This window comes from Peptoniphilus sp. (assembly GCF_050943655.1).
Taxonomy (GTDB): Bacteria; Bacillota; Clostridia; order Tissierellales; family Peptoniphilaceae; genus Peptoniphilus_A.
Genome location: NZ_JBMNPQ010000001.1, coordinates 1 through 57671, shown reverse-complemented (window position 1 = coordinate 57671; position 57671 = coordinate 1). Strand labels below are relative to the sequence as shown.

The window sequence follows — 57671 nt, the reverse complement described above, 5'->3', positions numbered from 1 at the left end:
TAATAGGAAAAGTCTTTGGTTTTGCTAGAGAATCCTTAACTGCATATGTCTTTGGAGCAGGCACTGAAATGGATGCCTTCTCACTTGCACAAGCTGCCACAGCTATGATTGCAGGTTTTGTAACACAAGCTATCGCAACAACATATATACCTTCTGTCCAAAAAGCCGAGACAGACCTTGGACACGAACGCAAAAATTATTTTACAAATAACTTACTTGTGATTTCGACTCTAGTTTCTTTTGTCATAATTGCTCTTGGAATAATTTTTCCACAGGAGATTGCACTTTTAACTGCATCTCAAGCAGACCCAGAAACTTACGAAATAGTCGTAAAATTAATACAAGTTGGAATGCCCGTAGTTTTATTCTCAGCATGGGTTGGAGTTTTGACAGGATATCTTCAACATGGTGGCAAGTTCGCCGCTGCAGGAGCAATTGCAATACCACTTAACATGACATACATCGTCTACTTACTTTTATTCTCACATCATGTTGGAATAATTGGACTTACTGTGGCATCAGTTCTTGGTATTCTTGCACAGTTTATATTCCTTCTTCCAAGTGCTTATAGAATTGGCTACAGACCAAAATTTATATTGGACTTTAACGACAAGTATGTAAAGGATGCAATAGTCCTTGCCCTTCCAGTATTTATTTCTGTTTCTGTAAATGACATCAATACTATCGTAAATAGAAACCTTGCTTCGGGAATGGGAAAAGGCGCAGCATCAATTTTATACTTTGCAAATAAAATGAACACGATGATTATTGGAGTATTTATAACTGCAATAACTGCCATAGTCTTTCCTATACTTACAAGGACTCTTGGAAGTGGAGACATGGTTAGAGGCAAAAAAGTTATGAACGCCTCAATCAAGTCAGTTCTCTTCTTGACAGTGCCGGCAACTATTGGAATGATAATCCTTGCTCGTCCTTTAATTGAGATTGCCTTTGTAAGAGGTTCATTTACATCTGCAGATGGTCTTATGACGACTTCGACACTGAGATTCTATTCACTCTCTCTTATCTCTATTTCGCTATCGAATGTTCTTAACAGAATTTTCTATTCAATAGAGGATACGAAGACTCCATTTTATATCGGTGTCGTAAACGTAGTTTTAAACGTTGGACTTAACCTTGCCGTTGCAAAACACTATGGCACAAATGGACTTGCTGCATCAGTTTCAATTTCCACAACTGTTGCCGTGATTATTTCCTTTATACTTCTTAGAAAGAAGATTGGAAAGTTGGGCGCAAGGTCTTTTGTAAAGGCTCTTATAAAGACTGCCATGGCATCAGTTGTAATGGGAGTGGTTTCACTTTCCTACTTCCCATACGAAAAGCTGATTATGACTTTTGCAAGTGGCGGAACAGCAACTCTATTAAAGCTAATTGCTCTTTTAATTGTAATTTTAATTGCCGCAGTGATTTATGTAATCTGCCTATACTACTTAGGAGTTCGTGAAATCAGAGACGTTGTGGGAATTATGAAAACAAAAATTGAAAATAAAAGAAAATCTAAAGCATAGATCCAGTTGGATTTATGCTTTTTTATATTTAAACTTTAAAAATTTATAAGCACTTTCTTATAAATAATTATCGAAATTTAATGTCTTATGATATTTATTTAACTTTTTATATAATTATTTGAATAAAGTATTCCAAAATATAGACTTTTGGTATATTATATATGTAATTTAGGAGGTGCGTTATGGGCGTTATTATTTCGATAGTCGTAATCTTACTTATTATCTACTACATGAAAAAGAAAAATGAAGATAAGAAAGAGAAGAATAATGCGGCTTTAGAATCTAAAAAAATTGAAAAGAAAGAAGTTCACAAAGAAGAAAATGTAGTAGCTAAAAATTTAGAAAGTGAAAAACCTAAAGGTCCGAAGACTTATGATGACAGCAGAAAAAAAGATAGGTCAAAGAACAGAAAAAAGAAAAACGAAAAGCTTTCTAAAGAAAATGTAGAATCAACTGATTCTCTAGAAAATACTTATGTTGATGATAAGCCTCTTGAAGCAATGGAAAATGCTTTTGAAAATTTAAAAGAAGAACAGAAAAAAGAAGACGAAAAGATAATAAAGGCAGAAAAAGCAAAAGAAGAAAGAAAACTTAAAACTTCTGATACGAAGGCATCGGACACAAAAGCTACGACAGATGAATCTTATGCAGAAAAAGATGCTCAAGAAATTAAAACAGAAGATTTAAAAAATAATATAGAAGAAGATAAAATTATTGAAAAGTCTCAAGAAATTAAAGAAGAGTCTAAACCTAAAGAAGAAAAGAAAGAAGAAGTTAAAGACAAAGAAGAAAAATTAGACGCTTCAAATTCAGATGATGATAAGGAAAATAAAAAAGAATCTACAGCTTTAGATGAAAAAACCACAGAGAACCTCGATATAACAGATAAACCAACTAATAAACACTTTGAATTTATTACTTCTGCACTTAAAGATTATGACATAGAGGACATGGACACAACAGTTAAGTACGAAGACTTTGTAAATCACAAGACTTATAAAATTTATCCTGAGTGCAACTTAGATGATTGCAATGAAGACTTCAGCAATATAAAACTATCTAACGAGAGCATACTAGACTTTTTAAACGGAACAGAAAAAGTTCCGACAAAACTTACAAAGAAAGACAAAATAGTTTATCAGTTCATCTCTTCTGATGAAAAAGATGTAAAAAATGCAATTAAAAGATATGGAATAAAGACAAAGGGACTTAACCAAGTCAACTCACTCTTTGAAGTTCAAAAGGAAACTGGAAAGATAATAACTTTTACTGACAAAGTTTATAACGACAAAGAAGCTTTTTATTTTGTAAATAAATAATAAGTAGTGCGAAGATCACAGCAGATGCTGTGGTCTTTTTTTAACCTGTGCATTAAAATTTACGCATTAAAATTTTTCGCAAAAATTACATAAAAATTTTAACAAATTTTAATAATGTCTTAACTAAATCTTTAACTTTTATTTGTAAAATAATAACTGAGGATGGTGATTATGAATAGAAGTATTGACCCTAAAGAAAAGCTAGAACTTATTTTAAAAGACTTAAATGAAAACACCAAATTTTTAGAAAACAAAAATTTTATCCAACACGGAACGACAACTGTCTACGACCATGTAATAAGCGTAAGTCTAAGATCAATTGAAATCGCAGAAAAATATAATCTTGATGTTGATTACGACTCGCTAATAAGAGGTGCCCTGCTCCACGACTATTTTCTCTACGACTGGCACGACAAGGACAATAGACCTCATCTTCACGGAATATTTCACCCAAGGCTTGCTCTAATAAACGCAAAAAAAGAGCTTCTGCTTAATGAAATTGAGGAGGACATAATTAAAAAGCACATGTTCCCCCTAACGCCAATTCCACCAAAGTACATTGAATCTTGGATTGTTGTGATGGCAGATAAGACTGTTGCAACTCGCGAAAGTGTAGGCTTTATGTTTAAGAACAAGGCGAATGTTGGAGCAAATATATGAAATCCATTGAATTATTTTTAATATTTTATATTTACTCCTTCTTCGGCTGGCTCTGGGAAAGTTTTATATGCTCCCCAGTCGAGCTAAATAAAATAAAGAGCCGTGGATTTCTCCTTGGTCCCTACTGCCCAATTTATGGCATGGGCGCCACAGTATCTTACTTACTTCTTAAGAATATAAACTCTCCAATTTATGTTTTCCTATTGTCGTCAATTTCGTCATGCTTTTTGGAATACATTATTGGAACAATTTTGGAAAAATATTTTCACCAAAAATGGTGGAATTACGAAAATTACCCCTTCCACATCAATGGCAGAGTCTGTCTATATGGCTTTATGCTATTCGGATGGGCAAATCTTTTTATAGTAAAATTACTTACGCCAGGATTTTTAATATTTTTATCTCTTGCAACATATAAAACTTTAATAAATATTTCTGCCGTCTTGTATCTAGTACTTTTAGTTGATATTATCCTTACTGTAAATCACTTAAAAGGCTCTATATATTTTCTCGATAGAATTTACGAATACTTTGACGACAAAAACCGAGAATATTTTATAAATTTAAACAATTCAGATAAACTTTCGAAGCTCGATCACTTTAAAGACTCCGGAATTGTGAAAGAAAAATTAGAAATATTTAACGATCACCTAAAAGATAAAGAAGAAAAAATAAAAACATATAAAACTCAAAAATTTCTAAAATTAAAAGCTCTTCGATTTTTAAAATGATGAAGAGCTTTTTTTAATAGACATAACTTTTTAAAATTCTTTCTTTAATTGCTGTTCTGGGTAAATATAATTTAATAAGAATATGAAAGTGATGGAGGGCTTATGAAAGTTTGTAATACTTGCGCATCAAAGGGCGGATGCATAAATAAAATTAAACTATTTAAAGATTTGGAAATGGACGATAAAGATAGTCTCATGCTTTCTGCCGTACATAAAGATTATGAGAAGAACGAAACAATTTTTACTTCCAATGATTTGATAGAGAAAATAATCATCATAAGATACGGAAAAATTAAAACGAGTCTCTACGATGAAGACGGCAAAGAATATATTGGAAACATCTTAAACGAAGGAGATACAATCGGAGAGGACAGCATCTTTTTGGAAAAAACTTACGAGACAAATGGAATTACCATAGAAAAAACTGGAGTCTGCGAAATTGAAAAGGACGCAATAAAAAAAGTTCTCCTAAATAACCCGAGCTTTTCCATCAAGATGATCGAAAACTTGAGTAAAAAACTCTACCAGACTAACAAACAGCTTGAGATAATGTCAATTAAAGACCCTTACAAGAGAGTCGCTTCCTTCTTGCTCCAAAGGTCGAGACTTATAAACAAAAACACAATAGAGCTAAACCAAGAAAATATCGCATCATCAATTAATATGGCAAGAGAAACTGTATCGAGAAAACTCTCTGAACTCGAAAGAGACGGCTATATCAAGCTCTTGGCTTACAAAAAAATTAAAATAGTAAACCTGCCAGCACTAATTGAACTTGCAGAAATATAAATTGTGACTAGAGTCACAGAAATAAATCTCCCTGAGCTTTAGTATATAGTTAAAGGGGGATTTGAAATGATTACTCTAAATACAAAGATTGAAGATATCGTAAAAATTGACGACAGACTGATAAACTTTTTTAATGACAAAAGAATTGACTACTGCTGTAACGGATACATGAGCGTCGAAGAAGTTGCAAAAGAAAAGAATATTGACGCAGCAAAGCTTATAAATTCCATCGAAGATGAGCTTAACTCATTAAAAACAACTGAAAAAGTAGACGAGGATATTTCTTTAGATGATTTTAAAAATTTAAGCGTAGAAGAGATGATAGAGTCGATAATAAAAAATCATCACGAAAAAGAAGCTGAAATGCTCTTTTACATCGACAAGCTCTTAAACAAAATATTAAAAGTTCACTTTGAGCATCACGGCGAAGAACTTTTAGAACTTCACAAATTGTTTGGAGCACTAAAAACAGAACTAGAGGAGCATTTTGTAAAAGAAGAGAAGATTACCTTCCCACTAATGCTTGAAAATCCAAACCCAAGCCCTGAAATTAAAGAAAAAATTCACGAACTTGAAACTGACCACGAAAAGGCCGGCGATATAATAAAGAAAATGATAGATCTAACTGACGGCTTTACTCCACCAGAAGATGGATGCAAAACTTACGAAAAAACTTTTAAAGAGCTTGATGCTCTCACAAAAGACATTTTCGTCCACATATTTAAAGAGAACTCAATATTGTTTTTAAAATATAATAAATAAGGAGAAAATTATGAAAAAGTTAGTCAAAAATAATGTTTACTGGGTCGGCAAAATTGATTGGGAACTTACAGAGTTCCACGGATCAGAATATTCAATCAACAACGGCTCAAGTCAAAATGCCTATTTAATTCAAGAAGAAAAAACTGTATTAATTGACACTGTGTGGGGTCCTCACAGAGATGAATTTGTAGAAAACTTAAAAAAAGAAATTGACTTAAATGAAATTGACTACATCGTAATAAACCACGGCGAGCCTGATCACAGTGGATCACTTCCAGCACTGATGAAGGAGATTCCAAACACGCCAATATATTGCACAAACAATGCGAAGAAATCTTTGACTGGACAGTATCATCACCCAGAATGGGACTTTAGAACTGTAAAAACTGGAGACACTTTGGACATAGGAGGCGGAAAACAGCTCGTCTTTGTAGAAATGATGATGCTACACTGGCCAGATTCCATGGCAACATATTTAACAGGCGACAACATCCTATTCTCAAACGACGCCTTTGGTCAACACTATGCCCTTAACGAGCTCTTCAACGACAAGGCAGACGAATGTGTGCTTTGGGAAGAGGCAATGAAATATTATGCAAATATTTTAAATCCTTTCTCATCTTTTGTAACAAGAAAGCTTGAAGAAATTCAAAAGATGAATATACAAATAGATATAATCGCAACAAGCCACGGAACAATTTGGCGCGATAACGCTATGCAAATCGTAGAAAAGTACGCAGAGTGGGCAGATGAATATAAAGAGGACCAAGTAACAATAATCTACGACTCAATGTGGGGAGCAACAAAAAAGATTGCTCACAAAATTGCATCGGACTTAAGAGAACTCAGTCCAGACACCAAAGTCAAAGTCTTAAACATTGCCGACGTAGACAAGAACGACATAATGACAGAGGTATTTAAATCAAAAGCAATTGCCGTAGGTTCCCCTACAGTTGGAAGATCAATAATAACAAGCGTTGCAGGCTGGCTTCACTTCCTTCAAGAATTAAAATTTAAAGGAAAAGTAGCGGGAGTCTTTGGATCATACGGATGGTCTGGAGAAGGCAATAAAGTCCTTAGAGAAAAACTTGAAGGGGCAGGCTTTAAAGTAATTGAGCCTGAAGTAAAAGCAATGTGGATGCCAGACGGAGAATTCTTAGAATCAACTGTAGAATTTTCTAAAGCACTAATAGATGCCGCAAAATAAATTTATAAATAATATTCTCTTAAAATTCTAACTAAATAATCCCAAAAATATCTGCCAAGGTGAGTACAGAGCCTTGGCAGATATTTTATTTAAAAACTTCCCAGTATTAATGGGAAGTTTGGGGTTTTTATATTGAAGATGACGTTGGATTGGGTTACAACTTTTTTAAGCTATTAAATTGTAAACTTCGGCACAGTAGAAGCTTTTTAGGGTCATAGCTTTCACACTCCGTCATCCCGAGCGTTAGTCGAGGGATCTGCACCTTTTGGAAAAACAGCTTGATTGTCTTAAAGAAAAAGCCTCCCCCGCGTCATTTTGAGCGGAAGAAAATTCACAAAAATTTTCTGGGCCGCTGTGTACCCGGAAGGGTGAAAGATCTGCAAAGCCATCGAGCGAGAACTAATCGTCTTAATGAAAAAGCGTAAAGGAGAAAACTTCAAAACACTTTCGCAATAAGACGACCACACATCGCCATCTCGACCCTACAGATCCTTCGACTGCGCCTCATGCTTCGCATTCAGCTCCGCTCAGGATGACGTTGGATAGGATTACAACTTTATTTAAGCTATTAAATTGTAAACTTTGGCACAGTAACTACCTATATGAGCCATAGCTTTCACACTCCGTCATCCCGAGCTTGTCGAGGGATCTGCACCTTTTGGGGAAACGATCTATGCGTTTTGATGAGATAACTCTAAGGGGAATTACTCCAAGACGCAACTTGGTTAAGACGACGACACATCGCTCCCTACCATCTACAGATCCTTCGACTGCGCCTCATGCTTCGCATTTAGCTCCGCTCAGGATGACGAGTGTGGGGATTACGTCAAAATGACGGCACATCATTTCTATGTCTTTTCAGATTCTTGACTCTTCTGGATACACGGCGACTCACTTCGTTCGCTCAGGATGACATTGGATGGGATTACAACTTTTTTAAGCTATTAAATTGTAAACTTTGGCACAGTAACGACCTATATGAGTGAAAACTTCTACACTCCGTCATCCCGAGCGTTAGTCGAGGGATCTGCACCTTTAGGTGAAACAGCCTTGTCGTTTTGATGAGATAACTCTAAGGGGAATTACTCCAAGACACAACTTGGTTAAGACGACGACACATCGCTCCCTACCATCTACAGATCCTTCGACTGCGCCTCATGCTTCGCATTCAGCTTCGCTCAGGATGACGTCTGATATGGTGTTCTCCATATAACGTCGATAAACCATAGCACTTCAACTCACTTCGTTCATTTAGGATGACGAGTGTGGGGATTACGTCAAGATTACGGCACATCATTTCTGTGCCTTTACAGATCCTTGACTCTTCTGGATACACGGCGACTCACTTCGTTCGCTCAGGATGACGTTGGAGGAAGTGTTCTCCATATAACGTCGATAAACCATAGCACTTCAACTCACTTCGTTCATTTAGGATGACGAGTGTGGGGATCCCAAACACGACAACTTACAAATCCATTAAAGTCCTACTTAACATTCATTTTCCCAGCGCCTTCTACATACTTGCTGTAAATATATCCTTCATTCGTCTTATCTGTCTCACTAAATCCCATGCTTTCTAATCTCTTCGATACTTGAGGACTTGAAAATCTTTTTACTATCGCCCTTGCATCTGCACTAAAGGCATAGGACACTTCTTTTGACTGCGGATCATCTGCCCACACGTCAAGGCTTAGGTTTTTAAATTCTATTGGTACGGGCGAATTGATTACTTCAATATAGTAGTCATTTACTTCTTCTACTTCTTTAGATTTTACATCTTTAATTTTTATCAGCGCATTTACGCGAATTTTTAATCCGTCATTATCTACTATAGCCGTCAAAAGACGATGGTTTGCGTCTCTTTGTATCTGTTCTGAATAATCTTTTGTCATTTCGCCTGCGTCGTGTCCATTATTTCCCAAATTTAAATTCATGACAATTGGGATGAAAAATAATATCACGGCAACTACTAAAAGTATTTTTTTCATAAGATCACCTTTAATTAAATCCTAACTGTGCCATCTGTTGGATCAATTGTCACATAATCTCCCGTTTTTATCTTAATTAAGGCATTGTCAACGCCAACTATTGCAGTTTTTTCAAGTGAAATTGCAGTTATTGCTCCGTGAGATGTAAAGCCTGCTTCTTCTGTCACAAATCCAGAAGATTTTTCCATAAGTTTTATCATGTCCTTATTTGTTGAATTTGCTATTATGATGTCTCCCTCTTTGAAGTCGTTTAAGTCTTTTTCTGTTTTTATTACAACAGCTCTTGCCTTTACTTTTTCTCTTCCAATTGGCGTTCCTCGTCCCACAATTTCTGAAACTGTCTCAACTTTTAAGAGGTTAGTTGAACCTGCTATCCCAACTGGAACTCCCGCAGTTAAAACTACTGTATCTCCTGGTTCTATTAAATCTCTTTCTAGAGCTGACTCAATTGATGTTTCTAAAATTGCATCGGTGTCTTCGTGATTTTCCACTTTTATTGGTGTGACACCCCACTCAAGGCTTAGTTGGTTTTTGATTTTTTCAAAAGGAGTTGATGCAATTATTGGTGCGTGAGGTCTAAATTTTGCAATTGCACGAGAGGTGTTGCCTGAAGTTGTTGCAGTAATTATTGCGCTGGCGTCAAGTTCTTCTGCAATTTCGCAGGCAGACTTTCCAATGGCATTTGTCATTGTCTTTTCCATATTCTCTACTCTAAATTTGAAAAAGTCGCCGTGGTCTATGCTCATCTCAGTGTATTCCAAAATTCTTCCCATTGTCTTTACAGATTCAATTGGATATTTTCCGCTTGCAGTCTCACCTGATAACATAACTGCACCGGAGCCGTCTAATACAGCGTTGGCGACGTCATTTGTCTCGGCACGAGTTGGCCTTGGATTTCTAATCATTGAGTCGAGCATTTGTGTCGCAGTTATAACTGCCTTGCCTCTGTCGTTACACTTTCTTATAATTTCTTTTTGAACCATCGGCACGCGCTCTGTTTCAATTTCTACTCCCAAATCTCCCCTTGCAACCATTATTCCATCGGATACATCGATTATATCGTCGATTACTTCAACAGCTTTTTTAGATTCAATTTTTGAAATAATTTTTGTAGAGTAATCTCCCGCATCTTCCAAAACTTTTCTTATTGCAAGAACATCGTCCACACTTCTTACGAAGGAGACTGCAATAAAGTCGATGTCTTCTTTTACTCCAAAGAGCAAATCGTCTACATCGCGCTCTGTTAAAATCGGAAGATTTAGGTTTGCACTTGGAACATTTACTCCCTTGTGAGCAGATATTGTGCCATAATTTTTGGCTTCTGCTACTATATCTTTTCCAACAATTTCTTTTACTGCAAGTTCAACTAGTCCGTCGTCAATTAAAATCCTATCTCCAGGAGATACATCTTTATATAATTCTTTGTATGAAATTTCTGCCTTATTTTCGTCTCCAATGTATGAATCTGGCGTAAGCGTGTAGATGTCTCCAAGTTTTAAATCAACTTCGTGTTTAAAATCTCCAAGCCTAATTTCCGGTCCCTTTGTATCTAGCATTATTCCAACGGGAATATCAAGCTCTTTTCTAAGTTTTTTTATTGTATCAATTCTCTTTTTGTGTTCTTCGTGATTGCCGTGAGAGAAGTTTAACCTGCACACATTTACTCCCGATAAAATTAATTCTCTTAAAATATTTTCATCTTCGCTGGCAGGTCCAATTGTTGCAACGATTTTTGTCCTTTTCATAAATCCTCCTAAATCGAAACTGTTTTTAAAATTTCTAACAAGTCGTCTCGGAATTCTTTCTTCATTTCATATATTTCTTCAAAAGGCATAGTCCTAATGTGTCCATCGTTTGTCGCTATGGCAGATGAGTTTAAGTGCTCTGCTTCTTCCACAGCCCTATATCCCATCTCTGATGCCAAAATTCTATCGAAGATGCTCGGTGCTCCGCCTCTTTGCAAGTAGCCAAGAACTGTGACCTTTGTGTCGATTCCCGTAAGATTCTCAAAATCTTTTGCAAAGTCAAAGGCCGATCCGCGACCTTCTGCCATTAAAATTATATGATGTCTCTTGCCTCTATTTTTTCCAATAAGAGCCTTCTCGGCAATTTCATTTATATTAAATTCTTTTTCTGGAATGATTATTGACTCTGCCCCAGAGGAGACTCCAGAATAAAGTGCAATGTCTCCGCAGCTTCTGCCCATAACTTCAACTACATTTGCCCTGCCGTGAGATTCTGTTGTGTCTCTTATATTTGAAACGGCCTCAGTCACAGTTTTTACTGCCGTCATAAATCCAATTGTGTAATCTGTGTAGGCAAGGTCGTTGTCGATGGAGCAAGGAATTCCAATTACATTTACTCCAGCTTCACTTAACTTCTTTGCTCCGCGAAGAGTTCCATCGCCTCCACAGGCAATTAAAACATCAATTTCAAAAATCTTAAGAGAGTTAAGTGCCTTTTGAAATCCTTCTTCAGTCATAAATCTCTCGGATCTCGAAGTCCTAAGGATTGTTCCGCCCCTTTGGATGATGTCGGCAACAGATGCCTCCACCATCTTCTCAAACTTGGCATCGATTAGTCCCTCATATCCTTCATAAATTCCATAAACTTCTATATCTTTATAAATTGCACTTCTAACAACTGCCCTTATTGCAGCATTCATTCCTGGCGCATCGCCACCACTTGTAAGAATTGCGATTCTCATAATATCACCTATTTTAAAATAATTTTTCCAGGACTATCGATGTATTCCAAAAGTATTTCCTTTAAATCTTTCATGGACTTTTCATCTATCCAAAATTCACTCTCTGTCCCAAAGGCCTTCTTTTCGTCTTCTGCATAAAATATTACTGGAGTGTTGCCCCCAAAATCATGAAGAGTCTCTCTAATTTTATTAATATTTCCACCAGTCATTGAAGGAACGCTTAAATATAACTTTCTCTCGTTTGGCATTTTAATTTCAGAAATCGCGTCGACTAAAATCTTTGGCTCTTCCACTTCAGATGCTGAAAAATGTCCGTCGATAAAGACTACCTTCTCATCTTCAATTAGCTCCTTGTATTTAGAAAAGACATTTGGAAAGATTACAAGCTCAATTACTCCAAATAAGTCCTCCAAAACTGCAAAGGCCATGAGCTTTTTATTTTTTGTAATCATGGTTCTCTTGCCTTTTAAAATCCCACCAATTTTTACTTTTCTTGAGCCGAGCAAATTTTCTCTATACTTTTCAAAAATTTCGTTGGTGTTCATTGTGCTGGATTTTTCTATCATCTCTCGATAAGGATCAAGCGGATGGCCAGATACGTAAATTCCGATAACTTCTCTTTCCATGTCGAGCTTGTCCTTTTGCGAGAAGTCTTTAAGTTTTGGCAAGTCCTCTTTCATCTCTGTCGTTTCAAAAAGTGAAAACTGTCCTGCTATATTATTTTTTACCCTATTTGATGACGAAAGAAGAGTTTTTTCATAAATTGCTAAATATTGTGCCCTGTTACCCTCAAAATCGTCCATGGCGCCGCATCTTATCAAACTCTCAACAGCTCTCTTGTTTAAAACTTGTGGGTTTTCTTTATTTATTCTCGTCACAAAGTCCGTCAAGTTTTTGAACTTGCCACCCTTTTCTCTTGCAGAAACCATTGTATCAATTAAATGGTCTCCCACATTTTTTACGGCCTTCATTCCAAATCTTATCTTGCCATCTTCAACAGTAAACTTTTTGTAGGAATAATTTATATTCGGCGGCAAAAGTTCAATTCCAAGTCTTTTTATCTCTTCAATGTATAGACTAACCTGTTTTATGTCCTGAGTGTAGGTTGAAATTTGTGCAGCCATAAATTCTTTTGGATAATAATATTTTAACCACGCCGTTCTGTATGCAACTACAGAATAGGCAACGGAGTGGGATTTGTTAAAGGCGTAGTCGGCAAAGTCGATTATCAAATCGTAAATTGCATTTGCAGTTTTTTCGTCGACTCCATTTGCAATTGCACCGCAGACTCCCTCTTCTTCATTTCCATAAATAAAGTTTCGCCTTTCCTCTTCCATTATTGCCATCTTCTTTTTGGAAATGGCACGCCTTACGATGTCGGCTCTTCCTAGGGAATATCCACCAATTTGTTGCACGATTTGCATAACCTGCTCTTGGTAGACTATACAGCCATAAGTTGATTTTAGAATTGGCTCAAGCTTTGGATGTAGATATGAAATTTTGCTCTTGTCGTGTTTTGACTCCACAAATTTTGGAATTTGCTTCATAGGACCCGGCCTAAAGAGTGCGTTGGCAGCGTAAAGGTCTGAGAACTCATCGGGTTTTAATTCCTTCAAAAATTGTCTCATGCCGCCAGACTCAAATTGAAAAATCCCAAGAGTCTCGGCTCTTGCAAACATGTCCAAAACATTTTTGTCGTTGTAGTCTAAATTGTCAAAGTAAATCTCCTTGCCGTAATTTTCTTTAATGAGCCTTAGCGTGTCCCTAATTACAGTAAGAGTCCTAAGTCCCAAAAAGTCCATCTTTAAAAGTCCCAGCTCTTCCAGCTCAATCATGTTAAACTGAGTCGCAATGATGTCGTCGTTTCTAGTTAGTGGAACATATTCAGTCAGCTCGTCCTTTGAAATTACAACGCCCGCCGCGTGAGTTGAAGTGTGGCGTGGAAGTCCCTCTAACTTTCTTGCCATGTCGATTAAAAATTTGCTCTCCTCTTCTTCCTCATAAATTGTCCTAAAGGAGTCAGAAATTTCTAGGGCCTTATCGATTGTGATGTTTAGAGCCTGCGGCACCTGCTTTGCGATGTAGTCGACCTTTGCATAGCTCATGTCAATGGCACGTCCAACATCTCTTATGGCATTTCTTGCAGCCATAGTTCCAAAAGTTGCGATCTGTGCAACGTGACTTGCGCCGTATTTTTCTGTAACATATTCGATTACTTCTTCGCGCCTCTCGTAGCAGAAGTCTATATCAATATCGGGCATGGAAACTCTCTCAGGATTTAAAAATCTTTCAAACAGAAGGTCAAATTCAAGTGGATCGACATCGATTATTCCTAGTCCATAAGATACAATTGATCCAGCAGCAGAACCACGACCTGGTCCAACTTCAATTTTGTTTTTCTTCGCATAATTAATAAAGTCCCAAACAATTAAAAAGTAGTCCACATATCCCATGCTTTTAATCGTGTCGAGCTCATAATTAAATCTATCTAAAATCTCAGGAGTTATCTCGTCGTACTTTTCTTCTAACCCGTCGCGCGCAAGTTTTTCCAAATACTCTGCGTGAGTAAAGCCACTTGGCACTCTAAACTCAGGTAGATGCAAGTCGTGAAACTTTATCTCAACATTGCACCTATTGGCAATTTCTACAGTGTTTTTTATTGCATCAAGATTTTCTGGGAAAAGCGACTTCATCTCGTCAGGAGATTTTAAATAAAATTCATCTGAAGGAAACTTCATTCTGTACTCGTCGTTTACAGTTTTTCCCGTCTGAATGCACAAAAGGATGTCGTGACTTTTGGCGTCATCTTTATTTAAATAGTGCACGTCATTTGTCGCAACTAATCCAATTTCGAGTTCATTCGAAAGCTTGACGAGCTCTCTATTTACTCTAGCCTGCTCTGGTATGCCGTGGTCTTGTAGTTCCAAAAAGAAGTTCCCTTTGCCAAAAATTTCTTCGTATAAAAGGGCAGCCTTTCTCGCGCCGTCAATGTCTCTATCCATTAGCTTTCTTTGCACTTCGCCACCAAGGCAGGCTGAAGTTGCAATTACACCTTCAGAATATTTCCTAAGCACTTGCTTATCCACTCTAGGCTTGTAATAATAACCTCTTACAAAACCTTCTGAAACAATTTTCATAATATTTTTGTAACCAGTGTTATTCTCTGCCAACAAAATTAAGTGGTATCTCTTATTCGTCTTGTCTTTGATATTCATGTCCTTTTCAGAAACATAAATCTCGCAGCCCATTATGGGCTTTACGCCTTCCTTTAAACATTCCTTATAAAAAGCAATGGCACCATACATATTGCCGTGATCAGTTAGAGCGACAGAATCCATTCCAAGCTCTCTTACTCTTTTCGCAAGCTCGCTAATTCTCGTCGAACCATCAAGTAGTGAATACTCACTGTGCAAATGTAGATGAACAAACTCTCCCATAAAATCATCCTCTATAAATTAATACATCTATATTATATCAAAGGCATGATTTAAATAAAATTTACAAGAAGTAAATAAAATTTTCTCGATCTTATTTATATTAAACTTTGTAGATAATACTTTAAAATAAAAAAATCCTCTACTTATAGAGGACTTTATTTCTATATGAACTTTTCCCTTTGCATTTGAAACATTTCTTTAAATCTGCTGTCTTCTTTTAATAAATCTTCAAAGCTTCCACTCTCGATGATTTTTCCATTTTCCAAAACAATAATTCTGTCACAAAATTTTGAACTTATAAGTCTGTGTGAAATAAAAATAGAAGTCTTGTCCTTGGCAAATTGCTCCAAGTTTTTGTAAAAGTTTAGTTCAGTGTAAACATCAACTGATGCAGTCGGCTCATCTAATAATAAAAATTCTCTATCACTATATAGCGCCCTTGCAAGTGCTATCTTTTGCTTTTGGCCCATGGATAAATCTGTAGATGAGCTGTCGTAAGCTCTGTACAAATTTTCATCAAGTCCATACTCTAAACTCTTTACTCTCTTTAACAAATCAGTTTTATATAATAGCTCTTCTATTTTGGACTCGTCTCTTGCACCATTCATCGAAATATTTTCTGCAACTGATAGCGGAAAGATGTTAAAATCTTGAAACACTGCCGCAAACTTTTTAAATAAATCATCCTTGTTATAATTAACAGTGCTAACTCCGTCGATTAAAATTTCTCCTTTAGTCGGTTTATAAAGACCTGTTAGAAGTTTTATAATCGTAGACTTGCCAGCACCATTTAATCCAACTAAACTAATTTTTTCGTTCTCTTCAATTTTAAAATTAATATCTAAAAGAGTGTACTCGTCCATTGAAGGATACTTGAAGTACACATTTTTAAATTCAATCTTAGAAACTTTATCATCTTTATTTAAAACAGTTCTTTCCTCAATTTTCTTTTTAGAAGTATCAAGGTCTAGAAAAGTAAAATAACTCTTCATGTAGCGAGATAATTTATTTATATCTACAACTGCATGAGTTATCGACTTTACTGAATCAATAAAAACATTGACGGCGACAAGGTATGCCCCAAAATCTGCAATGGAGAGAATTTTTTTAAAAAGACCATCTATCGCCAAGTACCCAATTACAAATATCTTTAATGATTCTAATATTGCTGTAAAAATACCGTATCTCGAAACAGTTCTTGCCTCGTCACTCATAACTTCGTACATGTTTTTGTTTGCAGAATTAACCTTTCTCGTAAAAAAGTCTTCTGCACTAAACATTCTTATATCTGGCCCGTTTTTGAAATTATACATCAAGTCGTAAACCATTCGAAACTGTCTGTTGATTGGTATCCACTTGCTCCAATTTTTCATCTCAAAATCTGCAATGATTTTTTCAATTACAAAATCAAGAGTAAGTATAATGATTAAAACAATCAGATAAATTGCACTTATTTTTGTTATTATGTATGCAACTCCAACAATTGAAATAATAGACGAAATAATTTCAATAAACTTTTCATTATAAATGGAAATGCTTGAGCCCTCACTTATGGAAATTCCTTCCAGTGCCTCGTCCTTCATATCTAAAATTTGTGGATTCTCTAAAGTTTCATAATCCACTGTCATTAATTTTTTTAAAATTTTTGTCTCAAATTTTTGATTTAATTCTGTGCCTATAAAAAGAAGCTTGTTTTCCAGAATTTTAATCACACTTGTAGATACAAATTTAATTAGAATAATTGAAATTATTGGGATGATAGATTTATAGCTAATACCAGAAGTTATGCTCTCAATAATTATTTTTGGAAATAGGACGAGGATTATTGGATAAATACTTTTTATAATTATTATAAAAACTGAAAAGTACAAATATTCTTTGGACATTTCAGATACTTCTTTATAAATTCTTTTTATCATTCAAATCACCTGAGCTTCCTACTGCTTAACAAAAAGCTTCTTCTGACTCATGTACATATTGTAGAACTGAGCTTTTTTATCAATCATCTCATCACAGTTTCCACGCTCAATTATCCCACCATCTTTAAGAAGAATAATTTTATCGCAAAACTTTACAGTTGTCAGTCTGTGAGAAATATAAATTGCCATTTTATCCTTGGTAGCATCGGTAATGGATCGTATCATTTTCTCCTCTGAGAATGGATCTAAGAAAGCTGATGGTTCGTCTAAAATTAATAAATCAGAATCTCTATATAGACTTCTCGCGAAGTTTATTTTTTGACTCTGCCCTCCTGAAGGAACAAATCCTTTATCATCTATTAACCTAAGCATCATCTTGTCTATATTTTCATCAAATTTATCAATTTCTTTATAAATATTTGCTTCTTCGAGCGCAGATATTACTTTTCTTTTGTCAAATGAATCTGACATAGCAACATTTTGGGCAACTGGAAAAGAATAAATTATAGATTCTTGGAACATCGAAGAAACTAAAGAATACAAGCTCTTCTTTTCAATATCGTTTATATCAAAACCATTTATCAAAATTTGACCTTTATCTTGCTTGTAAAAATTAAGAAGAAGTTTTATGATTGTACTTTTTCCACTGCCGTTTATTCCAACTATGGCAAGTTTTTCATTATTTTTTAGACTGAAATTTATATTTTTTAGTACATATGGACTTTTCTTTGAATACCTAAACCACACATTCTTAAATTCTACAGAATCTATTCGAGAAATTTTTATTTTTCTTGAATTTTCTTCTTTGCCGCTAGGATATTTATCTACAAATGAGAAGTAATTTTCTATCTCTAAACTATTTTGATACAATTTGCTGAAGTCATCGGATATATCGCTTAAAGATTTTTGGAACAAAGAGAATACCATTATTAACATCACAATTGAGTCAACTTGAAGCCTGCCACTTGCAAATAAAATGAAAATATAGAGGTAAGTAATTATTTCAAAAACAATCCAAAGAATATTGTTAGAAATAAATAAATCTTTTTCAATTTTTAAAATTTCGCCAACATTTTTATTCTTATCACCAAAAATTTTTTCAAGTTTATTTAAAAGCATAGAGGAAATGTTAAATATCCTTATCTCTTTTCCCGTGCTAAAATCCCAAATCGTGCTGTTGATATACTCCTCTTTCCTGTCAAAATCTTTAGTTATCATATCCTTTATCTCGTGGGTTTTGTTTCTAGATGCAAGAGACTTTTTCAAATTATGTACAAATAAAAGAATTGCTGGAATTATTAGAAGAGGCAGATAAAATATTAAAACTAACCCATTTAATATAAAAGAAATTATCCCCTTAAAAGTTTTGCTCAAATTAAAAATATAACCTGCAAATCCATTTTGATTATCTGATGAAGATGATTTTGCAATTTCAAATTCTTCCATTACTTCATAATCTTCAAGCAGTGAGTAATCTAGATTCATTGCAGTTTGTCCAAGCTCTGTAAGTTTTTGAAATCTAAAATTTACGACAATCGGCCACAAAATATTATAAGTTAGATTTATAACTACATTTATTGCAAACAAGAATACTACAAAAGACAATAAATATTTTAGTATGAAATTTAGTTCTCTATTATTTGTCAAAAAATTTAACAAGCTCTTACTTAAAATTGCAATCAAAAAAGAAGGGAGAGGCTCTAGAATAGCATTTATTAAAAATGCCACTGCTCCCTTTTTTGAAAATTTAAAAAATTCTTTGTAAATAATATTAAAATTGTTTTTTACTTTATCCATATCATCACATCAACAGTTTCTCTTAATTTTAAATAAGTCTATAGATGCTTTAACCCTCAATTAATATAATAACATCTAAGCGTTTCATTATACAAATAATAATGCACTTAGGCTTAGCAATAAAAAAGTGCAAGTATTTCTACCTGCACTTAATATTTTATCTAATTTTTATTTTTTATTTCCAAATGTCAATGTCTGAGTTTGGATTTAGTTTTTCACTATTATGAGTGTTAGATGCATCTAGGATACTGTAGTATGCCCAGTGTGATGAATCTACGTCTTTATAAGTTTTTAGTCCAGATGTGTTCACATCAGAAAGTGAAGCGCCTGTTGTGTATCTGTTAAATACAGAGTTTAGGATTGTTACTGCTTCTGCTCTTGTGATGTTTGCATTTGGTTTAAATGTTCCATCTGGGTAGCCTTTAATGTTTTTGTTTCCATAAAGTTTGTCGATTGCATCTTGTGCCCAGTGATCTTTTGTATCTGCAAAGCTTGCTTTTGTAGTGTTACTGTCTTTAATATATCCAGAAATCATCTTAGCAAATTCTGCTCTTGTGATTTTTTCATTTGGTTTAAATGTTCCGTCTTCGTAGCCGTTAATGAATCCTTTTTCAACAACATAGTTAATTGCTTCAGAGTACCAATCGTTACTTGCGTCTGTAAACTTAGTTGTCTTTGAAGTTCCAAAGTTTGTTCCACCATTTATTAATGTTGCAAACATCTTTGCTGCTTCTGCTCTTGTCATATTATCAGAAGGTTTAAATGTTCCATCTGGATATCCTTCGATATATGCAAGTTGTTTTTGTGCTTCGGCCTTTTTAGTTACAACGAAATCAATTTTTGAAACTTTTCCGTCAGAGTCTTTTGATTCAAGAGTTAATTTTTCTCCTGATACTAAAGTTCTGTCTAAGAATACTGTAAAGTCTCCAGTTCTAACTGCATCACTCTTACCAAGTTCTTTACTTCCAGATAATACTCTTACTTCTTCAAGACCTTTTGTTGTACCCATTACAAGTTTTTCGCCTTCGATTGCTCTTGTTACTTTTAGGTCTTTGTTTTCAACTGTTGTTGACTTTTCTGTATAGAAAGATAAGTCGTCTAAGTCAGAGTTTTTAAGTTTTTCGCTAAGTCTTACAGAGAAGTCTCCGTCTTTGTCAGTTCTTGTTGTTGTAAGGTATCTTCCATTTAGATAAATTTTTACATCTTCCCATGGATGATTTTTGATAGTACCAGAAAGTTCATATCCAGAAATTTCTAGATTTCTTGCGTCTACTTCTTTGCCATCGTAGTCATTGTGTCTAATTGTTTCAGAATATCCTTCGACGTCATCTTTTTCTGCACGAATTTCAGCTTTTTCACCTTTTTTAAGATCTAATTTAAAATCAAATTCGCCATCTCTATCAGCAGTTGTTTCATATTTAAATCTTCCGCCGTCTATAGATACATAGATTTCTGCTTTCTTAAGAGTCTTTCCTGTTACTCTTTTGCCGTCATACTTTAATTTTGTGATGTCAAGATCTCTTTTAGATACGTCATCTTTTCTGTTGTCGTAATTGTCATCTCTTGCATCTCTTAATATTCTTTCAACTTCAGATTTGCTTGTTGCTTTGTCAATATCTCTTTTTATTTGTCTTCTTTTAGAATCTGATAGATATCTTAAACCATCAACATCATCTTTTGCGTCTTTTTTTTATCTTCTAATTCTTTTTCATCTTTGTCTTCTTTGTCTTTGTTTTCTTCTGAAGTGTTATTGTTATTATTTTCAACTGTTTTTTCTTGTGATTGTGGATTATTTAAATCATTATCTGTGTTTTCTCCTGCAAAAGCTGCAACTGGCATTGATGTAACCATAACTCCTGCAAGTAACATTGCTAAATATTTTTTAGAATATAGTTTCATTTTATTCCTCCTAAATTCTTTCGCCCTAGATTTAACATTAGTCTGTTTTTTTCGACTAACTATTTACTATAGTACCCCCAATATGTGAAAAAATGGTGAATATTTACTAATCTTAACATTTTTTTAACATTTTCTTAATATAAAAGCTCGAGAGCTTTAAGTGATTTAAAGTTCTTGGGCTTATTTTATTTTTATTTATTTCTTATTTACAGTTAGCTTACCTGCAAGGCTATCTACTTCTATTGTATCTCCATCTGTTATGTCGCCTTTAATTAGCATCTTAGAAAGGTCAGTCTCTAAGCTGTGTCCAATAAATCTCTTAACTGGACGAGCGCCATATTGTGCGTTGAAGGAAGATTCTAGTATGAATTCAAGAGCAGAGTCTGTGATTTCAATTTTAATATTTCTATCTCTAAGTTTATCTTCAACTTCGCGAACGCTTTGTTTTATGATTTCAAATATTTCAGATCTTCCAAGTGGTTTAAATAGAACTGTCTCGTCAACTCTATTTAAAAATTCTGGTCTAAATTCCATTCTCAAATCTCTCATTACATTTTCACGAGCTGATTCAAGTATCTCTCCACTTTCGCTTATTCCATCAATTAGATAATGTGATCCAATATTTGATGTCATGATGATGACTGTGTTTTTAAAGTCCACAGTTCTTCCTTGGTTGTCTGTAAGTCGTCCGTCATCTAGCACTTGAAGCAAAATGTTAAATACATCAGGATGAGCCTTTTCGATTTCGTCAAATAGTATTACGCTATATGGTTTTCTCCTAACTGCTTCTGTTAGTTGTCCACCTTCGTCGTATCCAACATATCCTGGAGGAGAACCAACAAGTCTAGATACGGAGTGTTTTTCCATATATTCAGACATATCTATTCTTATCATATTTCTCTCGTCATCGAAAAGTGCCTCAGTAAGTGCCTTGGCAGTTTCTGTCTTACCAACACCAGTTGGTCCTAGGAATATGAAGGAGCCAATTGGTTTATTTTTGTCCTTAAGTCCTGCCCTTGCTCTTAATACGGCATCAGATACAACTTCAATTGCCTCGTCTTGACCAACAACTCTCTTGTGTAAAATATCTTCAAGGCTTAGAAGTTTATCTCTTTCGCTTTCGTTTAATTTTTCTACAGGTATTCCTGTCCAGCGGCTAACTACATAGGCAATTTCATCTTCTGTAACTTCTTCTTTTACCATTGATGAGCCGTCTTTTACGCCTTTTTCTTTTTCGGCAAGCTCTTCTTTTAATTTTGGAAGAGTTCCGTATTTTAATTCAGAAAGTTTTTCAAGATTGTAATTTCTTTCAGCTTCTTCTATTTCGTGGTTTACATCTTCAATTTGTTTTTTGATGTCCTTTAATGAGTCAAGGCCTTTCTTTTCAGTTTCCCATTTAGATTTTAATCTGTCGTACTCGGCCTTTTCTTCTGAAAGTTCTTTTTGAAGCTTTTCAAGTCTTACTTTACTTGCCTCGTCAGTTTCTTTTTTAAGAGCCTCATTTTCGATTTCTAGTTGAAGAATTTTTCTTCTAACTTCGTCGATTTCTGTAGGCATTGAGTCGATTTCTGTCCTAAGCATTGCACAGGACTCATCCATCAAGTCAATTGCCTTATCTGGCAAGTATCTATCTGTAATATATCTATCAGATAAAGTTGCTGCAGCAATTACTGCAGAGTCTGAAATTCTAATTCCGTGATAGATTTCGTATTTATCTTTTAGTCCACGAAGAATTGCAATTGTGTCTTCCACAGTTGGCTCAGTTACCAAAACTTTTTGGAATCTTCTCTCAAGTGCTGGGTCCTTTTCGATATACTTTCTATATTCATCAAGAGTTGTTGCACCAATTGCGTGAAGTTCGCCACGAGCAAGCATAGGTTTTAGTAAGTTTGATGCGTCCATTGCGCCGTCAGTCTTGCCTGCTCCGACGATGTTGTGAATTTCGTCTATGAAAAGAATAATGTCGCCTTCAGATTTTTTAATTTCGTTTAGAACGGCTTTAAGTCTCTCTTCGAACTCACCTCTATACTTTGCACCAGCAACTAGTGCTCCCATGTCAAGGGAGAAGACTGTTTTGTTTTTAAGTCCATCGGGCACATCTTCTGATACAATTCTTTGGGCAAGTCCTCCTGCAATTGCTGTTTTACCAACTCCTGGAGGCCCGATTAAAACTGGGTTATTCTTTGTCCTTCTTGAAAGAATTCTTATAACATTTCTAACTTCTTCGTCACGACCAATTACTGGGTCAAGTTTGCCGTCGCGGGCAAGTTCTGTAAGGTCCTCTCCATATTTTTTAAGGGCGTCGTATGTTCCTTCAGGATTATCTGTAGTGACATGTTGATTGCCCCTAATTTTTTGAAGGGCCTTTAAAAATGAATCTAAATCTATAGAAAATCTGTTAAAAACAGATGCAGAATCAGTTCCCTTAGTTGCAATTAGCGCCAAATAAATATGCTCAACAGATAAATATTCATCGCCTAGTTTTTCCTTAAACTCTTCAGCTTTTTGAAAAACTTTTCTATAAGATTCGTCGGCATATAAACTTGAGCCAGATTGTTTTGGAAGTCTTTCAATAACTTTTAATACATCCGCCTTAATCATTTCAGGATTTTTGTCCATATAGGTTAAAACCCTAGGAATAAGTCCTTCGCTGTCATTTAAAAGTGCATAATTTACGTGAATTTCTTTAACCTCAGGGTTTCCATACTCTTTAGCAGTGTTGTATGCACCTTGCACTGCCTCTAGTGATTTTTGAGTAAATTTTTCAAAATTCATATTAACACCTCTTTAGCTTATTTCGTTAAGCTCTTTATATAATTTTAATTGTTCTTCAGTTAAGTTTGTTGGATTTACGATGTTAAACTTAACATACAAGTCTCCAACTTTTCCTTTCAAATCCTTAAATCCTCTTGAAGGAATTCTCATTTTGTTTCCTCCGATGAAGTTCTTTGGAATTTTTAATTTTAACTTTCCGTCGAGAGCATCGACAGTTTTTGTGCCACCAAGAGCAGCAGTCCATGGATAAATATTTTCTGTAAGCTCAATATCTAATCCATCAAGAGTCATGTGCTTTTCGTCTTTTATTTTTATCTTAAACATTATGTCGCCAGAAATACCGAATTTTTTGCCACTTACTCTTATCTTCTTTCCACGAGTGATGCCCTTTGGCACTTTAACTTTGATGTCATAAACTTCTCCGCCATAACTTAGGCTTACATTCTTTTCACACCCTTCGTAGGCCTCTTTAATAGAAATTGAAAGTTCAGATTCAAACTTTGCCTTCTTTGGTCTTGCTCTATTAGAAGCGCCACCTCCAGAAAAGCCTGAAAAAATATCATCTATATTAAATCCCCTGGAGCCTCCATGGGATGAACCAAAAATTGTCTCAAAAAAGTCAGAGAAATCTGCACCGCTTCCTCCGGTTTGGTAAGTATAACCATACTGAGAAGGATCAAAGTCATAACCGGAACTAAAATCGTAATTAGATCCAAATGTATCATATTTCTTTCTCTTGTCCTTGTCTGATAAGACCTCGTAAGCTTCGGAAATTTCTTTGAATTTGTCGGCAGCACCCTCGTCGCCTTTGTTTAGGTCGGGGTGATATTTTTTTGCGAGCTTTCTGTAGGCACTCTTAATCTCCTTTTCATCGGCATCTTTAGAGACACCTAAGATTTCATAATAATCTTTGTATTTCAAATAACTTCCTCCTCACGGTTATTTGTCAAAGAATAATTAACTTTGACGTTCTTTGACTATCATTATTATACATCATTATTAGCACTCTTTCAAGTCCTCTGCTAAAATTTTTTTACTAATTAAATTAATACCTCTATTTTTTAAAATTACACGAATTTAGACAAAAGTTAGATTTTTAAATTGCAAATAATTAATTATTTTTTACTTGTTTTCATTGTATTATTATGCTAAAATAGTAACAGATTATTTAATACACTTTTTTTAATTAATTTCCTTTTGTAAAGCCGAGTCGATGATTCGGTTTTCTTATTTTTAGAGACACTGCTTGGTTGATAAACTAAGCAGTTTTTATTTTGTGGCGCTATTTTATAATTAATATGAAGTTAGATTATTCTAATCATTATTTTTAAATTTAGATGTTTTATAAAAAAAAGATATGCAAAATTAATCTATCTTGCATACCTCTTAATCCAATATTTATTTTTTTAGTCTATATCTATCCCTCTCAAGTATTTTTTGAAAGGCTTCCATATTATAAATCTTTGCTACCAAAAATATTCCAATAAATTTGTCGGCATAATCTGTAACTATTTGAACGATGAATACTATAAGGAAGTCGCTCATGTTAAGTGTCGCCCTCAAGAACTGCACGATATAGCTTGATCCTGCTGTTGTAACCGTCCCAAATACATATGTCGCTATTAGTGCTGATGATATTGCAGCTGGGATTGACATTATAAATGCTTGATATATTTTTTTGTAGGAATTTTTTTCTTTAAGCACTGTCACTGCTCCTGCAATGTAACCAACTATTAACTGAGTTGGAAGAAAATATATCGCTATTGGGTCGCCCAACATGTTTACAAAGGACGTTATTACTCCCGTAATTATGCCAAAGCCAGGTCCAAAGGAAAATCCCGCCATTATTGTTCCAATTGAGTCTAGATAAATTGGCAGTTTAAAAATAAGTGCAATCCACGCACCTACAAGGTTTATGGCAATACACATTGCAAGTATTGTAAGTTTTCTAGAATTTATTTTCATAATATTCTCTCCAACATCTCTTCATCCACTTCTCCAGCTGTCAGTATCTCTATAAAGTTTTTCCAAACTGGGAAAGTTTTTATATCTCTATATAAAATAATGTTTTTCTCTTTCTTTAAAAAGTCCTTTTCATCTACCATGAGCATGCCTCGAGCTTTCCCGTCACATACTACATCGGCGTGATATTTTTCTTTTGCAAAGTATTCTGGAAATTCGTGTGCCATAATTACCAGTGGGTCGTTTATCACTGAACCGATTATATTTTCATATTTTAGGTGAAAATCCATATAAAAATTAGTGATGTTTTCTAAAAAGTCTGCAACGTCTTTATTAATGCTTTTCATGAGAGCTATAATATTTGGAGTCAGCACAAATTTTCTCGTGACATCTAGCGGAATTATTTCAATTGGGTTCGGTGAATTTTGAATTACATAATCTGCCGCTTCTGGGTCTACATAGTAATTAAATTCTGAAACGGGACTCATGTTTCCAAAGGATTTGAAGTTTCCTCCCATAGAAATAATTCTTGCACATTTAAAGGCGTCAATATCTTTTTCCATTGCCCTTGCAATATTTGTAAGCGGTCCAAGTGCAAAAATTGTAACTTCATCTTTTTTTAAATTTTCTATAATAAAGTCAACTGCACCGTCCTTAACTTCTCTATCTTCATAAGGAAGATAAGTTTCGCCAAGGCCGTCTTCACCGTGAGTGTCTTCAGCGTTTATTAATTCTTTTACAAGGGGATTTGGATTTGATTTGTAAATATTGAAATCTTTCTTTAAAAATTTTGAAAGTCTAAGAGCATTTACAGCGCCCTTATCAACACATACATTTCCAGATACTATAGTTATACCCAAAATGTCAAAGTGAGAAAGACCTGCTGCAAGCATTATTGCAATAGAATCGTCAATGCCAGGATCGGCGTCAATAATAATTTTTTTCATAAAAAAACCTCCATTAAATTTGGAGAACTGATTAGTTTTTTATACTTGGAGTTCTCGAACAAGTATCGTTAATTATATAATATTTCATTTAATTAGACAAGACTTGGCATTTTTTGTATAATTAAACTAAAATAGAAGGTGATAATATGAAAAAGTTTTTAAAAATAATGCTCGCATTTACTTTAGTACTTACACTTGCTTCTTGTGGCAAAAAAAATGAAACTAACGAAGCAAATACAAATAATAAAGGAAATGCAGAAAATATGGCAGAGGCAACTAAGATGCAAGATGTTGGACTTAACGATTTTAATTTCCAAACTCTTGATATAAAAACTGGCGACATGGTAGACTCAAAAGATTTTTATGGCAAGAAGCCTCTCACATTTGTAAACATTTGGGGAACATTTTGCACACCATGTATAGAAGAGATGGAAGATCTTGAAAAGCTACACCAAAAATACAAAAACGACATGAACTTTTTGGGCGTCGTGTCTGATACAAATGCAACTCTCGACACAAATGTTGAAGAAGCATTAAATATTTTGGACAAAAAAGGTGTGACTTACACAAATATTATGCCAAACCCAACAATGGACGACTATATGGCAAAAGTTTCAGTTATTCCAACAACTTTAATAGTCGACAAAGACGGCGTAGTTCTTGGAGGATTCGTCGGTGCGATGAATTTTGAAACATGGGATGCGACAATTTCTCATGTATTAGAAGAAAATAAATAAAATTTTAAAGGTAGCTTTGGCTACCTTATTTTTTACATAATTTTTAAAAATTTTTAAAATAAATGAACTTTTCTCTTCCCCAAAGGCTCTTATATATAGATGCATCTGATGGAGGTGGTAAAAATGGATGGCAGCAAAATAATTGAAGGAATAAAGGCCGGCGACAAAAATTCTTTTGATGAGCTTTATGATAAGTATTACTTAATGTTATTTCGCACAGCTTATCTAATACTTGGAAATTCCTACGATGCAGAGGATGTCACTCAAGACGCCTTCGTTTCCATTTATGTAAACATTAAGTCTCTAAAAGATCCCGACAAATTAAAGCCCTGGATGTTTTCGATCTTAAAAAATTCTGCTTACAAAAAATATAAAAATAAAAAGAGGGAACTTCCCGATGAAGAAATTCAGCTTAAAGTAGATAAAGAGACTTATACAATTGAAGACGAGTTTGTAGTTAAGAGTGAAATACAAGATGCTCTAATGAGTCTAAATAAGAAGCAGCGCGAAGTCATCGTTCTTTTTTACTACAATGATCTTACGATAAAAGAAATTGCATCGGCCCTTGGAGTTTTTGAAGGAACAGTCAAGTCAAGACTCTTTAAGGCCAGAAAAGTTTTAAAAAAAGAATTAGAACATTCAAATGAATCTTTTTTAATTGAAAGGGAGGGTATTTATGAAAAAAGATTGGAATCAAAGTTTTGATAATAAACTTAGAGAAGAATTAAATAGAAGTGTCGAAAATACTTTCCCTTCCGATTCTCTTAAAGACAAAATCGACAGCGAGATAAAGAACCTAGATAGAAATTCAGGAAGAGGAGAGTTTAAAATGAAAAAATCTAAAATTGGTGTAGTACTTGCAGCAGCAGTTGTACTTTGTGGCGGAGTGTTTGCCATTGGAAAATCTACTGGAATAATTTCATCTTCATCATCATTCTACAACTACACATCATATGAAGATACAACAAAAGCAGAAAAAAAGGCAGGATTTGATGCAATAATTCCAGAAAAACTTGGAGAATACAAATTTGATGGAATTAGAATTGTTGACCTTGCTGATGTAGATGAAGATAACAATGAGCAAAACAAGAGAAAATCTGTTAGCGTAGATTACAAGAATGAAAATAATGACATTGTTACTCTAGATACTGACAAATTACAACAAGTTCATGAAGAACTTGTCGAAAATGAGTATCAAGAAATAAGAGAATACAATGGAGTTAAGTTCTATTATTTCCAACTTCACAATTTGTTTTTAGCAAGTGAAGACGACATGACACCAGAAGAGAGAGAAAGAAAAGAAAACGACCCATTCTTTAACGTTGGAATTGGAGGATCATCTCAAGAAAGAGAAGAATGCATAACTAATCACATAATATTTGATATCGATGGTATCAGATATGAAATAATGGCAAGTGAAAAAGTAGATGCCAACGAATTATTCGAAATGGGACAAGAATTTGTAAAATAAGAAAATAAGCAATAAAGAAAAAAGGCTTTGAGTTTGTGCTCAAGGCCTTTTTGGTTAACTTTTTTAATTAAATAAGTTCTTTTCCAAATAATTGGTTGTTAGTGATAAAAATCTTAAGGAAGGTATTAATTTTTATTACTCATTTAATGATCTTATTAAATCTTCTATGTCTGAATGACCTTTCATTTCACTTCTTGCAACTTTTTTGCCAGCAACAAATGCCTTAACAGCTTGTTCAGTTGGCTCAGCAAGAGATAAATCAAAAGGAATTCCCTTTTCTCTAATTACAGTTCTCAAAAACATATTAACTGCAGTTGTCATATTAAGTCCCAACTTTGCAAAAATTTCTTCAGATTGTTCCTTAACATCTGCATCTACCCTAATGTTTAAATTTGTACTAGTACTAGTATTTGTGTTTGCCATTTTTTTACTCCTTAAATTTAGTATAGTCTTATTATATTCTTTTTTGGTGCGTTGTCAATACATTGTCATTATATTGTACGAATTTTTACAACTTTTTTATTTTGAAGTTTTCTTAAGAGTGTGGTTTTTGTGAGTTTAATTATAACTGGCCTAAAAATTTTTAAATTCTTATCAATAGAAAATTTAATTAGTGCAGATAATTTCAAGACGATACTGAGAAAGCATCCCCTTCCAACGTCATCCTGAGCGGAGCTGAATGCGAAGCATGAGGCGAATCGCCGTGTACCCGGTAGGGTGAAGGATCTGTAGGGTGGCCGAGCGATGTGTTGTTGTCTTTACTAAGTTATGCTTAGGAGTATTTACTCCTTAAAGTTTTCTTGTTAAGACGCTTAGGTTTCTTGCTGAGAAGTTACAGATCCCTCGACTCGCTTTGCTCGCTCGGGATGACAAGTGTTGTGGTTGTGAATCGTGTAAGTCTCGATTGTGCCTAATGCTTTCTAAATTCTTTATGAATAGAAATTTTAAATAGTCCAGATAATTTCAAGATGATACTGAGAAGGCATCCCCTTCCAACGTCATCCTGAGCGGAGCTGAATGCGAAGCATGAGGCGGAGTCGAAGGATCTGTAGGGTGGTTAAGCGATGTGTTATTGTCTTTACTAAGTTATGATTTGGAGTATTTACTCCTTAAAGTTTTCTTGTTAAGACGCTTATGCTTCTTGCTGAGAAGGTACAGATCCCTCGACTCGCTTTGCTCGCTCTGGATGACGGTGTGGGGGCTGGCTCGGGATGACGGATGTGGAGGTTTTCTATTCAAGACGATTAGGTTGTTTCTCCACAAGGTGCAGATTCTTCACCCTTCCGGGTACACGGCGACTCGCATTTCACGCTCGCTCAGAATGACGAGTGTAGAGGTATGACTTGTACAATGCGAGGTTTTTCCAAAGCTTTCTAAGTTCTTTATGAATAGAAAAAAGGATATGATGCAGAGACCATTAGCTTGGCCGAGCGACCTCGAGCGTGTCTCCCATCATACTTTTTTTCGTTTGTTTGATTTTTATTTTGCTTTTCTCCGTAGTGCTTTTGCTTTAAGACGATAAGGTCTCGCTTGATCACTTTGCAGATCCCTCGACTCGCTCTGCTCGCTCGGGATGACGGTGGATGGGATGACGCTAAGAATGACGGGAGGAGGTTTTCTATTCAAGACGATTAAGCTGTTTCTCCACAAGGTGCAGATTCTTCACCCTTCCGGGTACACGGCGACTCACATTTCATGCTCGCTCAGAATGACGAGTGTAGGTGTTATGACTTGTGCAATGCAAGGTTTTTCCAAAGCCTTCTAAATTCTTTATGAATAGAAAAAAGGATATGATGCAGAGACCATTAGCTTGGCCGAGCGGCCTCGAGCGTGTCTCGCATCATACCTTTTTTCGTTTGTTTGATTTTTATTTTGCTTTTCTCCGTAGTGCTTTTGCTTTAAGACGATAAGGTCTCGCTTGATCACTTTGCAGATCCCTCGACTCGCTCTGCTCGCTCGGGATGACGGATGTGGAGGTTTTCTATTCAAGACGATTAAGCTGTTTCTCCACAAGGTGCAGATTCTTCACCCTTCCGGGTACACGGCGACTCACATTTCATGCTCGCTCAGAATGACGAGTGTAGGGGTTATGACTTGTGCAATGCAAGATTTTTCCAAAGCTTTCTAAATTCTTTATGAATAGAAAAAAGGATATGTCAGGGGAACGGTACTTGGCCTAGCGGCCTTGAGCGTGTCTCGCATCATACCTTTTTTCGTTTGCTTAATTTTTTATTATTTATTTTTATTTTGCAGTTCTCCTTAAGGTTTTATATTCAAGACGATTAGGCTGTTTCTCCTTAAGGTACAGATCCCTCGACAAGCTCGGGATGACGAGTGTTGGGGTTATGACTTGTGCAATGCAAGGTTTTTCCAAAGCTTTTTAAATTCTTTGTGAATAGAAAAAAGGATATGATGCAGAGACCATTAGCTTGGCCGAGCGGCCTCGAGCGTGTCTCGCATCATACCTTTTTTCGTTTGCTTAATTATTCATTTTAGTCTTCTTTAAAGTATTCTACACCTGCAGTGAATATATCTTGCATTTCTATTTCACCCAAGTTCTTAAATAGATTGTCTGCAATTCTTTCGCTGTGTCCCATTTTGCCGAGGATTTTTCCATCAGCAGAAATCATTGCCTCAACATTTTCAAGGGATCCATTTGGTGCATCTGTATAAACTGCTGCCACCTGTTCATTTTCTAAAATCTTGTCCATTACTTCTTTCTTAGCCACAAGTCTTCCTTCTCCGTGAGAGATTGGAACTTTGTAAGTTTGTCCCTCTTTAAGATTTGCAAGCCATGGTGAATTTGTTGTTACAAGTTTTGTGTCAACAACTTTTGCAATGTGTCTGTGGCAAGAGTTAAATGTTATTGTTGGATCGTCTTCGTCCATTTCTTTTATTTCGCCAAAAGGTAGAAGTCCAGTCTTGATTAACGCTTGGAATCCGTTACATATTCCAAGGATTAGTCCGTCGTTTTCCCCTAGAAGTGTTTCAATTGCTTCTTTAACCTTAGGTGATCTGATTACATTGGCAATAAATTTGCCTGATCCGTCCGGTTCATCTCCAAGTGAAAATCCTCCAGGTATTGCAAGGATTTGTGCACCCGAAATCTTATCTGCAAGTTTTTCTATAGACTCTTCGATATCTTTTTCGTCTCTATTTTTAAACACTACAACCTCTGCCTTTGCTCCCGCAAATTCAAAAGCATCTGCAGTGTCCCATTCAGAGTTTGTTCCAGGGAATGCTGGCACGATTACCTTTACTTCATCAACTGGTTTAGTTGATTTCATTTTTCTCTTTTCAGCTTTTCCTTGTTTAAATTCTCCCAGTTCGTTTTTGTCCACTGGTTTAAATATTTCATCTAATGTGTGTAGGTAAGCATCTTTTAATTTTTCATCATCTAGCTTTTCGCCATTAACTACGATGTTTCCTACTTCTTTAAATTCTCCAACTTCTTCGATGAAGTCTCTATCTTCTAAATATTCTACGATAAAAGATCCGTAAAGTGGTGAATATAAGTCCTCAAGTTCTACTTCAAATCCAGTGTTTGAAATTGCCATTTCATAAATTCCTGGAAGTGTTCCCTTGTGATTAATTGCAGATGCTGCAATTATATTTCCACTTTCAATTTCCCTATTAACTTTCTTGAAGTTTTCTTTAAGTTCATCTAAGTCAACTGTTCCAGTCACATTTCTCTTAATTGTAACAAGACCAATTTTGCCCTTGCTCTTAAATTCTGGTCCAATAATTTTTTCTGCATCTTGTGTGTTTACTGCAAAAGAAATTAATGTTGGCGGCACATTTATATCTTCAAATGTTCCACTCATGGAGTCCTTTCCTCCAATTGGAGGTGCGTCAAAGGCAGATGATGCCACAAATGCTCCAAGTAGAGATTTAAGTGGTTTTGACCAAGCTTCTTTTGAGCTCATTTTTTCGTAAAACTCTTGGAATGAAAGTCTGATGTCATCTACTGGTGAACCAACTGCCACAAGTTTTGCAATAGATTCAATTACTGCATAGTATCCGCCCAAGAATTGTGATTCTTCTGAAAGAATTGGGTTAAATCCATAACTCATAAGTGATGCAGTTTTGGAAACTCCATCTAGAGTTGGAATAAGAGCTGCCATTGCGCCAATTGGTGTTTCTTGATTTTTTCCTCCAAGCGGTTGAAGCACAGTGCTTCTTCCAACAGATGAGTCGAAAAGTTCAATCATGTTCTTCTTAGAAGTTATATTTAAATCGCTCAAATAGTCGTATAAATTCTTTGGATCTTTGTCTGCGCTTACAAGCATTGGTGCAAAGTCTTCTGATACTACAGAAACTTCTTCGTATCTATCTGCTCCAGTTGAGTTGATAAAGTCATATCCCATGTCGCAGATAATTTCATCGCCATAGTACATTCTAAGTCTGTTGTCGTCTGTAACTTTTGCAACAATTGTTGATTCTAGGTTTTCTTCATCGGCAAGAGCCATGAATTTTTCTGCATCGTTTTTTGCAACAACTACTGCCATTCTCTCTTGTGACTCAGATATTGCGATTTCTTTTGGCTTTAGTCCGTCATATTTTAGTGGCACTTTGTCAAGACTCACTTCAATTGAGTCTGCAAGTTCACCAATTGCTACAGAAACTCCACCTGCTCCGAAGTCGTTACATTTTTTGATAAGTTTTGCAGCTTCTGGGTTTCTAAATAGTCTTTGAATTTTTCTCTCTTCTGGTGCATTTCCCTTTTGAACTTGTGCTGATTCTGTTGCAATTGATTCAACGTTATGAGATTTAGATGAGCCTGTCGCTCCACCAATTCCGTCACGGCCAGTTCTGCCACCAAGAAGTATTACTACATCGCCACATACTGGGTCAAGTCTCTTTACATTTTCCATTGGCGCTGCAGCCATCACTGCTCCAGTTTCCATTCTCTTTGCAACATAACCTGGGTGGTAAATTTCATCAATTAGTCCAGATGCAACCCCGATTTGGTTTCCGTAAGAAGAGTAGCCAAGGGCTGCTTCTCTTGTTATTTTCTTTTGTGGAAGCTTTCCTTCTAGAGTCTCTTCAACTGGTGTAAATGGATCGGCTGCTCCTGTAACTCTCATTGCTTGATATACATAGCTTCTGCCAGAGAGTGGGTCTCTTATTGCTCCACCAAGACAAGTGCTCGCTCCTCCAACTGGTTCGATTTCTGTTGGGTGGTTGTGAGTTTCGTTTTTAAACATCAAAAGATAGTCTCTTAACTCTTCTTTTCCATCAACTTCAACTCTTGCCTTTATTTTAATTGAGCAGGCATTAATTTCTGAAGAAATTTCTAAATCGTCAAGTTTTCCATTTGCACGAAGATATTTTGATAAAATTGTTCCAAAGCTCATTAAAGTAATTGGCTTTTGTATTTTTAATTCTTCTCTAATTTTTAAGTATTCATCAAAAGCCGCTTTTATTTCTTTATCAAGTTCAGTTGCAACATTAAAATCAATGCCAAGTTCTGTGTTAAAAGTAGTGTGACGGCAGTGATCAGACCAATAAGTATCTATTATTGCAATTTCAGTTTCGTTAGGGTCTCTGTTTTCTTTGTTGAAATATTCTTGAACAACTTTTAAGTCTTCAAGGCTCATTGCCAAAGATTTTTCGTCTAAGAAGTTTTTAAGTCCTTTTTCGTCAAGTTCATTAAATCCGTCATAGACAATATTTTCAAGATTTTGTCTTCCTGATTCCCTCATGCTTTGTACTTTAAACACATCTACTTCTGTTGAGTCAACAGGATTAATTAAAAATGCCTTTATATTTTCGAGCTCTTCTCCACTTACGCCTTTTAAGTCGTAAACTTCTGTAACTTTTGCCCTTACTTCTTTATCTGTAAATAAAGCAATAGTTTGAACAAGTCCCGCTTCTCTATTGTCGAATTGTCCAGGCAAAAATTGAATTCCAATTGGACTTTCAAAGCTTTCTTCTAGCTCTTTAACATCTTTATAAAACACCTCATCAACCGGTGGCTCAGAAAAAACAGTGTTGATTGTCTTCTCTAGAGTCTCATCGTCAATTTCAATGTCATATCTTCTATAAGCTTTTAAATATTCTAGGTCAATCTTTAGAGAGTTTTTAATTTCACTTATTAGATTTTTAGATTTGTAATCAAATTCATCTTTCTTGCATACATAAATTCTTTTTACATTTACCATATCACACCTCATCTGATTCTTTTGGCCATACAGCATAATCTCCGTCAAAGCAAGCTTTGCAGAATACATCTTCATCTAGTTTACTTGCCTTTAACATCCCCTCCATAGAAATAAAAGCAAGACTATCTGCTCCAATTCTCTCTCTAATTTCTTCTATAGAATAGTTGGCTGCAATTAACTTCTTTCTAGAAGGAGTATCAATACCATAATAACATGGATACATAACTGGTGGGGAAATAATTCTAAAATGAACCTCTTTTGCTCCAGCTTCTTTCATTCTCTTGATTAAATTGCGAGAAGTAGTTCCCCTTACTATGGAGTCGTCAACTACAATAATCTTTTTATCTTTTAAAACAACTTCAAGCGGATTTAGTTTAAGTTTAACAGCAAGCTCTCTTTCCTCTTGAGTAGTCTTAATAAAAGTTCTTCCCATATATCTATTTTTAACAAGTCCCTCAGCAAATGGAATGCCTGACTCTTGAGCATAACCCATTGCACCAGGAGTGCCGCTGTCTGGAACTGCTATTACAAGATCTGCATCAACAGGTGCTTCTTTTGCCAATTCTTCTCCACATCTTCTGCGGAAGTTATAAGCATTGACACCGTCTAAATTTGCATCGTTTCTTGCAAAATATACATATTCAAAGATGCAGTGCTTTTTATTGACATTGCCGTGGTGATAAGAATGAAGACCAGTTTCATCTACAACGATTATCTCGCCTGGTTCTACATCTCTCATATTGTCGTCTCGTCCAATAATTTCTATTGGCGCATTTTCAGATGCAATAATAATTTCACCATCTACGGACTCGCCTATTACAAGAGGTCTAAATCCATTAGGATCTCTAAAGGCAACTAGCTTGTTGTCAAATAACATTACAACGGAGTATGCTCCCTCAATAGTATCCATAGTTTTTTTGATGGCTTCAACAATGTCGCCGTCGTATGATCTTGCAACTAGAGACAAAATAACTTCAGTGTCGATTGCAGTTTGAAATAATGCACCTTCATCGCTTAGTTTTTTTCTAAGTTCTTCGTCGTTTACTAAACTTCCGTCGTGAGCAAGGGCAAATTCTCTTCCCCTTGCAAAAGCAAGTAGTGGTTGTGCATTGTAGACATGAGGTTTGTTTGCAGTTGCATATCTCACATGGCCAATTCCAATTTTTCCACTAAGCCTTTCAAAGCTCTCGTCATTAAAATGATCATAAACAAGTCCATTGTCCTTGTCCAAAACTAAACCATCTTCATTGTATACACATATACCACTGGCTTCTTGTCCTCTGTGTTGAAGAGAATTTAGTCCATAAAAAAGTTTTTTGCTAACATCTTGATTCGAATAAATACCAATTATTGCACTCATCTTAACTCCTAAAATAAATTCTAAAAAAATAGAGAACTCCTCTAGAGTTCCCTAAATTATACAGTATCTCCTGTATGGAAAAATTCCGCACTTATAGCGTTTGTTGACAAAAATAAAAATATTTTATTGTGAAGATAATTAAAAATAAATTTATATCTCAACTTAATTCCTCCATAAAATCATAAAAACATTATAGCATAAAGTAAAAATGTTTTGTATTTAAAATTCTGTTTCTAAAAGTAAATATTTACTAAAAATTTACAGCAAACTGAAGTCCCGCAAGGATTATGCTCCAGTCATAGATAATGTGGACAATATAAGTGACAGTTAAATTTTTGCTGATGATATAAGACATAGTTAGTCCTGTCCTAACAATAGAAATAATTAAAATAGCTTGCAGAAAATTAAAATCATAAGTCGAAAGGTGCATAAGTCCAAAAGTGACTGAAGAAAGTAAAACTGCAAGTAGAACTTTTAAAAACCTATTTTGGATTTTACTTTTATTTATTACAAACAAAAACGGAATAATAAAAATAATCTCCTCAGTGATAAACTGAATTACAGACGAAATAAAAAATTCGATTAGATTTTCTTTATCAATCATATCAAAAATTGGATTGTTGCTCACGTTCATCTCGACCTTTGAAAGGACAATGGATGAGATAATTATTGCAACAAACATTATTATGACACCAAGGACTATATATCCCAAATCCTTAAGCTTTAGTGGTTTAAAAATTTTTAAAAGGAAATTTTTGTCGATAATTAAAAGTGCCAAAATTCCTATTACTGCAAGAATTACTGCATTTAAAATTAAACTTTCAATTTTTAAAAAATATGATGCGAAGGCCACTACGACAAAAGAAAGTATGGAAATAATATATCCCAATATCCATCTCGAAGTGGGCGCCTCTATTATTGGATAATCTCTTTTCATACTTAAATTATATAATTAAAATCTTGCAAAAACAAGAAGAGCGTTATAGATGAAATTTTAAAAATTTCTTGGTTAGGTTATCGTATTATTTTATTTTTTAAGAAGTATTTTGATGAAAACGTAAAAAGAGCAATGCAAAAATACTTCATAATAAATTCATGAGCATTATAAATTTTAAGATTTTTTACTTCCTCATCTTTTTAAAAGTTTTTAAAAGACAACATCCGCAGGCCTTTAAAGATTTAAAAGTAATAAAAGTTTTTAAAATTTAAAAACCTCTAAGCGACTCCAACATATCCACAACTAATTAAGGGCATTAAAAAAGACCAGTAAAAACTGGCCTTTTAAAATCTAAATTTTAATTCTAATTAATTAGAACCATCCTCTAAGTTTCATAGCTTTTTCAATTCCTTGAATAGCGTACATGTAAACTCCTTCTCTAGGAACTACATCATATTCATCGCAAACGCCGAATACGCCTTCGATAGCTTTCATCATGTCAGCTTCTTGTTTTTCTTCAACTTCTGCTTCTGTCCAGTAGTATCCGTATTGGTTTTGTACCCATTCGTAGTAAGATACAAGTACTCCACCTGAGTTAGTTAAGATGTCTGGAGTTAGTGGAATTCCTTTTTCAGCTAGAGCTTTGTCTCCTTCTGGAGTTGTAGGACCGTTAGCTGCTTCACAAACTAATTTAACGTTAAGTTTAGATGCAACTTCGCCAGTGATTACATTTTCAAGAGCTGCTGGAATTAGAATGTCATATTCGCCTTCCCAGAATTCTTCGTTAGAAATTTGTTTTGCTCCAGGGAATCCGATAAGAGTTTTGTGTTCGTTCTTGTAAGCAAGAAGTTCTTTAAAGCTCATTCCGTCTTCGTTGTAAAGAGCATAGTTACCTTCTTTTTTGTCCCATTCAGCTAGTGCGCAAACTTTTCCGCCTTGTCTTTCAATGTTTTTAACTGTGAAAGATCCAACGTTTCCGAATCCTTGAACAGCGATTTTAGCTGTAGCAAAGTCGATTCCGTAACGTTTAGCAGCTTCTCTTGTTACTACTGCAACACCAAATCCAGTTGCTTCGTTTCTTCCTTGAGATCCACCGAAGTCTACTGGTTTACCAGTGAATGTACCAAGGTCCATTCTGTCGCCGTTAAGTTTAATATATTCGTCCATGAACCAAGACATAATTTGTCCATTAGTGTTTACGTCTGGTGCTGGAATGTCGATTCTTTCGCCAAGATATTTGTAAAGTCCTCTTACATATCCTCTTGCAAGTTGTTCAAGTTCTCTATCAGAAAGTTCAGATGGATCTACACAAATACCACCTTTACCTCCACCGTATGGAAGACCTAGTGCTCCACCTTTGAATGTCATCCAAAGAGAAAGAGCTTTAACTTCGTCCATGTTTACGTTAGGGTGGAATCTACATCCTCCCTTAGCAGGACCTACAGCTGTTGAGTGAGCTGATCTCCAACCTTTGAAAACTTTTACTGATCCGTCGTCCATTTTAACTGGAATAGAAATTTCAATAACTCTTTCAGGTTCTTTTAAAATTTCATATACTGCAGGATCTGCACCTAATTTGTCACAAGCAGCTTTAACTTTTTGTTGTGCTGCTACTAATGGATTTAATGTATCTGTCATTTTAACACTCTCCTTTTACTATGTATAAAACATTGGTAACTTTTTCATCCAGATTTATTATATCAAAGGGATTTTTTAAATTCAAGGAACTAGTGTAACTTTAACGAATTGTTTTAAATTATATTATTAGTTTTTACAAATGTTTCAAAATGTTACATCACTATTCAAAAAGTAACATTAATTTTATATTTTAAAACAAAGGTAATTTCACGCTTTTAACTGCTAAATTACATTTTTAAAATATATATTTAAATCGCGATTTTGGTTTTATTTATAGTTAATATTGTTCTTTTAGTACTTCAATTATAGGTACATATATAGTATTATAGATTTGGGAGTTTGATGCAATGAATAAAAATCTTAAAAATTGGATATTTTCGAAAACATTTTTCGTAAAGCTAATGTCAGTACTTGTCTGCATGATTTTTACATCTTTTTCAATCGTTGTATTTATCAAGGCAAATGATTTAATATCAGGTGGCCTTTCAGGTCTGTCAATCCTAATTAGTAGACTGACGGGGATGAAGCTATCAATATTAATTTTATTATTAAATACGCCTACATTTATTTTGAGTATAATTTTTCTAGATAGAGACTTTGCTTTTTTCTCTGGAATTTCTGTGCTATTTTTATCTTTCTTTGTTTCGTTAATAGAAAGATTTCTACCAGGTTTCTACATAACTAAAGATCCATTTTTAGCTGCCGTATTTGGCGGACTACTAAACGGAATTGGTGCAGGAATTGCCTTTATGCATGGAACTTCAACAGGCGGATTAGATATTATTGCTGCAATCATAAAAAAATATTTTAACGTGAGCATAGGAAGCGTGCTAATGATAATAAACTTTATGATTATCTGTGCACTTGCCTTTATCTACACGCCAGACCAAGCTCTTTACACTTTGATACTCATGTATATAACCTACAGTGTAATCGACAGAATGCAGCTTGGAGTTGGAATTCAAAAGCAAATATTTATAATTTCTGAAAAATACGACGAAATTGTAACTGAAATTTATAAAGAAATTAACAGAGGCGCTACATTTATTAATTGTAGAACTGCTTATAAGAAAAAAGACCTTTACATGGCCTATGTAATTTGTTCATCAAGGCAACTAGTAAAGGTACGTCAAATCGTAAAAAGAATTGATCCCGATGCCTTTATGGCGGTTAACGACACTTCCGAAATACTGGGCAAGGGATTTAAAGAACTTTCAATTTAGTTTTATGGCTGTCACTTTTGTGGCAGTCTTTTTTATATGAATTTTAATTTTTTTAATCGAGCACTTCACACTTATTTAAAATTTTTATTTAACTCTCTCTTTTTAATAAATAAAACTTAAAAAAAGACATACCTTTCGATATGTCCTAAGATTTTTTATTTTTCCAAAAGCTCCATTGCTATTTCTACATTTTTGTGAGCTTTTTGTCTCATTATCTCTGTATTCTTCTCAAGAACTTCTTTGCTATCTTCTAAACTTGAAAGAGTTTTATTTATTTTTTCATAAAGTTCTTTTGAAGTAAAGTCATTAACTTCCACAGATTCTTTAATTCCAAGTTCGTGCACCATTGCCCTAACCTTTGGATCATAAATTACTCCAACCATTGGAAGATTTACATTGGCTCCATATATTACGGAGTGAAGCCTCATGGCAACTAAAAGCTTTAAGTCTTTAAAAATTCCCATAAGCTCTCCTGCAGAATAAGTATTCTCCACTACCTGGACCTTATCTTTATGTCTTGAAAGCTCGGCAATGTCTTTTGAATAAACATTGTCGCGAGGCATGTGGAAGGGAACGAGGAGCACGTCGTATCCGTCTTCAATTAACATGTCCACAACTTCTGCAAATTTTATTTTTAAACTCTTGCTGTTTTCATAATCCCTTAGGCAAAACCCAATAGTGTTTTCTGTGAGCTTAATATTTTCAATTTCAAGTATCTCTTTTACTCTTGTATCTGTTGCAGACTCAAGTGAAAAAACTGGATCGGCTGTGACTAAAATATTTTTATTTTTTACTCCCAATTTTTTTACAAATTCTTGTGAAAAACTATCTCTTAGAGTTATGAAGTCCACTCGGTTTAGGACAAATTTTGTCAAGAATCTGCTAAAGCCCTTGTCAATTGGTCCAATTCCATTTGCATAGACATAGACCTTTTTTTTGCGCATCTTCGCCATCAAAATCACTGCCAAGTAATAGATGATTGACCTTGTTGAAGTAAAGTCTTGCAACAAAGACCCTCCTCCTGAAAGGAAGATGTCGCACTCTCCTAGAGTCTTCCAAACTTCTGAAACCTTAAATCTATTTACGGCATTTATTCCATAGACCTTCCTCGTCTTCTCTGGATTATTTGAAAGAGCAGTCAAAAAAAGATCCTTATTAACTTTTTTAAAATCCGCCACCATGGCCTTAAGTATTGCGTCATCTCCCGAATTGTCAAAACCAAAGTAACCAGACATTACAATTTTTTTCATACAAATCACATTTTCTAATTGATTTTTATATTAATTTTGAATTTCTATTTTTTCATTTTTTTGAACTTTAATTGCTGTAAATATTATTCCTATAATTATCCAGAATGTAAAAATTATTCTCGGAATGTATAGGAAGTGTTCCACAAGTCCGTGAGCCATAATACCAACTATACTTGCGCATAGTCCTGCTCCAATATATTTGTAATACTTATCTTCAGATTTTACTAAATTTATATAGGCATATTTAAGCGTTGATAGCATAAATAGCATGAAGATAAATAGTCCAGCTATACCAATTTCTGCCGCAACTTCAAGATAAGTGTTGTGTGCGTGATAAATTGGCATTGTTCTTATATAAGTTTCGAAAGTCTTTTTAAATGGAATATAACCAAAGCCAACTCCGCCAACTTTGTGGTCGCGAATTAAATTCATAGTTATCTCCCATATTTTTATTCTGTATGAGTTTGACGAGTCTACAGTTGATCCAATGGAGATAATTCTATTTAGCATTTGGTCTGGCAAAAACATAAGTCCGCCAAGTCCCACTGGTATTGCCAAAATTAAAAGTCTAAGATCTACTAAGATTATAAAAGTAAGAGCTGCAAAGGCAATTCCAACCCAGCCTCCACGAGAAAGAGTCAGCAAGATACATACTAGAAGTAACCCAGTTGCACCAGTAAATACTATTTTTTTTCTCATGCTCTTGGTGTGCCATGTAACTCCAACTGCAAGTGGTATTAGCATTACTAAATACTCTGCCAAGATGTTTGGATTTTGAAATACTGAGTACACACGAACGGCAATGTCTGTGTTGTTTTCAACATCAAGCCACTCTGGTCTCATCTCTACTCCAGTAAATCTTTGGTAGATTCCAATTAGTCCAACTAAAAGAGCTGATACTAAAAAGACTGAAATAAATGCGTTTAGCTCGCTCTTCTTCTTTATTGTGTTTGTCATTGCAAATACAAAGCTCAGTCCAGCTGCATTAAGAGCCAAGTCACGCAATGATCCCATGGGCTCAATTGATGTAATTGTCGCAAAGATTGCCACAAAACCAAATAGTCCAATTGGAAGAGTGATATCCATAACTTCAATTTTTTCTTTAAACAAAATTGATCTTATTAGGACAAAAAATCCCATAGAAAGAAGCATTATTAGTCCTGCGGCATCTGGCAAAAATGGATACAAAAACGCAGCTCCAAAAAGACCGATTTTTACATCGTAGATTACCATTACAAATCCGCATACTCCGACTAAACCTGCAACAAAAAATTTAATTCCAAAAAAATAATATATGGCTGCTAAAAAGGCCGCCATGAGCCAGATGAAATTTAACTTTTTAGGTACTACCACCAAGCTTCACCGCCTTTGTCTAGTTCGAAAAAGCTAAGTATAAATTCTAAAGCTTTTGAATTTTTAATAATCGCCAAATATTTCCCCTTTAGAGTCGACATAATAAAGCCAAAAACTACAACTGCAATGCCAAATTTAATATGTGCTCTAAATATGATTGCAACTATTGTCACAAGAATTCCAGACCACAAAATAATATTAGAAACAAAGCCCATTACTTCGTCGAAATCAGAGAGAATTTCAAAGGTATCTCCCAAGAAGAATGTGTGCTTAATTGGCTCTACTAAAATCCTGTGTAGGAAGTGCATAAATCTTTCGATTAAAGCAAAAAATCCTTTGTAGATTTTTAAGAAATATGAATCTCTAAAGATATACTTAGTTCCATTTATAATTGTGTTTAAATTAGAGTTTGCACAGGCTCTCTTAATAGGATCACCAATGCCCTTAAAAAATTTGTGAGTCACACTACTTTGGTAAGCATGTGAAAGGGCAAGGTAAATTCTATTTAGAAACCTTACCGTTACTGAATTATACATTTTACACCTAGACTTCTACATCTAAAATTGTCATAAATGATGCGAATTTTTTATTTTTTACTCTTTGTTGAGCTCCAACTCTCATTTGTTCTGAGCCAACTTGATAAAAGTCATTTGTCTCTTTTACATCTACCTTAAGTTTAACGTCGATTGTAAATTTTTCTGGAACTTCGGCATTTACCCAGCGGCCTTGGTACTCAACTTCTTCAGTGTATGGCTTTGCAGAAACTTCTGCGATTTCACCAATATATGTTCCCTTGTCGTAATCGTAAACTGGGTCTCCAACTTTTACAGCATCAACTGTTGCCTGTCTTACTTCTGTAATTTCTGCAACGATTATTCCTGGTTTTGATTCTGCACCAGCTGAAGATGTGTTGTTTCCAAATCTCTTTACTCCAGTTACTATTATTCCAATAACTGCAATAAGTACAAGCAAATCGATTATGTTAATAAAACCGAAAAGTCTTCCATTTTTATCTATGATTTTCACTTATTTCCTCCTAAAAGTATCTCTTTATAAATTTCATACTGAGTCCTACCCATAGCTTCGTGGGAATAATTTTCCTTTACATTCTCTTTCATATTTGATCCAAGCATTTTTAATTTTTCCTTGTCACTATATAAATCTAGAATGTGTTTAGAAAGAGCCTCGTCATCGCCCACATCAAATAAATATCCCGTCTCATCGTCCTTTACAATTTGTGGAATACCTCCAACTCTTGTTGCAATTGTAGGAACGCCAACTAATGCAGCTTCCAAAATTACATAAGGAAAAGACTCAGATATACTAGTAAGCACATTTACATCAATGGCATTAAAGAATGAATATTTATCCTTTACAAAGTTTAGAAAATATACCTTATCAGAAATTTTAAAATCTTTTGCCAAATCCTCTAGGCGAGTTCTCTCATCACCACTACCTGCTATTAAAAAATAAATATCAGTGTTTTTATCCAAAACTTTTTTTGCCGCTCTTATAAAAGTTTCGTGATCCTTTACCTTGTCAAGACGCGCAGCTATTCCGACGATAAATTCACCATTATAGATTATTTTGTGTTTTTCCAAAAATGCGTCCTTTGGAAGAATATCAATATTCTCGTCGGTGTTTATGCCGTTGTATAGAACGTGAATTTTCTTTGGATTAAAACCACGATCTATTAGCATATCTTTAAAGTTATCACTTACACAAATATAGTGATCAAACTTTTTAAGTGCCATCTTATTAAGTCCTGTGTAAATTAGATTTTTGTAAAAACTATCTTTAAAATCCAGCATGTAGTCAGAGTGTATAGTTGTTACCATGGGCACAGATATTTTATTTTTTAGAAACATTGCAATAAAATTTGCACGCGCGCCATGAGCATGCACAATGTCATATCCAGCTTTTTTAATTTCATCACTTAATCTAGTGACAACAGATAGGTCGGATCTTTTCCTTTGCTCAAAGACTTCAATATTATATCCAAGCTCTTTGGCCTCGTCGTAGAAAGTATCTTTGATAAAACAAATTATCTTTGCATCAACTTTTCCTTCCAAGCCCTTCATCAGAGTGAAAATATGAGTCTTGGCACCGCCTGTATCGCCGCCACTAATTAAATGGAGAACTTTAATCATATACAATAATCCTCCTTAACATTTTAATTATACATGATTTAGTCTTGTTTTTGAATAGTAAGTATTGGCGCAAAAATTTCTCAATTTAAAAAAGTATGAGCCTCAAAACCCATACTTTACTTCTTCTTGTTTGCAAGATCTATTACAAGGGACTCAATTACTTCAAAATCAAAAACTGAGGAGTCAATAAGTAAATCGTACATCTTTGAACTGCCCCAAACCTCTCCAGTGTTTCTGGAGTAGTGATTAGCCCTTCTGTTGTTCTCTCTACTTAGCTTAAGCTCAACCTTGTCTTCTTTTATATTGTATTTTTTATTAACTCTATCTTTTTTAAAATCATCTTGAGCGTAAATAAAAACTGAAAAAATATCGTCGTCTTTAAGTACAAAATTTGCGCACTTTCCAAAAATTACTGCACTGCCACCTCGGGCAATCTCCCTAATAGTTCTAGAGTCCATTAAAAATGCCGCATCATTTGCCGACATGTCTTCTTGTGAATAAGAATAATTTTGTCTATAAAGATCATATATAGTACCTTGCAAAAAAGAATCGTCCTTTTTTACATCTTCAGGTTTTACCTTGCCTTCCAAACTCATAAGCTCAATTACCTTATCGTCGTAGAACTCTATACTTAATTTTTCAGCAATATTTTTTGCAATTTCAGTTGCACCGCTGCCATACTCACCATCTATTGTAATAATTTTATTTGACTTCTTGCCAAAAATTAAATTCATAAGCGACATTTCCTCACCTCTACTTTATTATATAATAGAATTGTGTTAGAAATATAAAATAATATTAAATTAATGTGAAATTAATGTGCTTTTTTCCTTTTTCTCACAAAAATCTTTTGAAGCGGAACTTGTGCCACAAGTGTTGCAACAAAAATTAAAGACGCACCCAAAATTTCACGCTCGTTCATAACTTGTCCCAAAATAATCCAACCAAAAACTGCCCCAAAGACAGACTCAAGTGAACTTATCATGGACGCAATAACTGTGTCGAGATCCTTAAGCGCCATAATTTGAATCGTAAATCCAACGCCAGAAGATAAAATCCCAACGTATAAAATTGTCACATAGGATTTTAAAATCATATTCATGTCGATTGTCTCTTTAAAAGTTGCAATGATTAAAGAGAGAAGTCCGCACACAAAAAATTGCACCAAAGAAAAAATAATGCTATTTGTGTTGTTAGAAAATCTCGACATGAGCATCATGTGCACTGCAAACATAAAGGCAGAAAGAAGCACTTCAATATCGCCCCTATTTATTTTAAACTCGCCCTTAATTGACATTATGTAAGTGCCTGCCATGGCAACAATTATACAAAGGATAATTTTAAAGTCCGGCTTCTTGCCAAAGAAAAGTCCAATTATTGGAATAAATACAATGTATAGCGCTGTTATAAATCCAGCCTTTCCCGTAGTCGTATAGATTAGACCAATCTGTTGAAGATTGATGGCAAGAGTAAAGACCACTCCGCATATCATGCCGCCCTTAACGGTTCTCTTTAGAGAATAATTGTCGTCGTAATTTATAATTTTTGATTTTTTAAAAATTATATGCGTTATGAGTAGAAATATACAGGCAACAAAAGAACGTGACACTGTAAAGGTGTAAGGCCCCAAATGTTCCATCCCGGCAGCTTGTGCCACAAAGGCAAGCCCCCAAATTATTGCTGTTATAAATAACATTATTGAAGCTCTTAGTTTTCTATTCATATTAACACCACCTACCAAAAAAAGCACCAATCTAAAGCCCTTCTTAGCATACTAAATTGATACTTAACTCCTTTATTATTAATTCAATGTTATCACATAATATATAATTAAAAAAGCATTTGTAAATAAAATTTTTGCCCCATGTTTTAGGGTATAATGTATGCGAGGTGTATAAATGATTAAATTTAATTTGTATGGAAAAGAAGAAGGTGCAAAGATTAATTTTCTTAAGAAAGATGATATAAAAAATTGCAAAAACAAAGATTATCTTTCTAAGAAAGGTTTTGAAGGTAAGCTAGGTGAAATAATTTATCTACCAAGCACAAGCACAAATAGCGAAATTTTTGTTGGCCTTGGAGATAGCGAAATTACACTAGAAGACATTAGAAATATTTTCTTCGATCTTGGAAACCTGCTTCGAGACGAAAAAGAAAGTGTTGCAAGTGTAAAAATTCCTGATTTTGGACTATGCCAAAAGAAAACTATTATGGCAGTCTACGAAGGTCTAAGACAGGGCGAATATTCTTTTACAAAGAAGACTAAAAAAGATGAAGAAATTTTTGATTTAACTATTAATTACATCCCACCGCGCGGAAAAGAAGAAAAATTACAAGAAGGTCTTGACCTTATGAGCGACATGATGGATGGAGTGTTCTTGGCAAGAGACCTTGTAAACGAAACTGGAAATGTAATCTATCCAGAAACTCTTGCAATTATAACAAAAGAAAAACTTGAATCTGTTGGCGTAAAGGTCACAGTTTACAAAGAAGATGAAATTAAAAAACTCGGCATGAAAGCTTTTATGGCAGTTGGTGGCGGTGCAACTAATAGACCGCGACTAATCGTTATGGAAATTGAAAATTCAGACGCTCCAAAGACTGCCCTTGTTGGCAAGGGACTAACTTATGACAGTGGCGGATACAATATAAAGAGCCCAAGTGGAATGGTTTCAATGCACTCAGACATGGGTGGAGCAGGAAGCGTAATCGGAACGATGTATGCCCTTGGAAAGAGCAAGGCAAAGGTAAATGTTGTTGCAGTTGTTGCAGCCTGCGAAAACATGATTTCTGGAACAAGCTACAAATGTGGCGACATAATTGAGACAATGAAGGGACTTACAATAGAAGTTAAAAATACAGACGCAGAAGGAAGAATTACTCTTGCCGATGCAATTCATTATGCAACTAATAACTTTGAAGTCGAAAGAGTAATCGACCTTGCAACTTTAACTGGTGCCGTTACAATTGCACTTGGAGAAGAATACACTGGTGCTGTCACAAACGACGAAGAATTTTATAACGAAGTTAAAGAAGCTGCTGAACTTTCTGGTGAAAAAATTTGGGCATTCCCATATGATGAGGACTATAAAAAGCTAAATCACTCAGACGTTGCCGACATTTCAAACACTAGTGGAAGAAATGCAGGTTCAGTTACTGCAGGCCTATTCGTTGGTGAATTCGTAAAAGAAGGCACTAAGTGGGTTCACCTAGACATTGCCGGCACAGCTTATAGATCTAAGAAGAAGGGTTACCTTCCAAAAAGAGCAACGGGAATTCACGTAAAGACACTTTACAACTTGCTAAACCCAATAGATTGCTAATAATTACAGTTAAAGATTTTGAAAAGATAAAAAACACAATGGACCTAGTGCCGAAATATTTACCGGTACTAGGTCCTTTAATTTTATTTTTATTGTGTGTAAAATGAGATATTTTTTCACATTGACAGACTTCTCATTATTTGTAATTACACCTGACGCGGAAAAAAATTTAATAAGTATCTGTCTTAAAAAAATAATATAATAATGAGATTATATAAAACTTTAAACAAAGCTCAAAAAAAAGCACGAAGTCCTCCCTCGTGCTCATTTTTTTAAATATTTAAAACTCTATTTGATATCCAGCCTTCATAGACGCTTCCATCTGTGTTAGTAGCATATACGTGACACCAAACTCTCTCGCCCTGTATTACTGTTTCAAAAATTTCTACAACTGCATTGTCGCCAAGCTGAACTATGGCTTGTGAGTTTAGGCTTGGGCCAGTTCTAAGGTTGCCCTTGCCCTTTACTGTTCTTGATGTGCCGTTTAAGTTGTAGGCAAGTTGTTTTAGTTTGTCATTTGTGCCTATAGTTTCTTCTTTTTCTTCTTGCTTTTCTTCTTCACTTTCTTCAGGTTTTTCAACTGTCTCTGCTGCAGTTATGTCCTTTCTAAATTCGCTTACTTCTTTGTATCCGGCATATTTTAAATTGTTGTCGATGTCGCCTAATTCTGTAATGTCGTATCTACCTTCCCTATTGATGTAATATTGGTAGGCACCATTATTTTCAGAAAAATCGCTAGTTAAATATGTGAATAGATAGGAGTAGTGATCTCCGTAATATGAATCGAACTCTGCTTGATAAATAGACATGATGTTAAACATTGAAGAGTATTGATTCTCTAAATCTTTTAAATCATCTTCACTTGCAACTTCTTCATAAATTCTAAGTCTTTCAATTTTTAAATTCTTAGCTGAGTCGCCTGCATATTGTTGTATTGATTTTTTAATTTTTGAGTCGATAGTGTTTAAAACTTCATTTGGAATATCTTTTATACTATTTATTAGTTTTGGCAAGTCTTTTACAGTTAATTCTTCTTTTATCTCGTCTTGGTCAAATTTAATTTTATAATTTCCCTTGTCGAGTTTTAAAGTTGCTGTTATCTTGTCCTTATTTTTAATATTTTCTTCTTTATTAAGCTCAATTGGAAGGCTGTTTAGATAAGTCATAAGTTCGTATCTGTCAATATTATCAGACACATCTTTAAGAGAAAATTCACCAACTATATCTGCAGTTGCTTTTGCATAACCGTCCACACCATCAACTGCAATGTTTATAGAAACTCCACTTGTGTCCACAACTGCATCTGGCCTTGCCTTATCAATTGCAAACTTAATTATAAAAATTGCAATAATGATTCCAAGAATAATTCCGCCAATTTTAAAAATCTTTTTGGAATCAATGTTTTTGCCATTGTAATTTAAATCATCGTCATAGTCGTCGTAATCGTCATAATCTCTTTCAAATTTAGATTCTTCGTAAGAGTCCTCGCGATTTGTGGATTTAGTCTTTTTCTCTTTATAGCTATCTTCCACGCTTTCGCTCTCGTCCACGTCATAATCAGAAATATTATCTGCACTCATTTGAGATGAAACTTCGCTCATTTTGTTGGCGATGTTGTCCCTCGTCTTGTTAAATCCTTCTTGGAACTTTGTTTTAGATATTACTGCCTCGTCTCCAACAGTCATATCTCTTCCCTTATATATCTTTCTATAAAGGATAAACGCAGCAATTGCCATGACAATTGGACTTGCAAAAAGCAAAATATCCACAATAGTTTCTCTTGCCTTTGACATTGAATAGAGGCTTCCATAGGCTCCCGCTCCACTTGAAAGTGCACCGCCAAAATTCATGTTCATGAGGTTATTTAAACTCTCTGCCATCTTGTCAATTACTTCGTAAAAAGGTGCTCCAACTGTAAAGTTTAATAAAAATAAAATAAATCCAATTGAGAGCATGATGTTGCTCAAAATTTTGAAATTGCGTCCCTTTTTAGATCTCACATACACTGTGTAGAGAAAAATTACAAGAGCTACTACATAAATAATTTTAACAAGTCCAAACGTTTTCGATAGAAACGAAAAATCCCTCGGCGTAGGATCATTAATCGTACTTAGCTTGACAAATCCAATTACATAGACAACTACGAGTAAAATAACTGAAACAAGTAGAGCTTTGTCAAAAGATTTTAAGCTGAGCTTTTTATTATTCGTATTACTCATTTTTACCTCCTCCTTTTAAATAAGTTTATTATTAAACTAATAATACTTTATATAGAAAACGCTGTCAATGCTATTTCAAAATTAGAATTTATCTAAAAATATAAAGTTTTTATAATTCTAATTTTGTAAATTGTAAGACTTTCGTTTTACTTAAAAACGTATATGCTAATGCCGTGTGCTTTTCCGTTATTTTCTACGACGCCATAAGCATAGCCATATTCCCTTGCTTTTTTATAAAGAAGATTTTTGTTGTGACCCTCTGAGTTCTTCCATGCCTCTAGGCTTCTTTCAACTTTTGCTTCAATTGCATCTTCTTGTAACGGTGTCCTCCAGCAATATAAATTTTCGCCTAGATTAACATTTGATCCGCTAGGTGAATTGTGATCTGCCTCGCCATTTTTTACAAATGTCTCCATCTCTTCAGCGACTCTAATCTGTGCAATTTTATTTAGCTCTTCGCTTTCTCTTAAGATATCAAGTTCATTTTGCGCTCTATAATTATTTAGATTTGTCTTGTAAATATTTTTATAATCTTTTTTGTTTAATGCTCTATCTACTTGAGATAAAGAAACTTTATCTTCTTCATGTGCCTTATTAGAAATTTCATCTTCTTTGGTTTTCTTATTTAAATTTTTGTCTATATTATTTTTTGCAGACTTATTTTGTGAAGACTTTTCAATCAAAACTTCTCCATCTTTCCAGTCCACCTCATGTCCCATTGTCTCTGAGAGAAATCTAATTGGCACATAAGTTCTTCCATCGTATAGAGTTACTTTGCTATCTAAAAGTCCTGTTTTTTCTTCTCGAATTAATATATACTTATTAGAATTTATTGGCATAATAATTGGTCCATCTTCTGTTCCAACTAGCAGTGCCCCATCTGGATAATCTTCATATTTTTTTGCATATTCAATTGTACTTCCCAAACGTTCAGTTACAAATCTTGCCGGCACCATGACCCTATTTGTGTTTTTATTAAGATAAGCCCTGCCATAGTCACTTGGAATATTTTGCATTACTCCATTAATTTTAATATTTATCTCCATCTCAGCTGCCTCTTTTGGAAGTTTCCCCGCTGCCATTACAGTAGCTGGATTTAATAGACTCGTGAGCATCAAAACACTAATTATTTTTTTAAATTTAGTATTTTTCATATTGCCTCCTTATTTTTTGATAACGATTACATAAACTTAATTTAATATTACTTTAGTAATTATAAAAAGTCAATGAGCCTTGCAATATAAAAAAGCTCCGCCATATTGACAGAGCTTTCAATTCTTTATTTTATTTAAAAAGTGACACTATAAAATCAATAAATCTCTCTATAAAGTTCTTTGTGTCCTGTACAGCTTTTTCGCCTTCAGGTGAATTTAAAAATTCATTTGCCTTCTTGGAATATTCTCCAACTTTGTTGGCAACTTTTTTCCAATCTATGTCGGCGTTTTTCATGTTGTTAAAAAGTGTTGTGAGTCCTTCTTTTGAACTTTCAGAAAGTCCAATGTTATACTGTGAATCAACTGAGTCGATTATTGCCCTTACTTCTTCTTTGGACTGAGGCATCTTAGATGCCATTTCGCTTTTAACTACATTTATTACATCATTTGTCTTCTCGTCTCCAACATCTTTTGCAAGTTGTGTCTGTACTACAACTTCTTCGTTGGCAACTTTCTTTACATCTTCTGGGATTTTTTCTCCAGTCACTTCTTCGTAGGATTTTAAAATTCCAGTAAGAGCTGCTGTACCAGTAACTCGTCCCGGTGCAGTTACATATACATAGGCATTTTCAACTCCAGCAGTTGTCATTGCGTTTCTGTATGAATTTTCACTAACTCCAACGATGTTTGGAGAAAGTTCTACATTTATTCCCTTGCCTGTGTATTTTACTATGGCAGATGATATTGCTTTATTTCCAATTTCTCTTGAACTTAGAACATCGCCTAAGTATTCATATTCTTCTTTATTTGTTACTTCTATAATTTTTGCATCATCACTTGGATTTAATTCTCTTAAAATTTCTTCTCTCTGAGCACTTGTTAAATCTTTTCCCAATGTGACTATTTCTTTTTCTTTTGCAAAGACAGATGTGGGAAGTATTAACAGTAGAGAAAGAAGAGCCACCTTAAAAAATTTTTTCATTCATATCCCTCCGACTATATTCTAACAAAAATATGTGTAAAAGTTGTGGATATTACATGAAATTTATCTTTATTTAAAATATTTAAGATTTTCTTAAGAATTTATTTTTATTTGCAGTCTGAATTTTTAATAAAATTATTATTTACCTAATCTTTTCTCGTCATATATATATTATATGCAAATTTATATTAAGATTTCTTTGATTAAATTTATTATAGAAAGGATTATTAAATTAAATGAAAAAATTTTTAAAAGCATTTGCAGTATCTGCACTAATTGCATCTCTTTTAGTCGGATGTGGCAAGTCAAATAACGAAACTAAAAAGACCGAGGCAAAAGGCGACGGTGACAAGATAAAAATCGAATACTATCACGTAAACGCCGAGACACAAGGAGGCGCAAGCGTAAAAGAGCTTGTAGATAATTTTAATAAAAATAACGACCACATTGAAGTCGTGGCAACATATAACCCTGATATGTACAAAGGACTTATGCAAAACTTGCAAGCTAAACAAGCTGGTGGAGAATCACCTGGACTTGTGCAAGTTGGTTGGGCATTTTTAGATTATTTTTCCAATAACTTCGACTACGTTTCTCCAGTTGATGCTGTGGAAAAATATGATGACGACAAAAACTTCTTAAAAGATAATTTCCTTCCTAATGTACTGGACTTGGCAAAGAATTCTGAAGGTGAGCAAGTGGGTATCCCTTACTCCCTTTCAACTCCAGTACTATATATCAATAAAGACATCTTAAAAGAATGTGGACTTCCCGAAGAAGGTCCAAAGACATGGAAAGAAGTCCATGAGTTTTCAAAAACAATAAAAGAAAAGACTGGCAAGTACGGCCTATACATTCAGGAGCCAGCAGACTTTTGGGGACAACAAGCCCTAATCGAATCTAACGGCGCAAAGATGATTACAGATAATAAAGCAAGCTTCGCATCTCCTGAAGGAATAGAAGCAATGCAGCTTTATCAAGACATGGTTTCTGATGGATCAGCTCTACACATCTCATGGGATGAGGGAGTTCAATCTTTTGTCGATGGAAATATTGCAATGTGCTATACAACTATTGCAAGGCGTGAGCAAATTCAAAAAGGCGCAAGCTTTGATGTAACTTCTGTAATGTCTCCAACTTTTGAAGGTAAAGAAAGAAAAGTCCCAGCTGGTGGATGCTTCTTGGCAATCACAGCAACTGACGAAGACGAAATAAAAGCAGCATGGGAATTTGAAAAATATTTATACGGAATTGAGCAAATGGCAACATGGACTAAGGGAACTGGCTACACTCCTCCTAGAAAAGATGTCGCCGAAGCAGAAAACGGATTAAAGTCTTTCCTAGAAGAAAATGAAATGATGAAACCTGCAATCGAGCAGTCTAAAGACGTAGTGTCTTGGGCATCTTTCCCAGGAAATGCTGGGCTAGAATCTGAACAGGCTCTTCTTGATATGAGAGATGAAATCCTAGCAGGCGACGATGTTAAAACATCTATGGAAGCCGCACAAGAAAAAATAAACTCACTTCTTGAAAATAATTGAGGCCAGAATGAAAAGTAGATTAAAAGGTTACTTGATGCTTTTGCCTGCAGGAATATTCTTCTTGGCATTTGTCATAGCTCCGCTGTTCTACACATTTTATCTAAGCTTTTTCGACTGGAATATGATAAAAGTAAACAAGAAATTTGTAGGACTTGACAATTATATAGAATTATTTAAAAGACCCATATTTTCAAAAATACTGGTTAACACATTTCTATATATAATAATCTTACTCGTCATAAATTTCTTGGCAGCCTATGTTCTTGCATTTGTCTTAAGCATCGTTTTAAAAAAATATAAAAATTTTTATAGGGCAGCATTCTTTCTGCCCTCTTTAATTTCTCTTGTAATTGGATCTGTCCTATACACGTGGATTTTAAATCCAGTCTCAGGTCCCGTTGCAATAATATTAAAGCACTTTGGCGTGTACATGCCAATTTGGTCAAAGACACAGGGCCTTGTAATAGTTGTAATATCAATAATTACATCGTGGAAGGCCTTTGGATATAATTTCATCGTAATCCTCGGTGGAATATCTGGAATCGACGAGAGCATTATCGAGGCAGCAAAGCTCGATGGAGCAAGTAATTTTAAGCTATTTAAGGACATTGCCCTTCCAGCATCATCAGCTACGGGAATATATATCTTTATAATGACAATTGTACAGGGACTTCAATTTGTATTTACGCCGATAAAAGTAATCACACAGGGAGGTCCAAGCTACGGATCGTCATCTCTAATTTATCACTCTTATCACGAGGCATTTATTTTATACAAAACTGGTGTCTCATCGGCACTTTCAATGATAACAATGATAATTTTTGCCATACTTTTGGTGCTAGAATTTAAATTTGTGGAGGAAAATATTTATTATGAAAACTAATAAAAAACAAATTGCACTTCATGTAGTTTTAATTCTACTTGTGCTAATCACATTATTTCCAATAATTTTTGCCCTCTCAAACTCCTTTAAGACTTTGCAGGAGTCCTTTAACTCAGTTCTTGCTCTCGTGCCAAAAGAGTTTACGCTTGAGAATTATAAATATGTATTCTCAAGACTTCCGCTATTTAAAATAATATTAAATACTTTCACAATTGCCTTTATCGTGACAGCTGTTAAGATTTTAACTTCAATACTTGCAGCCTATAGCTTTGTGTATATTGATTTTAAAGAGAAAAATATAATTTACTTTATATTTTTGACAACTATGTTTATACCATTTACTGTGACGATGATTCCGAACTATTTAATAGTTTCGCGCCTTGGACTAACTGATACAATTTGGGGCGTAATGCTTCCCCAATTTGCCGACGTCCTTGGAATATTTTTGCTGCGCCAAGCCATGAGGACTATTCCAAAGTCAATTATAGAAGTTTCAAAAATTGACGGAATTGGCGAAGCGAGAATTTTAAAAGATATTATCCTGCCACTAGTTAAACCATCAATCATTTCAACGGCGATAATATTTTTCATCAACTCATGGAATGAATATGTGTGGCCAGTTTTAATCATTTCATCACAGGATAATTACACACTCTCCCTTGCCCTTCAGATGTTTATATCCTCAGAAGGCGGAACTGAGTTTCCAATAGCAATGGCAGTTTCTGTAATTACAATGATTATACCGCTCATACTATTTTTAATATTCCAAAGGCACATAATGTCTACCTTTATCAGTAGTGGCGTTAAATAAGGAGGAAAATTTGAAAGAAATAATTTTTGACGGCGTAAGCAAGTCTTATGACAAAGAGACGACTGTGCTTGACAATTTAAATTTTAAAATAAATGAAGGCGAAAGGCTCGTCTTGCTCGGCCCATCAGGTTGTGGAAAATCAACTACACTTAGAATAATTGCAGGCCTATCTTCCATAACAAGTGGAAAATTAATCCTGGGCGGAGAAGTTGCCAACGACCTCGAGCCAAAAGATAGAAATATTTCCATGGTTTTCCAAAACTATGCACTCTATCCCCACATGAGCGTTCGCGAAAATATTTGCTACGCACTTAAAATAAATAAAGTACCGCAAGACGAAATTGAAAAGAGACTTAAAGATGTGCTCACAACTTTAAAATTAGAAGGACTTGAAGATAGAAAGCCAAAAGATTTATCAGGTGGACAGAGGCAAAGAGTTGCCCTAGCGCGCGCTCTAGTAAAGCAGTCTGACTACTTTCTGCTCGACGAGCCACTTTCAAACCTTGATGCACAGCTTAGACTCCACGCGAGAAAGGAACTTGTAAAACTTCATGAAAAATACAAGATGACCCTTGTCTATGTAACTCACGACCAAGTTGAGGCGATGACTATTGGAGAGAGGATTGTTCTATTAAATAAGGGGAAAATCCAAATGGCAGATAGCCCAAATAACATTTACAATCATCCGAGAAATGTATTTACAGCAACATTTATCGGATCACCTTCAATGAATATAATTAAATCAAAAGTATTGGACGGTAAAGTTTATATCGGAGATCACCAAGTCATGCTCCCAGAAAATTTGCAAAAATTAATCTCAGAATACGAGAAAGGCAATGTATACCTTGGCATAAGACCTGAATATATTGATGTAGCTCATGAAGATAAAGATAATATTGAAATAAATGTAAATTTCGTCGAGGACTACGGCAACAAGCTTGGAGTTTACTTTGACCTTGAAGGCAGTGAGCATGTGCTCCTTTCTGATGATAAAAATATAAAAAACGGCGACAAGCTATTTATAAAATTTGACAGAGAAAAAATTTGTCTATTCGACATTGATACAGAAGAAAATTTAGAGGTGCTAAATTGATTTATATTTCAACAAATATGTATAGACCTGAAAGTTTCGAAAAAGTTTATAGAATTACAGACGCTTTGGACTTTCCCATTGGAATAGAAATATTTCCATTCTTTAACGATGAAAACTATGAAAAATTACTTCAAGATAACTTTGAAAGGCTAAAAAATTACGAAATAACTTTTCATGAGCCCTACAACAAAACTGATCACAGCTATTTAGAGGGCGAAGTCTACGATAGAACTTTGGATTACTTCAACAAGATGTTAAAATTTAAAGACCTAAATCCAAAATATATTGTCTATCACTACAACAACAGAAAAGTAGATGACAAAGAAAAAATGCTTGAAGCAGCAAGAAAAAACTTGGACTTTTTTGGGGACCTCACACTGACTCCACTATTAATAGAAAATGTTGGAGTGGACGATAGGGGCAATAAACTTCTTGACGAAGATGAATTCATAGAAGAATGTTTAACTAGAAATGAAAAAGTCTTAATCGACATAGGACATGCCAACGCAAACGGCTGGGATATGGAAAACTTAATCTCATCCCTTAAAGAAAAAATCGTCTCCTACCACCTTCACACAAATGACGGAAGATGCGACGAACACCGCTCAATATTTGAAGATGGAAAAACTCCAGACATCAATAAGATAATTTCACTAATAAAAAAATACACACCAGAGGCAGACCTCGTAATCGAATATCTAAACTATTATGAGGACAAAGAAGACTTGGTGACCTACGACATAAAAAAATTAAAAGAACTCTTATAAATAAAAAATTGTAAACTTTATTAAATATCTGTAAATTATCGAAATTATATAGAATTTAACATCTTCGCAAAATATTATTATATAGTTAAATAGGTTGGAAAAGAATAATTTTACCCATTCTTCTCCAACCTATTTTTGTCTTATTAATTATTTATAATAATGATTTACTAAATTTTATATATCTTAT

At 34.7% G+C, this 57671-nt stretch carries 44 protein-coding genes (1 of these 44 running past the window's edge); 17 read left to right on the top strand and 27 right to left on the bottom strand.

The features are described from left to right. The 7 genes from murJ to ACOX6R_RS00190 all read left to right on the top strand — a co-directional run. On the top strand, nucleotides 1-1529 hold the 3' portion of the coding sequence (gene murJ, locus ACOX6R_RS00220) for a murein biosynthesis integral membrane protein MurJ (protein WP_433446007.1). Its footprint begins 67 nt before the window's first position; 1529 of the gene's 1596 nt are visible here — the last part of the coding sequence; its start codon lies beyond the left edge, outside the window; it ends in the stop codon at nucleotides 1527-1529. 182 nt (nucleotides 1530-1711) lie between these two features. Then, nucleotides 1712-2848 (top strand): hypothetical protein, encoded by a 1137-nt coding sequence (locus ACOX6R_RS00215; protein WP_433446005.1) that lies wholly within the window; start codon nucleotides 1712-1714, stop codon nucleotides 2846-2848. A gap of 171 nt (nucleotides 2849-3019) precedes the next feature. Next, nucleotides 3020-3508 carry an HD domain-containing protein gene (locus ACOX6R_RS00210; protein WP_433446003.1) on the top strand — a complete coding sequence of 163 codons (489 nt, stop codon included), beginning with the start codon at nucleotides 3020-3022 and terminating at the stop codon, nucleotides 3506-3508. After that, entirely contained in the window at nucleotides 3505-4239 is a 735-nt protein-coding gene (locus ACOX6R_RS00205; RefSeq protein ID WP_433446001.1) for a putative ABC transporter permease, read from the top strand. Before ACOX6R_RS00210 ends, ACOX6R_RS00205 begins: the two co-directional genes overlap by 4 nt. Nucleotides 4240-4341: 102 nt before the next feature. Continuing rightward, nucleotides 4342-5028: a Crp/Fnr family transcriptional regulator gene (locus ACOX6R_RS00200; protein ID WP_433445999.1), complete on the top strand. Its 687-nt coding sequence runs from the start codon at nucleotides 4342-4344 to the stop codon at nucleotides 5026-5028. A 66-nt stretch (nucleotides 5029-5094) separates the two neighbouring features. Continuing rightward, complete coding sequence (locus ACOX6R_RS00195; protein ID WP_433445997.1) at nucleotides 5095-5790, top strand: DUF542 domain-containing protein; 696 nt, start codon at nucleotides 5095-5097, stop codon at nucleotides 5788-5790. Nucleotides 5791-5800: 10 nt separating this feature from the next. Further along, on the top strand, nucleotides 5801-6997 hold the full coding sequence (locus ACOX6R_RS00190; protein ID WP_433445995.1) for an MBL fold metallo-hydrolase: 1197 nt from the start codon (nucleotides 5801-5803) through the stop codon (nucleotides 6995-6997). Nucleotides 6998-8481: 1484 nt separating this feature from the next. Here the strand turns inward: ACOX6R_RS00190 and ACOX6R_RS00185 are convergent. From ACOX6R_RS00185 to ACOX6R_RS00130, 12 genes are all read right to left on the bottom strand, one after another. Continuing rightward, the gene (locus ACOX6R_RS00185) at nucleotides 8482-8985 is read right to left on the bottom strand and encodes a hypothetical protein (protein WP_433445993.1); all 504 of its coding nucleotides are present in this window, start codon (nucleotides 8983-8985) and stop codon (nucleotides 8482-8484) included. A gap of 14 nt (nucleotides 8986-8999) precedes the next feature. Further along, the gene (gene pyk, locus ACOX6R_RS00180; RefSeq protein WP_433445991.1) at nucleotides 9000-10730 is read right to left on the bottom strand and encodes a pyruvate kinase; all 1731 of its coding nucleotides are present in this window, start codon (nucleotides 10728-10730) and stop codon (nucleotides 9000-9002) included. A gap of 8 nt (nucleotides 10731-10738) precedes the next feature. Further along, entirely contained in the window at nucleotides 10739-11692 is a 954-nt protein-coding gene (locus ACOX6R_RS00175) for an ATP-dependent 6-phosphofructokinase (protein WP_433445989.1), read from the bottom strand. Nucleotides 11693-11700: 8 nt separating this feature from the next. After that, nucleotides 11701-15129, bottom strand: a complete 3429-nt coding sequence (locus ACOX6R_RS00170; RefSeq protein WP_433445987.1) for a DNA polymerase III subunit alpha — start codon at nucleotides 15127-15129, stop codon at nucleotides 11701-11703. Nucleotides 15130-15290: 161 nt separating this feature from the next. Then, complete coding sequence (locus ACOX6R_RS00165; protein ID WP_433445985.1) at nucleotides 15291-17048, bottom strand: ABC transporter ATP-binding protein; 1758 nt, start codon at nucleotides 17046-17048, stop codon at nucleotides 15291-15293. 18 nt (nucleotides 17049-17066) lie between these two features. Next, nucleotides 17067-18845 (bottom strand): ATP-binding cassette domain-containing protein, encoded by a 1779-nt coding sequence (locus ACOX6R_RS00160; protein ID WP_433445983.1) that lies wholly within the window; start codon nucleotides 18843-18845, stop codon nucleotides 17067-17069. A gap of 175 nt (nucleotides 18846-19020) precedes the next feature. Next, nucleotides 19021-19854, bottom strand: coding sequence for an S-layer homology domain-containing protein (locus ACOX6R_RS00155; RefSeq protein ID WP_433445981.1), 834 nt, complete (start codon nucleotides 19852-19854; stop codon nucleotides 19021-19023). Nucleotides 19855-20501: 647 nt separating this feature from the next. Further along, nucleotides 20502-20744 carry a hypothetical protein gene (locus ACOX6R_RS00150; protein ID WP_433445979.1) on the bottom strand — a complete coding sequence of 81 codons (243 nt, stop codon included), beginning with the start codon at nucleotides 20742-20744 and terminating at the stop codon, nucleotides 20502-20504. A 195-nt stretch (nucleotides 20745-20939) separates the two neighbouring features. Further along, a complete protein-coding gene (gene clpB, locus ACOX6R_RS00145) occupies nucleotides 20940-23519 on the bottom strand; it encodes an ATP-dependent chaperone ClpB (protein ID WP_433445977.1) in 2580 nt (859 codons plus the stop codon). A gap of 12 nt (nucleotides 23520-23531) precedes the next feature. Continuing rightward, complete coding sequence (locus tag ACOX6R_RS00140; protein WP_433445975.1) at nucleotides 23532-24440, bottom strand: DnaJ C-terminal domain-containing protein; 909 nt, start codon at nucleotides 24438-24440, stop codon at nucleotides 23532-23534. A gap of 477 nt (nucleotides 24441-24917) precedes the next feature. Next, the gene (locus ACOX6R_RS00135) at nucleotides 24918-25484 is read right to left on the bottom strand and encodes an ECF transporter S component (protein ID WP_433445973.1); all 567 of its coding nucleotides are present in this window, start codon (nucleotides 25482-25484) and stop codon (nucleotides 24918-24920) included. Beyond that, nucleotides 25481-26428: a nucleoside hydrolase gene (locus tag ACOX6R_RS00130; RefSeq protein ID WP_433445971.1), complete on the bottom strand. Its 948-nt coding sequence runs from the start codon at nucleotides 26426-26428 to the stop codon at nucleotides 25481-25483. The genes ACOX6R_RS00135 and ACOX6R_RS00130 overlap by 4 nt, the downstream gene beginning before the upstream one ends. A 146-nt stretch (nucleotides 26429-26574) precedes the next feature. Here ACOX6R_RS00130 and ACOX6R_RS00125 point away from each other — a divergent pair, with 146 nt between their 5' ends. The 3 genes from ACOX6R_RS00125 (at nucleotide 26575) to ACOX6R_RS00115 (ending at nucleotide 28636) form a co-directional block, all read left to right on the top strand. Continuing rightward, the gene (locus tag ACOX6R_RS00125; protein ID WP_433445969.1) at nucleotides 26575-27165 is read left to right on the top strand and encodes a TlpA family protein disulfide reductase; all 591 of its coding nucleotides are present in this window, start codon (nucleotides 26575-26577) and stop codon (nucleotides 27163-27165) included. A gap of 123 nt (nucleotides 27166-27288) precedes the next feature. Beyond that, nucleotides 27289-27870, top strand: coding sequence for an RNA polymerase sigma factor (locus ACOX6R_RS00120; RefSeq protein ID WP_433445967.1), 582 nt, complete (start codon nucleotides 27289-27291; stop codon nucleotides 27868-27870). Further along, the gene (locus tag ACOX6R_RS00115) at nucleotides 27842-28636 is read left to right on the top strand and encodes a hypothetical protein (RefSeq protein ID WP_433445965.1); all 795 of its coding nucleotides are present in this window, start codon (nucleotides 27842-27844) and stop codon (nucleotides 28634-28636) included. Before ACOX6R_RS00120 ends, ACOX6R_RS00115 begins: the two co-directional genes overlap by 29 nt. A 135-nt stretch (nucleotides 28637-28771) precedes the next feature. On the opposite strand, the gene ACOX6R_RS00110 is transcribed toward ACOX6R_RS00115, so the two are convergent. The 5 genes from ACOX6R_RS00110 to ACOX6R_RS00090 form a co-directional block, all read right to left on the bottom strand. Beyond that, nucleotides 28772-29059 (bottom strand): type II toxin-antitoxin system RelB/DinJ family antitoxin, encoded by a 288-nt coding sequence (locus tag ACOX6R_RS00110; RefSeq protein ID WP_433445963.1) that lies wholly within the window; start codon nucleotides 29057-29059, stop codon nucleotides 28772-28774. A 2069-nt stretch (nucleotides 29060-31128) separates the two neighbouring features. Further along, on the bottom strand, nucleotides 31129-34800 hold the full coding sequence (locus tag ACOX6R_RS00105) for a phosphoribosylformylglycinamidine synthase (protein WP_433445961.1): 3672 nt from the start codon (nucleotides 34798-34800) through the stop codon (nucleotides 31129-31131). A 1-nt stretch (nucleotide 34801) separates the two neighbouring features. Continuing rightward, complete coding sequence (gene purF, locus ACOX6R_RS00100; RefSeq protein WP_433445959.1) at nucleotides 34802-36160, bottom strand: amidophosphoribosyltransferase; 1359 nt, start codon at nucleotides 36158-36160, stop codon at nucleotides 34802-34804. 250 nt (nucleotides 36161-36410) lie between these two features. After that, complete coding sequence (locus ACOX6R_RS00095) at nucleotides 36411-37097, bottom strand: CPBP family glutamic-type intramembrane protease (RefSeq protein WP_433445957.1); 687 nt, start codon at nucleotides 37095-37097, stop codon at nucleotides 36411-36413. 372 nt (nucleotides 37098-37469) lie between these two features. Then, complete coding sequence (locus tag ACOX6R_RS00090) at nucleotides 37470-38735, bottom strand: Glu/Leu/Phe/Val family dehydrogenase (protein WP_433445955.1); 1266 nt, start codon at nucleotides 38733-38735, stop codon at nucleotides 37470-37472. 347 nt (nucleotides 38736-39082) lie between these two features. Between ACOX6R_RS00090 and ACOX6R_RS00085 the strand changes: the two genes are divergently transcribed. Beyond that, complete coding sequence (locus ACOX6R_RS00085) at nucleotides 39083-39958, top strand: YitT family protein (RefSeq protein ID WP_433445953.1); 876 nt, start codon at nucleotides 39083-39085, stop codon at nucleotides 39956-39958. A gap of 155 nt (nucleotides 39959-40113) precedes the next feature. On the opposite strand, the gene csaB is transcribed toward ACOX6R_RS00085, so the two are convergent. From csaB to ACOX6R_RS00050, 7 genes are all read right to left on the bottom strand, one after another. After that, on the bottom strand, nucleotides 40114-41208 hold the full coding sequence (csaB, locus tag ACOX6R_RS00080) for a polysaccharide pyruvyl transferase CsaB (protein ID WP_433445951.1): 1095 nt from the start codon (nucleotides 41206-41208) through the stop codon (nucleotides 40114-40116). A 30-nt stretch (nucleotides 41209-41238) separates the two neighbouring features. Continuing rightward, on the bottom strand, nucleotides 41239-42561 hold the full coding sequence (locus tag ACOX6R_RS00075; RefSeq protein WP_433446061.1) for an O-antigen ligase family protein: 1323 nt from the start codon (nucleotides 42559-42561) through the stop codon (nucleotides 41239-41241). Further along, nucleotides 42555-43097 carry a hypothetical protein gene (locus tag ACOX6R_RS00070; RefSeq protein WP_433445949.1) on the bottom strand — a complete coding sequence of 181 codons (543 nt, stop codon included), beginning with the start codon at nucleotides 43095-43097 and terminating at the stop codon, nucleotides 42555-42557. The genes ACOX6R_RS00075 and ACOX6R_RS00070 overlap by 7 nt, the downstream gene beginning before the upstream one ends. Before the next feature lie 7 nt (nucleotides 43098-43104). Next, nucleotides 43105-43587 (bottom strand): DUF4330 domain-containing protein, encoded by a 483-nt coding sequence (locus tag ACOX6R_RS00065; protein WP_433445947.1) that lies wholly within the window; start codon nucleotides 43585-43587, stop codon nucleotides 43105-43107. Continuing rightward, nucleotides 43584-44711: a glycosyltransferase family 4 protein gene (locus ACOX6R_RS00060; RefSeq protein WP_433445945.1), complete on the bottom strand. Its 1128-nt coding sequence runs from the start codon at nucleotides 44709-44711 to the stop codon at nucleotides 43584-43586. Before ACOX6R_RS00060 ends, ACOX6R_RS00065 begins: the two co-directional genes overlap by 4 nt. A gap of 116 nt (nucleotides 44712-44827) precedes the next feature. Further along, the gene (locus tag ACOX6R_RS00055) at nucleotides 44828-45445 is read right to left on the bottom strand and encodes an AAA family ATPase (RefSeq protein ID WP_433445942.1); all 618 of its coding nucleotides are present in this window, start codon (nucleotides 45443-45445) and stop codon (nucleotides 44828-44830) included. Between the two features lie 80 nt (nucleotides 45446-45525). Then, a complete protein-coding gene (locus tag ACOX6R_RS00050; RefSeq protein ID WP_433445940.1) occupies nucleotides 45526-46434 on the bottom strand; it encodes a DMT family transporter in 909 nt (302 codons plus the stop codon). Between the two features lie 175 nt (nucleotides 46435-46609). Between ACOX6R_RS00050 and ACOX6R_RS00045 the strand changes: the two genes are divergently transcribed. Then, nucleotides 46610-48034: a leucyl aminopeptidase gene (locus ACOX6R_RS00045; protein WP_433445938.1), complete on the top strand. Its 1425-nt coding sequence runs from the start codon at nucleotides 46610-46612 to the stop codon at nucleotides 48032-48034. 272 nt (nucleotides 48035-48306) lie between these two features. Here ACOX6R_RS00045 and ACOX6R_RS00040 read toward each other — a convergent pair whose 3' ends face one another. The 3 genes from ACOX6R_RS00040 to ACOX6R_RS00030 all read right to left on the bottom strand — a co-directional run bounded on the left by ACOX6R_RS00040 (nucleotide 48307) and on the right by ACOX6R_RS00030 (nucleotide 52389). Further along, nucleotides 48307-50253, bottom strand: coding sequence for an SH3 domain-containing protein (locus tag ACOX6R_RS00040; protein WP_433445936.1), 1947 nt, complete (start codon nucleotides 50251-50253; stop codon nucleotides 48307-48309). Between the two features lie 146 nt (nucleotides 50254-50399). Continuing rightward, nucleotides 50400-51407, bottom strand: coding sequence for a stalk domain-containing protein (locus ACOX6R_RS00035; protein ID WP_433445934.1), 1008 nt, complete (start codon nucleotides 51405-51407; stop codon nucleotides 50400-50402). A gap of 130 nt (nucleotides 51408-51537) precedes the next feature. After that, nucleotides 51538-52389, bottom strand: a complete 852-nt coding sequence (locus ACOX6R_RS00030; protein ID WP_433445932.1) for a DUF1002 domain-containing protein — start codon at nucleotides 52387-52389, stop codon at nucleotides 51538-51540. Nucleotides 52390-52625: 236 nt separating this feature from the next. On the opposite strand from ACOX6R_RS00030, the gene ACOX6R_RS00025 reads away from it, so the two are divergent. From ACOX6R_RS00025 to ACOX6R_RS00005, 5 genes are read left to right on the top strand one after another with little or no spacing between them, the layout of a single operon-like run. Next, nucleotides 52626-53930 carry an ABC transporter substrate-binding protein gene (locus tag ACOX6R_RS00025; RefSeq protein WP_433445930.1) on the top strand — a complete coding sequence of 435 codons (1305 nt, stop codon included), beginning with the start codon at nucleotides 52626-52628 and terminating at the stop codon, nucleotides 53928-53930. Nucleotides 53931-53937: 7 nt separating this feature from the next. Next, on the top strand, nucleotides 53938-54813 hold the full coding sequence (locus ACOX6R_RS00020; RefSeq protein WP_433445928.1) for a carbohydrate ABC transporter permease: 876 nt from the start codon (nucleotides 53938-53940) through the stop codon (nucleotides 54811-54813). Further along, complete coding sequence (locus tag ACOX6R_RS00015) at nucleotides 54803-55624, top strand: carbohydrate ABC transporter permease (protein WP_433445926.1); 822 nt, start codon at nucleotides 54803-54805, stop codon at nucleotides 55622-55624. Before ACOX6R_RS00020 ends, ACOX6R_RS00015 begins: the two co-directional genes overlap by 11 nt. Nucleotides 55625-55634: 10 nt before the next feature. Beyond that, a complete protein-coding gene (locus tag ACOX6R_RS00010) occupies nucleotides 55635-56717 on the top strand; it encodes an ABC transporter ATP-binding protein (RefSeq protein WP_433445924.1) in 1083 nt (360 codons plus the stop codon). After that, nucleotides 56714-57484, top strand: coding sequence for a sugar phosphate isomerase/epimerase family protein (locus ACOX6R_RS00005; RefSeq protein ID WP_433445922.1), 771 nt, complete (start codon nucleotides 56714-56716; stop codon nucleotides 57482-57484). Before ACOX6R_RS00010 ends, ACOX6R_RS00005 begins: the two co-directional genes overlap by 4 nt. Nucleotides 57485-57671: the final 187 nt, after the last annotated feature.

Coding starts and splice junctions, on each gene's coding strand:
- ACOX6R_RS00215 (WP_433446005.1), top strand. CDS start 1,712: ATGGGCGTTATTATTTCGATAGTCGTAATCTTACTTATTATCTACTAC.
- ACOX6R_RS00210 (WP_433446003.1), top strand. CDS start 3,020: ATGAATAGAAGTATTGACCCTAAAGAAAAGCTAGAACTTATTTTAAAA.
- ACOX6R_RS00205 (WP_433446001.1), top strand. CDS start 3,505: ATGAAATCCATTGAATTATTTTTAATATTTTATATTTACTCCTTCTTC.
- ACOX6R_RS00200 (WP_433445999.1), top strand. CDS start 4,342: ATGAAAGTTTGTAATACTTGCGCATCAAAGGGCGGATGCATAAATAAA.
- ACOX6R_RS00195 (WP_433445997.1), top strand. CDS start 5,095: ATGATTACTCTAAATACAAAGATTGAAGATATCGTAAAAATTGACGAC.
- ACOX6R_RS00190 (WP_433445995.1), top strand. CDS start 5,801: ATGAAAAAGTTAGTCAAAAATAATGTTTACTGGGTCGGCAAAATTGAT.
- ACOX6R_RS00185 (WP_433445993.1), bottom strand. CDS start 8,985: ATGAAAAAAATACTTTTAGTAGTTGCCGTGATATTATTTTTCATCCCA.
- pyk (WP_433445991.1), bottom strand. CDS start 10,730: ATGAAAAGGACAAAAATCGTTGCAACAATTGGACCTGCCAGCGAAGAT.
- ACOX6R_RS00175 (WP_433445989.1), bottom strand. CDS start 11,692: ATGAGAATCGCAATTCTTACAAGTGGTGGCGATGCGCCAGGAATGAAT.
- ACOX6R_RS00170 (WP_433445987.1), bottom strand. CDS start 15,129: ATGGGAGAGTTTGTTCATCTACATTTGCACAGTGAGTATTCACTACTT.
- ACOX6R_RS00165 (WP_433445985.1), bottom strand. CDS start 17,048: ATGATAAAAAGAATTTATAAAGAAGTATCTGAAATGTCCAAAGAATAT.
- ACOX6R_RS00160 (WP_433445983.1), bottom strand. CDS start 18,845: ATGGATAAAGTAAAAAACAATTTTAATATTATTTACAAAGAATTTTTT.
- ACOX6R_RS00155 (WP_433445981.1), bottom strand. CDS start 19,854: ATGGGTACAACAAAAGGTCTTGAAGAAGTAAGAGTATTATCTGGAAGT.
- ACOX6R_RS00150 (WP_433445979.1), bottom strand. CDS start 20,744: ATGAAACTATATTCTAAAAAATATTTAGCAATGTTACTTGCAGGAGTT.
- clpB (WP_433445977.1), bottom strand. CDS start 23,519: ATGAATTTTGAAAAATTTACTCAAAAATCACTAGAGGCAGTGCAAGGT.
- ACOX6R_RS00135 (WP_433445973.1), bottom strand. CDS start 25,484: ATGAAAATAAATTCTAGAAAACTTACAATACTTGCAATGTGTATTGCC.
- ACOX6R_RS00130 (WP_433445971.1), bottom strand. CDS start 26,428: ATGAAAAAAATTATTATTGACGCCGATCCTGGCATTGACGATTCTATT.
- ACOX6R_RS00125 (WP_433445969.1), top strand. CDS start 26,575: ATGAAAAAGTTTTTAAAAATAATGCTCGCATTTACTTTAGTACTTACA.
- ACOX6R_RS00120 (WP_433445967.1), top strand. CDS start 27,289: ATGGATGGCAGCAAAATAATTGAAGGAATAAAGGCCGGCGACAAAAAT.
- ACOX6R_RS00115 (WP_433445965.1), top strand. CDS start 27,842: ATGAAAAAAGATTGGAATCAAAGTTTTGATAATAAACTTAGAGAAGAA.
- ACOX6R_RS00110 (WP_433445963.1), bottom strand. CDS start 29,059: ATGGCAAACACAAATACTAGTACTAGTACAAATTTAAACATTAGGGTA.
- ACOX6R_RS00105 (WP_433445961.1), bottom strand. CDS start 34,800: ATGGTAAATGTAAAAAGAATTTATGTATGCAAGAAAGATGAATTTGAT.
- purF (WP_433445959.1), bottom strand. CDS start 36,160: ATGAGTGCAATAATTGGTATTTATTCGAATCAAGATGTTAGCAAAAAA.
- ACOX6R_RS00095 (WP_433445957.1), bottom strand. CDS start 37,097: ATGAAAAGAGATTATCCAATAATAGAGGCGCCCACTTCGAGATGGATA.
- ACOX6R_RS00090 (WP_433445955.1), bottom strand. CDS start 38,735: ATGACAGATACATTAAATCCATTAGTAGCAGCACAACAAAAAGTTAAA.
- ACOX6R_RS00085 (WP_433445953.1), top strand. CDS start 39,083: ATGAATAAAAATCTTAAAAATTGGATATTTTCGAAAACATTTTTCGTA.
- csaB (WP_433445951.1), bottom strand. CDS start 41,208: ATGAAAAAAATTGTAATGTCTGGTTACTTTGGTTTTGACAATTCGGGA.
- ACOX6R_RS00070 (WP_433445949.1), bottom strand. CDS start 43,097: ATGTATAATTCAGTAACGGTAAGGTTTCTAAATAGAATTTACCTTGCC.
- ACOX6R_RS00060 (WP_433445945.1), bottom strand. CDS start 44,711: ATGATTAAAGTTCTCCATTTAATTAGTGGCGGCGATACAGGCGGTGCC.
- ACOX6R_RS00055 (WP_433445942.1), bottom strand. CDS start 45,445: ATGAATTTAATTTTTGGCAAGAAGTCAAATAAAATTATTACAATAGAT.
- ACOX6R_RS00050 (WP_433445940.1), bottom strand. CDS start 46,434: ATGAATAGAAAACTAAGAGCTTCAATAATGTTATTTATAACAGCAATA.
- ACOX6R_RS00045 (WP_433445938.1), top strand. CDS start 46,610: ATGATTAAATTTAATTTGTATGGAAAAGAAGAAGGTGCAAAGATTAAT.
- ACOX6R_RS00040 (WP_433445936.1), bottom strand. CDS start 50,253: ATGAGTAATACGAATAATAAAAAGCTCAGCTTAAAATCTTTTGACAAA.
- ACOX6R_RS00035 (WP_433445934.1), bottom strand. CDS start 51,407: ATGAAAAATACTAAATTTAAAAAAATAATTAGTGTTTTGATGCTCACG.
- ACOX6R_RS00030 (WP_433445932.1), bottom strand. CDS start 52,389: ATGAAAAAATTTTTTAAGGTGGCTCTTCTTTCTCTACTGTTAATACTT.
- ACOX6R_RS00025 (WP_433445930.1), top strand. CDS start 52,626: ATGAAAAAATTTTTAAAAGCATTTGCAGTATCTGCACTAATTGCATCT.
- ACOX6R_RS00020 (WP_433445928.1), top strand. CDS start 53,938: ATGAAAAGTAGATTAAAAGGTTACTTGATGCTTTTGCCTGCAGGAATA.
- ACOX6R_RS00015 (WP_433445926.1), top strand. CDS start 54,803: ATGAAAACTAATAAAAAACAAATTGCACTTCATGTAGTTTTAATTCTA.